This window comes from Streptomyces sp. NPDC028289, from assembly GCF_055565975.1.
In genome coordinates this window covers 1698476-1744684 of the sequence record NZ_JBVHTI010000001.1, presented here as the reverse complement: position 1 = coordinate 1744684, position 46209 = coordinate 1698476, and the positions used below count along the sequence as shown (strand labels likewise).

Below are 46209 nucleotides of genomic sequence, written 5' to 3'. Positions count from 1 at the left end.
GGGAACTGCCCCGGGCCGGGGCCGGGAGGTTGCGGTTATCCGAGTGCCTTGCCCGGCAGTTCCACCTTCGCGCCCAGTTCCACGAGCTTCTCCATGCTGTGTCTGCCCGGGGGATGACCCCCGGGCCCCCAGCCGGAGGGAACTGCCCCGGGCCGGGGCCGGGAGGTTGCGGTTATCCGAGTGCCTTGCCCGGCAGTTCCACCTTCGCGCCCAGTTCCACGAGCTTCTCCATGAAGTTCTCGTAGCCGCGGTTGATGAGGTCGATGCCGTGGACCCGGGAGGTGCCCTGGGCGGCGAGCGCGGCGATCAGGTACGAGAAGCCGCCCCGGAGGTCGGGGATCACGAGATCGGCGCCCTGGAGCTTCGTGGGGCCCGAGACGACCGCGGAGTGCAGGAAGTTGCGCTGGCCGAAGCGGCAGGCCGAGCCGCCCAGGCACTCGCGGTAGAGCTGGATGTGAGCACCCATCTGGTTCAGCGCGGAGGTGAAGCCGAGGCGGGACTCGTAGACCGTCTCGTGGACGATGGACAGGCCCGTCGCCTGGGTCAGGGCCACGACGAGCGGCTGCTGCCAGTCGGTCTGGAAGCCCGGGTGCACGTCCGTCTCCAGTGCGATGGACTTCAGCTGGCCGCCGGGGTGCCAGAAGCGGATGCCCTCGTCGTCGATCTCGAAGGCGCCGCCCACCTTCCGGTAGGTGTTCAGGAACGTCATCATCGAGCGCTGCTGGGCGCCCCGGACGTAGATGTCGCCCTCGGTCGCCAGCGCCGCCGACGCCCAGGACGCGGCCTCCAGACGGTCCGACAGGGCCCGGTGGGTGTAGCCGCCGAGCTTGTCCACACCGGTGATGCTGATCGTGCGGTCGGTGTCGATCGCGATGATCGCGCCCATCTTCTGCAGCACGCAGATGAGGTCCTCGATCTCCGGCTCGACCGCCGCGTTGGACAACTCCGTGACGCCCTCGGCGAGTACGGCCGTCAGCAGCACCTGCTCGGTCGCGCCCACGGACGGGTACGGCAGCCGGATCTTCGTGCCGCGCAGCCCCTTCGGCGCCTCCAGGTACTGGCCGTCCGCACGCTTCTCGATGGTCGCGCCGAACTGCCGCAGCACGTCGAAGTGGAAGTCGATCGGCCGGCCGCCGATGTCACAGCCGCCGAGACCCGGGATGAACGCGTGGCCGAGGCGGTGCAGCAGCGGGCCGCAGAAGAGGATCGGGATCCGGCTGGACCCCGCGTGGGCATCGATGTCAGCGACGTTCGCGCTCTCCACGTACGTCGGATCGAGCACCAGCTCACCGGGCTCCTCGCCCGGACGTACCGTCACCCCGTGCAGCTGCAGCAGGCCGCGTACGACACGCACGTCACGGATGTCCGGAACGTTGCGCAGCCGACTGGGTGCACTGCCCAGCAGGGCGGCGACCATGGCCTTCGGTACGAGGTTCTTCGCACCGCGGACACGGATCTCGCCCTCCAGCGGGGTGCCGCCGTGGACAAGCAGGACATCGTCGTTGACGGTCATGAATCTCGCGTTCCGATGAGTCGGGCAGGGGCCAGGAGGGAAAGGGTAATCGCCAAACACAGGATCGGCTAAGCTGCGTGGCGTGTGCTGCGAGAACCAAGCTGTGCCCTTCTCTTGACGTTCATGTCAACCGGGCTGGTTCCAACCCGGCTGGCGCTGATCGCGTAGGACTCGGTCGTTCGCTGAGCGTCCGAGCGGCGTGAGCCAGGAATCCTTCTGCTTCGGCCGGAGGAGGGTTCAAAACACGAACGGTTCCTATCGGGGACGCTGAGTCACCAGTGTGAGTGTGCGCCGGTGACGCTTCCTTCCGCCCTTCGCTGCATTCACTCCCGGACCCGGATTGGCTCCCCACACGAGGGGAAGATGCGGGATCATGTCAGGCATGACCGAGGTGTCCTCGCTCACAGGGCGGCTGCTCGTGGCCACGCCCGCCCTGGCGGACCCGAACTTCGACCGTGCGGTGGTGCTCCTTCTCGACCACGACGAGGAGGGCTCCCTCGGTGTCGTCCTCAACCGCCCCACCCCGGTGGACGTCGGCGACATCCTGGAGGGCTGGGCCTCCCTCGCCGGCGAGCCGGGGGTCGTCTTCCAGGGCGGCCCGGTCTCCCTGGACTCCGCGCTCGGCGTCGCGGTCATCCCCGGCGGGGCCAACGGCGACCGCGCCCCGCTCGGCTGGCGCCGGGTGCACGGCGCGATCGGCCTGGTCGACCTGGAGGCCCCGCCGGAGCTGCTCGCCTCGGCCCTCGGCTCCCTGAGGATCTTCGCCGGTTACGCCGGCTGGGGCCCCGGCCAGCTGGAGGACGAACTGGTCGAGGGCGCCTGGTACGTCGTCGAGTCCGAACCCGGCGACGTCTCCTCCCCGTCCCCGGAGAGACTCTGGCGCGAGGTCCTGCGCCGCCAGCGCAACGAGCTCGCGATGGTGGCCACGTACCCGGACGATCCGTCCCTCAACTGATGGATCACCCTTTCGAGTGCCGTCGTGGATGTTCGAGAGCGGTTCTACTCCTCACCGCCTAGCCTCCCGGCATGAAGCTCGTGACGCAGGTCAGACTCCTGCCGACGCCGGAGCAGGCGGCGGCGCTGGAGGAGACTCTGCGTAGCTGCAATGAAGCGGCGACCTGGGCCAGCCGTGTCGCCTTCGAGCGCGATGTGAAGAGGAACTTTCCACTGCGTGGACTCGTCTACGGCGAGATGAAGGCGCGGTGGGGCCTCGGCGCGCAGGCGGCGCAGCACGTGATCAAGAAAACTTGCGATGCCTGCACCGTGCTCCGGGCAAACCTGAACGCCGGGAACCTGGGAAGGCCGGGCTCGGAGCGGCACCGGAAGGCAGTGGAGAAGCCCATCGTCTTCCGTCTGGAGGGTGCGCAGCCGTATGACGACCGGATGCTGTCCTGGCAGATCGAGGAGCGGCGTGTGTCCATCTGGACGGTTGCCGGCCGGCTGAAGGACGTGGCGATTGCTGCCGGATCCGATCAACTGACGGTCCTGGGTCTGTACCGCAGGGGTGAGTCGGACCTGGTACGGCGGGACGGGATGTGGTTTCTCTACGCCACCTGCGAGATCCCCGAAGCCGAGCCGAACACCGACCCGGTGGACTTCCTGGGCGTCGACCTGGGCATCGTGAACATCGTCACGACGTCCGACGGCGAGATCATGGCCGGGCGCGAGCTCAACCGCATCCGGGTACGTGAGCGGAAGCTGCGTGCCAAACTTCACAGGAAGAACACCGCGTCCGCCAAGCGCCGCTTGAAGAAGCGGCGAAGTAAGGAGGCGCGTCGCGCGGCGGACACCAGTCACAAGATCGCGAAGCAAGTGGTGGCCGAGGCTGAACGCACCGGTCGTGGGATTGCCCTGGAGGAGTTGACGGGCATCCGCGAGCGGGTACGGCTTGCAAAGTCCCAACGGGCTACCCATTCCAGCTGGGCGTTTGCCCAGCTGGGGGCGTTCATCGCGTACAAGGCCCGAGGGGCGGGGTGCCGGTGGTGTACGTAGAGCCCGCGTACACCTCCCGTACCTGTGCGGAGTGCGGGCACATCGACAGGGCGAACAGGGTCTCCCAGTCCCGGTTCGTGTGCCGGTCCTGCGGATTCGTCGATCACGCGGACCGGAACGGCTCCCGCAACATCCGCGCCCGAGCGTGGGAGTTGTGGCGACGCGGGGCCCCGTCAACGGACCCTGTCACGTCCCCGCCTCGGCGGGGCGGGGCTGGACGCAAACGCAGCGCTGCAGCCGGTGGCGCCCGTGGTGCAAGCCTGGGAACCATAGTTCCCGGCGGTTGATTACCCTTGGCACTTATGAGCACTCTTGAGCCCGAGCGCGGGACTGGTACGGGGACCCTCGTAGAGCCGACGCCGCAGGTGTCCCACGGTGACGGCGACCACGAGCGCTTCGCCCACTACGTCCAGAAGGACAAGATCATGGCGAGCGCCCTCGACGGCACCCCCGTCGTGGCGCTGTGCGGCAAGGTGTGGGTACCCGGGCGCGACCCGAAGAAGTACCCCGTGTGCCCCATGTGCAAGGAGATCTACGAATCCATGGGCAGCGGCGGCGGCGAGGGCCAGGACAAGTAACCCGCTGGTCCGACAGCTCGGCTCTCCGAGGCCCCGGGCGCGCTTTGGCGTGCTCCGGGGCCTTTGTCGTACCCGTGCGTTGCACGGAGTGCGTCGTGCGGTCACAGAGTGGTTGAGACCTCTTGTCGGCATGTTCATGTAGTCCCTAGCCTCCGTGGTGTTGTGCAGAGCGAAATAGCCGTTGCATATCTTGCAACGCCCCCCATGCTTGAGCGCGCTCCCGGAGGGTCACTCCATGAAGCTCCCCGTCCCCGCACTCCTCGTCGGCGCCCTGTTCCTCGCCGCCGCGTGCGCCCCGCAGACCTCCTCCAACTCCGCCTCCGACAAGGACGACAAGAGCGGCACCCTGCGGGTGTGGCTCTTCCAGGAGGTCGGCAACGACCCGAAGCAGAAGGTCGTCGACTCGGTCGTCGCCGCCTTCGAGAAGGCACACACCGGCACCAAGGTCGACGTGGAGTACATCCCGGTCGACACACGCGCCCAGCGCGTCAAGGCCGCCTTCAACGACCCGGCCTCGGCCCCCGACGTCATGGAGTACGGCAACACCGACACCGCCGGTTACGTCCACGACGGCGGGCTCCTCGACGTCACGAAGGACTTCGGCGCCTGGAGCGAGGCGAAGGACACCGACCCGACGGCCCGGCGGTCGGTGACCGTCGGCGGCAAGGTCTACGGCGCCCCCTTCTACGTCGGCGTCCGCGCCCTCTACTACCGCACGGACGTCTTCAGGGAACTCGGCCTGAAACCGCCGGCCACCATGGCCGAGCTGGCGGCCACCGCTCGTGAGATCCGCGCCGCGAAGCCCGGCCTGTACGGCCTCGTCGTCGGCGGCGCCTACACCTACGGCGCGATGCCCTTCATCTGGGCCGAGGGCGGCGAGCTGGCCACGGACAAGGGAGGGGCGTACACCTCGGCGATCGACAGTGCGGCCGCGCAGAAGGGCATCAAGGAGTACGCGTCCCTCTTCGGCGACGACAACTGCCCGGCCGCCAAGTGCGCGGGCTTCGGCGGCAACGACACGGTCACCGCGTTCGCCGCGGGCAAGGCGGGCATGGCGATCGGGGGCGACTTCAGCCATGCGGCCGTGGAGGCGGGGAGCGTCAAGGGCAAGTACGCGGTGGTGCCGCTGCCAGGGGCCACGGCCGGATCGATCGCGCCGGCCTTCGCGGGCGGCAACAACATCGGCGTGCTGAGGAGCACGACGCACCGGACGCTGGCCGTCGCGCTGATGGAGGAGCTGACCTCCAAGGAGACGCAGGCGGCGATGTTCGACGCGATGGGTTTTCTGCCGACGTTCAAGGACGTCCGTGACCAGGCGGCCGCGAAGGAGCCGTTCGTGAAGCCGTTCGTGGCGACCCTGGCCGCCGGGACGAGGTTCGTGCCTGCCTCGGCGGGGTGGTCGCAGATCGACTCCTCGCTGGTGCTGCCGACGATGTTCCAGGAGGTCATCAGCGGCAGGAAGAGCGTGGGGGCTGCTTCGCAGGAGGCGGCGAAGAAGATGGACGCGGCGTTCGGCTCCGCCGGATGACGCCCAACGGGGTGGGGGTCGCGGTGCGTTCGCGGGTGCGGGTGCGTGGGGGCCTGTCGCGCCCGCGCGGCGGTAGCCGCAAATTCAATACAGCCCCGCGCCCCTTGCGGGGCGCTGGATGGAGCCCTTGGCTGTATCTGGCCCCCGCTCTCGTGGTCCTCGGGGCGCTGCTCGGCTACCCCATCTATCAGCTCGGGCTCATCTCCGTCTTCCGGTACACCCAGGCTCAGGTCAGTGGGGGTGAACCCACCGCCTTCGTCGGACTCGGCAACTACGCGGACGTCTTCTCCGACGACCGGTTCTGGTCGGCGCTGCTGGCGACCGTCGGGTTCGCCGCCGCCTGTGTCGTGTCGACGCTTGCCGTCGGGTGTGCGCTCGCCGTGCTGCTCACGCGGGTGCGGGCGGTGCCGCGGCTGGCGCTGATGCTGGCGGCGCTGGGGGCGTGGGCGACCCCGGCCGTCACCGGGTCCACGGTCTGGCTGTTCCTCTTCGACCCGGACTTCGGACCGGTCGACAGGGTGCTCGGGCTGGGCGACCACTCCTGGACGTACGGGCGCTACTCCGCCTTCTTCCTGGTCCTGCTCGAAGTGGTGTGGTGCTCCTTCCCGTTCGTCATGGTCACCGTGTACGCCGGGATCCGCGCCGTACCGTCCGAGGTGCTGGAGGCCGCCGCCCTGGACGGGGCCTCGCAGTGGCGGATCTGGCGGTCGGTGCTGGCACCGATGCTCCGGCCGATCCTCATGGTGGTCACCATCCAGTCGGTGATCTGGGACTTCAAGATCTTCACGCAGATCTACGTGATGACCGGCGGGGGCGGCATCGCCGGGCAGAACCTGGTGCTCAACGTGTACGCCTACCAGCAGGCCTTCGCCTCCTCGCAGTACGGGCTGGGCGCGGCCATCGGTGTCGTCACGCTGCTGGTGCTGCTCGCCGTCACCCTGGTCTACCTGCGGCTGCTGCGCCGGCAGGGGGAGGAGCTGTGACCGTCGTGAATCTTGTGCGCGGGTTCGTCCGGCGGCCGGGGCGGCTGGCCGCCGAGGGAGCGGCGCTGGCGATCGCCGTACTCGTCGCCTTCCCGCTGTACTGGATGGTGCTGGGCGCCTTCAAGCCGGCCGGTGAGATCGAGTCGGACCGGCCCCGGCCGTGGACCCTCTCGCCCTCTGTGGACTCCTTCCGGCGGGTCTTCGGGCAGCAGGAATTCGGCCGTTACTTCGTCAACAGTCTGGTCGTCGCGGGCAGTGTGGTCGTCGTCTCGGCGCTGATCGCCTTTCTCGCGGCGACCGCCGTGACCCGATTCCGGTTCCGCTTCCGGACCACCTTGCTGATCATGTTTCTGGTGGCCCAGATGGTGCCCGTGGAGGCCCTCACCATCCCCCTCTTCTTCCAGATGCGGGACTTCGGTCTGCTGAACACACTGGGCTCGCTGATCCTGCCCCACATCGCCTTCTCGCTGCCCTTCGCGATCTGGATGCTGCGGGGGTTCGTGAAAGGGGTGCCGGAGGCCCTGGAGGAGGCGGCGTACATCGACGGGGCGAGCCGGTCGCGCTTTCTCTGGCAGATCCTTTTCCCGCTCGTCCTGCCGGGCCTGGTGGCCACGAGTGTGTTTTCCTTCATCTCCGCCTGGAACGACTTCCTGTTCGCCAAGTCGTTCATCATCAGCGACACCTCGCAGTCGACGCTGCCGATGGCGCTCCTGGTGTTCTTCAAGCCGGACGACCCCGACTGGGGCGGGGTGATGGCGGCCTCCACGGTGATGACGATTCCGGTGCTGGTGTTCTTCGTACTCGTGCAGCGACGCCTGGTCTCGGGACTGGGCGGAGCGGTCAAGGACTGAGGTGATTTCGGTGATGGATCTGATTCCCGCGCCGCGCAGTGTCGTCGCCGGTTCCGGCGAGGTGCGGCTGACGGCGCACTCACAGCTCTATGCCGGTCCGGGGACGGAGGGCGTCGGCCGCTGGCTGCGCACCGCCCTGTGGGCGGCCACCGGTCTGCCGCTGCGCGAGGGGCGGGAGCTCGACGACACCGAGGGCGACGGCATCGGGCTGCTGCTCGACCCGCGCCTCGGCCCCGAGGAGTACCGCCTCGTCAGCGACCCGGGCGGCGTCCTCGTCGAGGGCGGCAGCGCGGCGGGTGTCTTCTGGGGTGTCCAGACGCTGCGTCAACTCCTGGGCCCCGCCGCGTACCGCAGGGCCGCCGTCGAACCCGAGCGCATCCGGGCCGTGCCGTATCTCACGATCGAGGACGCCCCCCGATTCCCCTGGCGCGGCTTCATGCTCGACGTCGCCCGGCACTTCATGCCGAAGGAAGGCGTCCTGCGCCACCTCGATCTGATGGCGTCGCACAAACTCAACGTCTTCCACTTCCACCTGACGGACGACCAGGGCTGGCGCGTGCGGATCGAGCGCCACCCCCGGCTCACCGAGGTCGGCTCCTGGCGGGCCCGCACGAAATTCGGCCACCGGGCCTCACCGCGGTGGGAGGAGAAGCCGCACGGTGGCTTCTACACCCAGGACGACATCCGGGAGATCGTCGCGTACGCGGCCGAGCGGCATATCACGGTCGTCCCCGAAATCGACGTACCGGGCCACTCGCAGGCCGCCATCGCCGCGTATCCGGAACTCGGCAACACCGACGTCATCGACACCACCGCCCTCTCCGTCTGGGACTCCTGGGGGATCTCTCCGAACGTACTCGCCCCCACCGACAACACGCTGCGCTTCTACGAGGGGGTGTTCGAGGAAGTGCTGGAGCTGTTCCCCTCGGAGTTCATTCACGTCGGCGGCGACGAATGCCTGAAGGACCAGTGGCGGGCCTCGCCGGCCGCGCAGGCCCGCATCAAGGAACTCGGGCTCGCCGACGAGGACGCGTTGCAGTCGTGGTTCATCGGGCACTTCGCGAAGTGGCTTTCCGCGCGCGGGCGTCGGCTCATCGGATGGGACGAGATCCTGGAGGGCGGGATCGCCGAGGGCGCGGCCGTCTCGTCCTGGCGCGGCTACGGCGGCGGGATCGCGGCCGCGCGGGCCGGCCACGACGTCGTCATGTGCCCTGAGCAGTACGTGTACCTGGACCACCGTCAGGCCGACGGCGCCGACGAGCCGGTGCCGATCGGATACGTCCGCACCCTGGAGGACGTGTACCGGTTCGAGCCCGTTCCACCGGGGCTGGACGAATCCCAGGCGCGGCGGATCCTGGGCGCCCAGGCCAACGTCTGGACCGAGGTGATGGAGGACCACGCGCGCGTGGACTACCAGGCCTTCCCCCGGCTGGCCGCCTTCGCCGAGGTCGCCTGGAGCGCCCTCCCGGCGCCGGGGGAGCGGGACTTCGCCGATTTCGAGGGCCGTATGGCCGCGCACTACCGGCGGCTCGACGCCCTGGGGGTCGCCTACCGCCCGCCGGCCGGCCCCCTGCCCTGGCAGCAGCGCCCCGGCGTCCTCGGCCGCCCCCTCGACGGCCCGCCCCCGAACCGCTGACCACCCCGTCCCGCCCCCTCGCCGGTCCGGCTCCCCGCCCGCTTCCCGCCCGCTTCCCCCGCTCCGAACGCGTAATGGAAAAAGACCTCAAGGGTCACCGAAGAGTGTCAATCGGTGCGCACCGGTGATGGTGTAAGAAAACGGACCAAGTCGCCGATGAGGTGGGCGAATGCCTCCTAGCGGACCCGTGCGTTCGAGGCTTGCGAAGATGTGCCAGAGTTGCCACGTCCGCCCTGTGAGCACGTACCGTACGGCCACACAGGTGGGACCAGGTGGGGCAGCGGGAAGGGGCAGCCGGTTTTGACCACGCACGCACCGCAGGCGGGGCAGTCCGTCACGCTGCCCACGACGCTGAACGAGGCCGTGGCGGCCCTCACCGACATGCCCGCCGCGGTCCCGGTGGCCGGCGGCACCGACCTGATGGCCGCCGTCAACTCCGGACAGCTCAGGCCCGCCGCCCTGGTCGGTCTCGGCCGGATCAGCGAGATCCGCGGCTGGCAGTACCAGGACGGCAACGCACTGCTCGGCGCCGGTCTCACGCACGCGCGCATGGGCCGCCCCGACTTCGCGGCCCTGATCCCGGCGCTCGCCGCCGCCGCGCGGGCCGCCGGTCCGCCGCACATCCGCAACGCCGGCACCCTGGGCGGCAACATCGCCACGGCCGCGCCCACCGGCGACGCGCTGCCGGTGCTGGCCGCCCTGGAGGCGACGCTGATCATCGCGGGGCCGGGCGGATCCCGCCGGGAGATCCCGGTGTCGCACCTGCTCGCCGGCGTGGAGATGCTCCGCGCGGGCGAGCTGATCGGCTTCGTGCGGGTACCGCTGCTGCACGCCCCGCAGGTCTTCCTGAAGGCGACCGGCCGCACCGGACCGGGCCGCTCGGTGGCCTCCGTGGCGCTCGTCCTCGACCCCGCGCGGCGCGGGGTCAGATGCGCCGTCGGCGCCATAGCGCCGATGCCGCTCAGGCCCCTGGACGCCGAACAGTGGGTGGCCCGGCTGATCGACTGGGACAACGACCGCGCGCTCGTCCCGGAGGCGCTGACCGCCTTCGGCGAGTACGTCGCGGCCGCCTGCATCCCGGACCCGGCCCCCGAGCCCGACGGCTCGGTGCCGGCGCTTCCGCCCGCTGTACTGCACCTGCGGCGCACCGTCGCCGCGCTGGCCCGACGAGCACTGGGGAGGGCGCTGTCATGACCGACGACCAGCACGGAGAGGGCGCGCCCGCGAGCGGAGGCGGCCGCTGGAACCCGCTGCCCCAGGGCGACTACGACGACGGTGCGACCGCGTTCGTGAAACTCCCCGAGGGCGGCATCGAGGCCCTGCTGTCCGCCGACAGCCCCCTGGCCGCACCCGGGCACGGCTATGTGCCGCCGCAGATAGCGGCCGCCCCCGGCACCGACACCTGGGGCGCGCCGGCCGACGGCACCCGGTGGCCCGACCCGAACGCGGTCCCGCGGGAGCAGCCCGCCGACGACCGGTTCACGTACAACCCGGCCTCGACGCAGCAGTGGACGTACGAGGAGCCGCCGCCCGCGCCCGGCCACGATGTGACCGGGCAGTGGTCGATCCCGGTCGCGAGCGGTGACTCTCCGGACGAATCGGGTGAGTTCACCACATCCGCGCTCATGGAGCAGTGGGGCGGCACGCCGCCGGCGACCCTGCCCGGCGGGGCGGCCGCGCCATGGGCGACCGAGGCCCAGGCATGGGAACGCCCCGCGGAGGCCCCTGAGGCACCCGCTGAGCCCCCCGCGGGTCACGGCGACCCACGGGCCCCCGAACTCACCTCCCGGGCCGTCGGCGCGTCGCCTGCGGCCGACGCGCCGACGAGGGGCGAACGGGGCGAACGGGGCGAACGGGGTGAAGCGACGGAGATCGGCGAACCGTACACGGTCGGCCGGCCGGCCGCGTTCGACGGCCCGGCCGACGCCGGCGAGGCCGACGCGCCCCACGACGCTCCCGGCTCGCACCCCGCCCACGACCCGCGGGCCGCCGACGACGGGTCCGCCCCGCAGGGGCCGCCCGCACCCGACGACGACAGCGCCACGGCTGGTGCGGGTGGGAACCAACACGCCGAAGACGAAGACGAGGCCGAGGCGGTCGACGACCACCCCCTCGCCTCCTACGTCCTGCGCGTCAACGGCGCCGACCGCCCCGTCACCGACGCCTGGATCGGCGAGTCCCTCCTGTACGTCCTCCGCGAACGCCTCGGCCTCGCCGGTGCCAAGGACGGCTGCTCGCAAGGCGAATGCGGTGCCTGCAACGTCCAGGTCGACGGCCGCCTGGTCGCCTCCTGCCTGGTCCCCGCGGTGACCGCGGCCGGCAGCGAGGTCCGCACGGTCGAGGGCCTGGCCCAGGACGGCCGCCCCTCGGACGTGCAGCGCGCCCTGGCCCGCTGCGGAGCCGTCCAGTGCGGCTTCTGCGTCCCCGGCATGGCGATGACCGTCCACGACCTGCTGGAAGGCAACCCGGCCCCCACCGAACTGGAGACCCGCCAGGCCCTGTGCGGCAACCTCTGCCGCTGCTCCGGCTACCGGGGCGTCCTGGACGCCGTCGGCGAGGTCGTCGCCGAACGCGAGGCACACGCCGCGGCCGACGCTGAGACGGACGGCGACGAGGCCCGTATTCCGCATCAGGCGGGACCGGGCGCCGGCGGCGTCAACGCCTCGGCGTTCGAGTCCCCACGCACCTTCGGGGCCGGAATCCAGATCCCGCACGAGCAGGCGTACGACCAGTCGTACGGTGGCAACCAGTCGTTCGGCGGCGACCAGTCGTACGGCGGCAACCAGTCGTTCGGCGGCGACCAGTCGTACGGCGGCAACCAGTCGTTCGGCGGCGACCAGTCGTTCGGCGGCAACCAGACCTTCGGCGGCAACCAGTCGTTCGACGACCAGGGCCAGAGCTACGACGACCAGCCCTACGGCCCGGACGGAGGCCAGGCGTGACCAACGAGACCGTCACCACGACCACCGCCGCGGAGACCCCCGTCCCCGCCGCCGAACCGCTGCCGCACGGCCTCGGCGTGTCGCTGCCGGCGGCCGACGCGGGCGCGAAGACCGAGGGGACCTTCCCCTACGCGGCCGACCTGTGGGCCGAGGGCCTGCTGTGGGCGGCCGTCCTGCGCTCCCCGCACCCGCACGCGCGCATCGTGTCGATCGACACCAGCCACGCGCGCGAGATGCCCGGCGTACGGGCCGTCGTCACCCACGAGGACGTCCCCGGCACCCCGCGCCACGGCCGGGGCACCCCGGACCGCCCGGTCTTCGCCTCCGAGGTCGTACGGCATCACGGCGAGCCCATCGCGGCCGTCGCCGCCGACCACCCGGACACCGCCCGCATGGCCGCCGCCGCCGTCATCGTCGAGTACGAGGTGCTCGACCCGGTCATCGACCCCGAGCAGTCGTTCGAGGCCGAGCCGCTGCACCCCGACGGCAACCTGATCCGGCACATCCCGCTCCAGCACGGCGACCCCGACGCGACCGGCGAGATCGTGGTCGAGGGCCAGTACCGCATCGGCCGCGCCGACCCCGCCCCCATCGGCGCCGAGGCCGGACTCGCCGTGCCCCGGCCCGACGGCGGCGTCGAGCTGTACCTGGCCTCCACCGACCCGCACACCGACCGCAACACGGCCGCCGCCTGCTACGGCCTGTCCCTCGAACAGGTGAAGATCGTCGTCACCGGAGTGCCGGGCGCGACCGCCGACCGCGAGGACCAGGGCTTCCAGCTCCCGCTCGGCCTGCTCGCCCTGAAGACCGGCTGCCCGGTCAAGCTCACGGCGACCCGCGAGGAGTCCTTCCTCGGCCACGCGCACCGCCACCCCACCCTCCTGCGCTACCGGCACCACGCCGACGCCGAGGGCAAGCTGGTCAAGGTCGAGGCACAGATCCTGCTCGACGCCGGTGCCTACGCCGACACCTCCGCCGAGTCCCTCGCCGCCGCCGTCTCCTTCGCCTGCGGCCCCTACGTCGTCCCGAACGCCTTCATCGAGGGCTGGGCCGTCCGCACCAACAACCCGCCCTCCGGCCACGTCCGCGGCGAGGGCGCCATGCAGGTGTGCGCGGCCTACGAGGCGCAGATGGACAAGCTGGCGAAGAAACTCGGCCTCGACCCGGCCGAGATCCGGCTGCGCAACGCGCTCGCCACCGGCGACCTCCTGCCCATCGGCCAGACGGTGACCTGCCCGGCCCCGGTGGCCGAACTCCTCCAGGCGGTACGGGACTTCCCGCTCCCGCAGCTCCCCAAGGACACGCCCGAGGAGGAGTGGCTGCTGCCCGGCGGCCCCGAGGGCGCGGGCGAACCGGGCGCGGTGCGCCGGGGCGTCGGCTACGGCCTCGGCATGGTGCACATGCTCGGCGCGGAGGGCGCCGACGAGGTCTCGACGGCCACGGTCAAGGTCCACGACGGCGTCGCGACCGTGCTCTGCGCGGCCGTGGAGACCGGCCAGGGCTTCACCACGCTGGCCCGCCAGATCGTCCAGGAGACACTCGGTGTCGACGAGGTCCACGTGGCTCCCGTCGACACGGACCAGCCCCCGGCCGGCCCCGGCTGCCGCGGCCGCCACACCTGGGTCTCCGGCGGCGCCGTGGAACGCGCGGCCAAGATGGTCCGCACCCAGCTCCTCCAGCCCCTCGCCCACAAGTTCGGCATGTCGACCGAGCTGCTCCAGATCACCGACGGCAAGATCACGTCGTACGACGGCGTCCTGTCGACCACCGTCACCGAGGCGCTGGACGGCAAGGAGCTGTGGGCCACCGCACAGTGCCGCCCGCACCCGACCGAGCCGCTGAACGGCGACGGCCAGGGCGACGCCTTCGTCGGCCTCGCCTTCTGCGCGATCCGCGCGGTCGTCGACGTCGACATCGAGCTGGGCTCGGTACGGGTGGTGGAGCTGGCCGTCGCCCAGGACGTCGGCCGGATCCTCAACCCGGCGCAGCTCAACGCCCGCATCGAGGCCGGTGTCACACAGGGCGTCGGCATCGCCCTGACGGAGAACCTGCGCACCCCGCGCGGTCTGATCCGCCACCCCGACCTCACCGGCTACGCCCTGCCGACCGCCCTAGACGCACCCGACATCCGGATCGTCAAGCTCGTCGAGGAACGCGACGTGGTCGCCCCCTTCGGCGCCAAGTCGGTCAGCGCGGTACCGGTGGTCACGTCCCCGGCCGCCATCGCCTCCGCCGTCCGCGCAGCCACCGGCCGCCCGGTCAACCGTCTCCCCATCCGCCCGCAGGCGGCGGTGGTCACGGGCCAGTGAGCCTGTCCGGGGTCGTGGTCGTCGCGGGGGTGATGGCGGCGGGCAAGTCGACCGTCGCCCAGGCGCTGGCCGAGCACCTGCCCCGGGCCGCGCACGTCCGTGGCGACGTGTTCCGCCGCATGATCGTGTCGGGGCGGGAGGAGTACACGCCCGGGGCCTCGCCGGAGGCGACCGCCCAACTCCACCTCCGCTACCGCCTGTCGGCCGCCACGGCGGACGCCTACGCCGGGGCCGGCTTTACGGCGATCGTCCAGGACGTGCTGCTGGGCCCGGAACTGACGTCGTACGTCGAGCGGATCCGCACCCGCCCCCTGCACGTCGTCGTCCTCGCCCCCAGCCCCGAGGCCGTGGCCGGGCGGGAGGCCGGGCGGTCGAAGAGCGGGTACGGACCCGCGTGGACGATCGCCGATCTGGACGCGGAACTCCGCCTGCGCACCGAGCCGTTGGGACTGTGGCTGGACACGTCGGCGCTCACCGTGGAACAGACGGTGCAAGCGATTCTCGCCGGGACGGAACGGTCGAGGGTCGCCTGACGTCTCTTCTGCGGGGCGTTGTCAGTGCCGCGGCGTAGTGTTCTGCGTAGTGGGGACGGCCGTTTCGGAGGGGAAGCCCGGACGGGCCGCCATGCCCTGCTGACGACCTGTGCACGACGCACCACTCGAACCACTTGCACGTCTTGAACTCTTGATCGCGGGGGCAGCGATGAGCACGATCAGCACGACCGGCAGCGGTGCGACGGCGATCACGCTGACCGAGGCAGAACTGGACCGTTACATCACGCACGAACCCACCCGCAGCTGGCTCACCGGCCCCGGACTGCCCGACAGCGGCGGCCTGCTGACGTTCGAGCCGCTGCGCACGGTCGGCCTGCGCACCCTGGCGGACGTCACGGACGGCCCGACCCGGCTCGCGGAGGAGCTCCGGGACCGCCTGGTGATCGGCGAGCTGCTGGCCCCGGCCGGCCTGGACACCGAGTCGATCCTCCTCGACGGCGGCACCGGCGAGATCAGCACGGCCTACCTGATCGATCCCACCGACCCGCGCCCGCTGGCGCCCTCGCTGGAGACCCTGCTGCGCTTCGCCGCGGTCACCGAGGAACTGACGGGCCTGCGCGGCCGTTTCGCCTCCCTCGCCGGTACGCACGGCACGAAGGCGGCGACCGAGGCCTCCCGCAGGCTCCTGGAGCTCTTCGAGGAGGGCACGGCCGGCCGCGTCCCGCCGTACTGGAAGGCGACGGCCCTGATCCGCCCCCTCAGCCTTGTCGCGGGCCCCGGCACGGACTCCGGGCTGGCCGTCGACCTGCCGGTCCGGCTCCTGGACCAGGAGTTCGGGCAGGGCCGGGTGGCCCGCTTCGAGGAGGTCGACTTCCCGCCCACGCTCACCCACGAGCCGACCCGCCGCTTCCTGCGCGAGACCGGCCTCCCGGAGGACGCGGTCGTCTTCCACCTCGACCCGGACGCCCCGCTCCCCACCCTCTGGGAGTACTTCACCGACATCCACACCGGCGGCTTCCCCGTGGAGGACCTCCCGCCCCACGCCGACCGGCTGATACGCCTCGGCTACCTGGTCGAGGACAACAGCCTCGTCGTGGACGGCTCCACGGGCGCGATCCTCAACTTCTCCGAGCCCGAGGCGACCCTCTACCCCCTCAACACGGACATCTCCACGCTCGCCTACACCCTCTGGCTCCTGCACCACGAGCGCACCATCGACGAGCACCTGGGCCACGAACTCACCACCGAGGCCTACGACCAGCTCGCCGCGACCATGCTCCACACCCTCGCGACCATCGACCCCACCCCGGTCACGACCGACGCCGACTGGCACTACTGGACGGAGCTGTTCCAGGACGAGGCCGGCGGGGTGCTGTAAGGGGGGGAGCAGGGGGGCTTGGGCTGGGGCGGGCCGGTCAGGTCACCAGGCCCTGGCGGTAGGCGTAGACGACGGCCTGGACGCGGTCGCGCAGCCCCAGTTTGGCGAGGATGCGGGACACGAAGGTCTTGACGGTCTCCGGGCTGAGCACGAGGGCCGCGGCGATCTCGCTGTTGGAGAGGCCGTCCGCGATCAGCCGCAGCACCTCCAGCTCGCGCGGGGTCAGCGGAGCGCCGTGCGGGGTGCCGCCGTCGGCGGGCCGGATCCGGGCGGCGTAGCGGCCCACGAGCTGCCGGGTCACCTCGGGGTCCAGCAGGGCCGCGCCCGTGGCCACGGTCCGGATGCCGTGCAGCAGCCGGTCCGGCGGCGCGTCCTTGAGCAGGAAGCCGCTGGCGCCGGCGCGCAGGGCCTCGTAGACGTACTCGTCCAGGTTGAACGTCGTCACCACGAGTACCTTCACCGGGTGCGGCACCCCGGCACCGGCGAGCAGCCGGGTGGCCTCGATCCCGTCGAGGACCGGCATCCGGACGTCCATCACCACGACGTCCGGGCGCAGCCGGCCGGCGAGGTCGACCGCGGCCTGCCCGTCCCCGCACTCGCCCGCCACCTCCAGGTCGGGCTGGGCGTCGATGATCGTCGCGAGCCCGGTGCGGATCAGCACCTGATCGTCGCAGACCAGGACCCGGATCGGCGCCTCGCCACCGCCGTCGGCGGTGGTCACGCCGGTCACGCCGGACTCCCCGCGGGTATCCGGGCCCGGACGACGAAACGGCCGTCGTCCGCGCGCCCGGCGCTGAACTCGCCGCCCAGCACGGCCACCCGTTCCCGGAGACCGGCCAGGCCCCGCCCGCTCCCGCCCGGGGACGCCGTGGCCGGGCCGGACCCGTCCGTGCCGACCTCCACCGTGAGCTCCTTCCCGCCGTGCCGCACCCGGACCGAAGTGGGGCTGCCATGGGCGTACTTGAGGGCGTTCGTCAGTGCCTCCTGCACCACCCGGTAGGCCACCAGGTCGGCGCTGCCCGCCGACGGGGTCGGCGTGCCCTCCTCGGTGAACTCCACCGGCTGCCCGGCCCGGCGCGTCTGCTCCACGAGCGTGAGCAGCCGGCCGGCGGGCGGTGTCCTGCCGCCACCGGTATCGGTGCCGTGGTCGGGATTGAGCAGGTCGAGCAGATGACGCAGGTCGGAGATGGCCCGCCGTCCGGTGTCGGTGACGGCGGTCAGCGTCTGGTCGAGACGGTCCGGCGCGGCGGTCAGGTACCGGGCCGCCTCCGCCTGCACGACCATCGCCGTCACATGGTGGGTCACCACGTCGTGCAACTCGCGGGCGATACGGGTGCGTTCGGCGGTGCGCGTGTCCTCGGCGACGCGCCGCCGCCGTTCCGCCTCCGCGGCCCGGGTGGAGCGCAGCCACGCCCCGATGCCCCAGGCGAGGACCAGCGCCAGGTAGAACGTCACGAACCCGCTCACCGTCTCGCCCCCCGACCCCAGCCGGTACAGTGCGACCGCCAACGGCACGTAGGCCGCGGAGCACACCAGGGCGATGGCCCGCCGGTGCCGTTCCAGATGGGCGCCGGTGCTGATCAGGGCGAGCGGCAGCGCGGAGCCCGCGACCGAGTGGTAGCCACGCAGCTGGTCGACGGCGAAGCCGAGGCAGACCAGCGCCAGCGAGACGGCCGGCCACCGCCGGCGCCCGGCGAGCGGCAGGCACTCCAGACCGAGCACCGCGATGGTCAGCGCGTCGAAGGGGCGGGTCGGCACGTCTCCGACCTGGGTCCCCTTGCCGTACAGCGCGGGCAGGAACGAACCGGCCAGGAGCAGCAGCCCGAGCGGCAGATCCCGGACCGTGACGTCGAGTCGGTGCCACCACCCGGGCACCCGACGGGGACTGATCACCGGGGCAGTGTAGCGACGGCACCGGCCGGGACGTCCCGGCGCCGACGCGGCATCAGATGCCCCCGCCGCTTGGCGAGCCAGAGGAACGCGGCCGTCACCAGCACCCCGAGCAGTACCGAGTACAGGCTCGCCTCCGGCCCGAACTGCCCGCCGGTGACGAGCTGCGACCCCGAGGCGGTGGCGTCCAGCAGGCCCTTCTGTGCTCCGCCGCTGCCGGAGACCTCGGTGCCGAAGATGCCGGACTCGGCGAAGTTCCAGCCGAAGTGCAGGCCGATCGGCAGCCAGAGGGTGCGGGTGGCGGTGTACGCGGCGCCGAGCATGCCGCCGGCCTCGATCGCGATGGCCAGGGCACCCCACACGGTCGCGTCCTTGTTGAGCAGATGCATCATCCCGAACAGCGTCCCGGTGGACACCAGTGCGATCCAGGTTCCGGTGCGCTCCTCGACGATCCTGAACAGCACGCCCCGGAAGAGCAGTTCCTCGGTCACCGCGGCGGCGGCCATGTACCCGACCAGGCCCACCGCGCCCGTCAGCGACCCCGCGCCGTGGACCGTGTAGTCCCCGAGGAAGGCGATGTTCCCGATGACACACGCGAAGGTCGCCACGCCTATGAGCGCCCCGCGCCCGAACGCCGCCCGGGCACCCTCCCGCCCCACCTCGACGCTCGGCCGGTGCTCGGTCCGCCGAACCACCCACCCGTAGACGAGCACCGCGACCACCGCGGTGAGCAGGCCGAGGACCAGGCTGAGGAACCAGTTCCCCTGCACCGCCGCGACACCCTGCCCCCCGACGAAGGCGACCGCCGCGACCGCCAGGAGCTGCCAGACCAGCCTCATGATGACTCCCTCACAGGATCCGCGGCCGAGCGCCGCGACTGGCCCGAACGCTACGGATCGGCCGCCCCGGAATCGTCACCGCTCAGTGGACACCTGCCGGTAGCTCGCACGGGGGACAACCCGGACGGCCGTCACCACTCAGACCGGCGCGCTCCTGCTCACTCACCGTCACCGCCGGGGATGCGGGGCGGCACGCCTCCCCTTAACGTCGCAGGTGAGGACCAGCCAGGGAGCGGACATGAGCCGAACCAAGCGCAGCAGGACCCGCGGCACGGCCCGTAAGCGGGTGCCCAGGATCTCGCCCCGCCGGGTGACGTCACGGACGGCGCCCACTCCGACGGCACCCGAACGCGGGTCGCCGCAGCCGGCGCCACCCCGTGACCACGCCTTCCCGCACGGCCCACCGCGCCGGTCGACCCGCATGCGGATATCCGGGACCAACCCGTGGTCGGTCACGGTGATGAGCTTCTTCTTCCTGACGGGCCTGGGGGTGTGCGTCCTCGGCGCCGCGCTCGCCACGTCGGTGATTCTGAACGTCGTGGCCCCGGGAGAGTGGCCGACGCCGTGGCAGACGCTGGTCGTCGCCACCGGGGTCGTCGCGCTGGAGGTCCTCCTGGGCACCGTCCTGGCGTGCCTGTGCGGCTTCATGTACAACTACACCGCCCGTTTCAGCGGCGGCGTCGAAGTGGCCCTGACCGGCGACCTCACCGACCCGCCCCCGGCCGCCCAGGCCCTCCGGCTCCTGACCCGGCTCCACGCACGCCTCCGCCGCCCCGAGGCCGACCCCCGCCCCCGGCAGCCGTAGCCGTCCGGACAACCACAAGGGCGGCACCCCTGTCCGGCGCCACCGGCACCAACCAGCGCCGCAGCCGGCTCCTCCCGGGCGATCACCGCCCGTTCATGCGCCCGTTCGGCCTCGGCGACCGCGCTCTGGGCGCGCTCCGCCACCTCGCGGCACTCCTCCGGGATTGCCCAAAGTTCTCGGGATCCGGCGACCTGACGGTCATGCGAACCACCGTCGATCACCTTCGGTCGCTCGTGCGCTGGGCTTGGAACCCGGCGCCGTCCCGTCTCTGTTGGCCCGCCTGCATGCCGCGGTGTCAGCGACGGTGGTCGACTTCGTCCTCACGGGCGATGCAGGCGGCACTGCACCACCACAGGCCCACTCGCAGAACTCCGCGAGGCTGCTGGACGCATTCGCGTTATGGCCGCCGCCCGGGCTTGCTGCCGGAGAGGAGCCCAGTGCAATCGATGACCGGATTCACGCAGCAGAAGCCACCGGACTCCCCTCCCACCTCGTGGGGGCGCCGCGGTTTTCGTGGCTGGCCGCGGTTGGGGCGGAGCCCGCTCGCCTCTTGGAGCGGCCTACCGCGCACCAGGTTGTTCAGCTCGGTGATCGCGGTCCCTGCGTGTGGTGCTCACGCCTTCCCGTCGTCGCTTTCCCGGTCGCCGTCGGCGAGGTGCTCGCCCTGGCGAACGGGCGCATGGGCTCCGCAGGGTCGGAAGCGGGCGAGGTATGCCGGGCTTGGGCCGCGGCGCTCGGTCAGGTGGAGGCCGGCGGCGTCGGCGAGCCGGTGCAGCCGGCCGAAGGGGATCCAGTGCCGGTCGAAGAACTCGCCGATCACCAGCCGCCCGCCTGGTGCCAGCACCCGTGCCGCCTCGCGCAGTACCCGATCCGGCTCGGGGATCTCGCCGAGCGCGGTCACGGCGTATACGGCGTCGAATGTCCCGTCGGCGTAGGGCAGTACACGTGCGTCCGAGCGGGTGGGCGTGATCGTCGCCAGGCCGTCGCGCTCTGCGCGGCACATCACGTGGTCGAGCATCTCCTGCTGGATGTCGAGAACATCGAGCCGTCCCTCCGGCCCGAGCTGCGGGGCGACGTGCAGCGACTGCAGTCCGGTCCCCGGGCCGATCTCCAGGATCCGCTCCCCCGGCCGCGGCCGCAGTACGGCGTCCATCCGGTCGGCGGTCAGGAACGGCAACGGCACGTCGAGCAGGCCGCGTTGGGCGTACGGATAGGGCGCCGTGTCGCCCAGCCACCAGGCGGCGGCCAACGCGGCGCCCGCGCCGGCGGCGACCGCCCAGCGGGTCCGGGCCGGGATCGGGGCGACGGGGGCGGTGGTGATGCGGTGCATGGTGTTCTCCGGTGGATCGATTCGGTCCGTGGCATGTGGCTGGGCGGTCGGCGTCACGCGGGCCGGTTCAGCGCCCGCAGCGCCAGCCGGCCGCACAGCGCGGCGAGCGGCAGCTCGGCGCCGAGCGCCATGGCGACCGCGGTGGCGAAGTCGCCGCCCAGGGCCGCGGTCGTGGTGTCGAACCAGGCGTCCACCACAAGCAGCGTCGCGGTCGCGGCGGCTGCCAGGGCGTGCCGCCGGTCGCCGCGGGCGGCGAGGAGGCCGGTGGCGATCAGGCCGAGCGCCTCCAGCGCGTCGAGCCCGACCCAGGCGACCGGCCAGTGCGCCGCGGTCGCGGTGGCCGGCAGGCCGGTGGCCAGCACGTACAGCCACGGCAGCAGGGCGAGCCCGCAGGCGACCAGCAGCCACCCGGCCCGCCGCATGCCCCGCGCCGGGCGCGGTTCCTCCGCCTCTCCGTGGAGCGGGATGACCTCGGCGCGGTCGAAGTCCTCGGCGCTGGCCACTTCCTCATCGCACAAGCCCAGTTGACGCATCGTCTTCCCCCGCTCCCCGCCGGCTCTCCCCTTCACGTGCTCCACCCTCCGCCGCGCACCAGGGCGCCGTCAGTCACGCAGGGTTCCGACCCGGGGTGGAGACAAGTGCACCCCCGAACCGGGCGGGAGCGTCATGGCACCGGGATGGCCTGCGGCTTTACCGTTTGACGCATGCAACTCGCGACGTGGCTGCAGCTGGTGCTGGGCCGGCCGTTCCGCAGGGCGGGACACCGGACCGCGCTCGTCGCCGCCGGCCTGCCGCTCCACCTCGCCGTGGTGCCACTGTGGCTCTGGCTGGTCGGCACGCTGGCGGCGTTGGTGCCGGCCGTGACTCCGCTGCCCGTGCTGCTCCCGCTCGTGGCGCTGCCCGTGCTGCTCACGCTCGTGGTGACACCCCTGCTGACCGTCGGGCAGCGGCGGCGCTACCGGGCGCTCGTCGGCAAGGACCTCCCGCGCCCCGCCGTACCCGGGCCGGGACGCAACTGGAAGTCAGCGGTGCGCCGGCCGACCACGCGGGCCTTGTGGCGGCAGGTCTGCTACCACGCCGTGGCGGGTCCGCTGCTCGCCGTCCTGGACCTCGCCGTCCTCGCCGTCTGGGCCGTCGCTCTCGTGGCCGCCTCCATCTACGTGTGGATCTGGGCGCTGCCCCCGCAGTGGCGGGTCACCGACGTCGGGTACACCACGCAGGCCGCGTACATCACCGCCGGCGGTCTCGCCCTGCTGTTCCTCGGGCCCCGGCTGACCGGCGCTCTGGTGCGGCTGGAGACCCGGGCGGCCGAGGTCCTGCTCGGCCCCAGCCGCACGGAGAAGCTGGCCCGCCGGGTCGCCGACCTCGCCGAGAGCCGGGCCGGTGTGCTCGACGCCGCCGACGCCGAGCGGCGGCGGATCGAGCGCGACCTGCACGACGGCGTGCAGCAGCGCCTCGTCTCACTCGCCGTCAACCTGGGCCTGGCCAGGTCCACCCTCGGCGACCTGCCGGAGGACGCCCGCAAGGTGATCGACGAGGCGCACCGCGAGGCGAAGGAAGCGATCGCCGAGCTGAACAACCTGGTGCGCGGTCTGCATCCGGCCGTCCTTGAGGACCGCGGCCTCGACGCCGCGCTGTCCGGGGTCGCCGCCCGCCTCCCGATCCCGGTGCGCGTGGCGGTGGACCTGCCGCAGCGCCCCTCACCCACGGTCGAGGCCGTCGCGTACTTCGTGGTCTCCGAAGCCCTGACGAACGTGGTCAAACACGCCCAGGCGACCCGGGCGGACGTGACCGTGGACCGGATCGGGGAGACACTGCTGGTGGTCGTCGCGGACGACGGAGCGGGCGGCGCGGATCTCGCGGCGGCCGGCGGCACCGGGCTCGCCGGGCTCGCCAAGCGCGTCGCGTCCGTCGACGGCACGTTTTCCTGCCGCAGCCCCGCCGGGGGGCCGACCGTCATCACCGTGGAGCTGCCGTGCGCGCCGTGATCGCCGAGGATTCCCTCTTGCTGCGCATCGGTGTGGTCAAGGTGCTGGAGGCGGCCGGCTTCGAGATGTGCGCGCAAGTCGCCGACGCAGAAGGGCTGCTGGCGGCCGTCGAGGAGCACCGGCCCGACATCGCCGTGGTCGACGTGCGCATGCCGCCCGGCTTCACCGACGAGGGAGTGCGCGCCGCGCTGGTGATCCGCCGCCAGTACCCGCGTACCGCCGTGCTCCTGCTGTCGCAGTACGTGGAGGAGCGGTACGCGGCCGATCTGCTCGCCGCCAACACCTCGGGCGTCGGCTATCTGCTCAAGCAGCGGGTCGCCGACGTCGAGGAGTTCGCCGAGGCGGTACGCCGGGTGGCGGCCGGCGGCACCGCGCTCGACCCGCAGGTCGTCGCGCAGCTGCTGGTGCGCCGGCACAGCGATCCGCTCGACCGGCTGACGCCGCGCGAGCGGGAGGTGCTGGAGCTGATGGCGGGCGGCCGGTCCAACTCCGGCATCGCCGCCGAGCTGGTGGTGAGCGAGAGCGCGGTCGCCAAGCACATCAACAGCATCTTCACCAAGCTCGACCTGCCCAAGGCCGACGCCGACCACCGCCGCGTCCTGGCGGTGCTGCGCTTCCTGGGCGTTGCGACCGCATAGTGCGCGATCCTGCCCGTATGCCCAGTCGACAACGGTGCTGATCGCCATTTGGTGGGGAACGGGGCGCCTTCGGACACGTGCTCTTCACCAGGCTTTGCCGCGGTGGGCGTCGAAGGCGGTGGCCGTGGTGCGCAGGGCCACGGCATGGGTGGGGCCGGTCATCGCTGGTGTATTCGCAGTCTTCGGGGGCGGAGGTGGGGAGGATTGGCCGGGAGCGGCCGAGACCGTCTGCGGGCTGCGTTTTCGTGCGGCGAGAACGCGCTGCTCGTCGAGGTCCGCGCTCTTGGCGCCGCTGCGCAGCATGCTGGTGGCTGGTAGTCAAGGCGAGCCTGAGCGGTATCGGAACGCTCGCGCTCTACTGGTGGCACCACCACCGTCAGCGGGTGCTCGCGATGCGGTGACAGTCTGCCTGTGTCGCACGACTGAGACGGGAACTGGGACGGACGACCCAAAGGGCGGCACCCCCGAGGGGGTGCCGCCCTGTCGTTCTGCCCGGTCAGGCAGTCGGAGGCCGTGGCGGGAATCGAACCCACGTAACTCGCTTTGCAGGCGAGTCCCTAAACCACTCGGGCACACGGCCGTGTGCGTGACTTGAAGGTACGGGGGTGCGGGGGAGGGGCTCAAGGGGATCGGTGGGGCTGCAACGGGACTGCCATACGGCGTTCATGAACCGGGGGGCCCAGGGGTCGGGCGGCCGGAGAACAGGGGGTGTACGACCAAGGTCGGAGGTGGGGTGGGGCTTACGACAGGGGTCAGGGTGGGGATTGGGTCTTACCGTGGTCGGCATGACCGCACTTGAGCCGAGCGACGCCGTTGTCGCGGACGAGACCCCCGACAGAGCCGACGCGGGCGGTGTGCTGGGGCGGTCGTACCGGGCGTTGAGCGTCGGGATCGTGTCCGTCGTGCTGCTCATCGCCTTCGAGGCGACGGCCGTCGGGACGGCGATGCCCGTCGCGGCCCGGGAGCTGGACGGGGTGCCGCTGTACGCGTTCGCCTTCTCCGGGTACTTCACTACCAGCCTGTTCGGGATGGTGCTGGCCGGGCAGTGGTCGGACCGGAAGGGGCCGCTCGGGGCGCTGACGACGGGGATCGGGGCCTTCGCCGCCGGGCTCGTGGTGGCCGGGACCGCGCAGGGCATGTGGGTGTTCATCGCCGGGCGGGCCGTGCAGGGGTTCGGCGGCGGGCTGGTCATCGTCGCGCTGTACGTCGTGGTGGGGCGGGCCTACCCGGAGCGGTTGCGGCCCGCGATCATGGCCGCCTTCGCCGCGGGCTGGGTGGTGCCGTCCATCGTCGGGCCGCTGGCCGCGGGCGCGGTGACCGAGCAGCTCGGATGGCGGTGGGTGTTCCTCGGGATCCCGGTGCTCGTGGTCTTCCCGGTGGCGCTCGCGCTCCCGCAGATACGGCGCCGGGCCGGCGGGCCGGTGGCGGAAGAAGGGGGTCACGGGGCCTTCGACCGGCGGCGGATCCGGCTCGCCCTCGGTATCTCGCTCGGTGCGGGGCTGCTGCAGTACGCGGCCCAGGACCTGCGGTGGGTGTCGGTGATACCCGGACTGCTCGGTGGTGCGCTGCTGGTGCCCGCCGTGCTCGGGCTGCTGCCCCGCGGTACGTACCGGGCGGCACGAGGCCTGCCCTCCGTCGTCCTGCTGCGCGGGGTCGCGGCCGGCGCCTTCGTCTCCGCCGAGTCCTTCGTGCCGTTGATGCTCGTCACCCAGCGGGGCCTGTCGCCCACCCTCGCCGGGTTCTCGCTGGCGGCGGGCGGCGTGACCTGGGCGGTGGGCTCGTGGGTGCAGGCGCGGCCGCGGATGGAGCCGTACCGCGAGCGGCTGATGACGCTCGGGATGGTGCTGGTGGCGGCGGCGGTCGCCACGGCACCGACGGTGCTCGTGTCCGGCGTGCCGGTGTGGACCGTCGCGGTCGCCTGGGCCTTCGGCTGCTTCGGGATGGGCCTGGTGATCGCCTCGGCCAGCGTGCTGATGCTCCGGCTCTCCGCCCCGGCCGAGGCCGGCGCCAACTCCGCCGCCCTGCAGATCTCCGACGCCCTCTCGAACGTCGTCCTGCTCGCCGTGGCCGGCGCGGCCTTCGCCTCCCTCGGCGGCGGCAGCATGTCGGGGGCGGCGGGCTCCGGTTCCCACCCGGCCGCCTTCGCCGCGGTGTTCCTGCCGATGGCGGGGGTGGCCCTCGTCGGGGCCTGGGTGACGACCCGGCTCCGTGATCTGTGACGTGAGTCCCACCCGGGGGTGAGGCGGCCTTGTCCGCACGTTGACCGCGGGGGCGCGCCGGTAGGGTGGCCCGGTTGTCATACGTAGCCGCCCGACCCTCGTACCCCTCGCGACCCCCTTACTACGGAGACCGTGACTACCACCGCCGCTTCCCCGTCCTCCTCCAACTCCCACCACCTTTCGCCGGCCTTCCCCGGCCGGGCGCCCTGGGGTACCGCCAGCAAGCTGCGTGCCTGGCAGCAGGGGGCCATGGAGAAGTACGTCCAGGAGCAGCCGCGCGACTTCCTGGCCGTGGCCACGCCCGGCGCCGGGAAGACGACGTTCGCGCTGACGCTCGCCTCCTGGCTGCTGCACCACCATGTCGTGCAGCAGGTCACCGTCGTCGCCCCCACCGAGCACCTGAAGAAGCAGTGGGCGGAGGCCGCGGCGAGGATAGGGATCAAGCTGGATCCCGAGTACAGCGCCGGACCGCTCAGCCGGGAGTACGACGGGGTCGCCGTGACGTACGCCGGTGTCGGCGTGCGGCCGATGCTGCACCGCAACCGGTCCGAGCAGCGCAAGACCCTGGTCATCCTCGACGAGATCCACCACGCCGGTGACTCCAAGTCCTGGGGCGAGGCCTGCCTGGAGGCGTTCGAGCCGGCGACCCGGCGGCTGGCCCTGACCGGTACACCGTTCCGGTCGGACACCAACCCCATCCCCTTCGTGACGTACGAGGAGGGGCAGGACGGGATCCGGCGGTCCGCCGCCGACTACACGTACGGGTACGGCAACGCGCTCGCCGACCACGTCGTCCGCCCGGTCATCTTCCTCTCCTACAGCGGCAACATGCGCTGGCGCACCAAGGCCGGTGACGAGATCGCCGCCCGGCTCGGCGAGCCGATGACCAAGGACGCGGTCAGCCAGGCCTGGCGTACGGCGCTCGACCCGCGCGGCGAGTGGATGCCGGCCGTGCTGCGCGCCGCCGACCAGCGGCTGACGGAGGTTCGGAAGGGGATCCCGGACGCCGGTGCCCTCGTCATCGCCTCCGACCAGGACTCGGCCCGCGCCTACGCCAAGCTGATCCGTGAGATCACGGGGACGAAGGCGACCGTGGTCCTCTCCGACGACACCGGCGCGTCCAAGCGGATCGACGACTTCAGCGGCAGCGACGACCGGTGGATGGTCGCGGTACGGATGGTGTCCGAGGGCGTCGACGTGCCCCGGCTGGCGGTCGGGGTCTACGCGACGACCATCTCCACCCCTCTCTTCTTCGCCCAGGCCGTCGGCCGGTTCGTGCGGTCCCGGCGGCGCGGCGAGACCGCGTCCGTGTTCCTGCCGACCGTCCCGGACCTGCTGACCTTCGCCAACGAGATGGAGGTCGAGCGCGACCACGCCCTCGACAAGCCGAAGAAGGACGGCGAGGAGGACCCGTACGCCGAGTCCGAGAAGGAGATGGAGGAGGCGAACAAGGAGCAGGACGAGGACACCGGCGAGCAGGAGCAGTTCGCCTTCGAGGCGCTGGAGTCCGAGGCCGTCTTCGACCGGGTGCTCTACGACGGCGCCGAGTTCGGCATGCAGGCCCACCCGGGGAGCGAGGAGGAGCAGGACTACCTCGGTATCCCGGGACTCCTCGAACCCGACCAGGTGCAGCTGCTGTTGCAGAAGCGGCAGGCCCGGCAGATCGCGCACAGCCGCAAGAAGCCGGACACCGAGGCGGACCTGCTGGAGCTGCCGGCCGAGCGGCGGCCCGTCGTCTCCCACAAGGAGATGATGGAGCTGCGCAAGCAGCTGAACACGATGGTCAGTGCGTATGTCCACCAGAGCGGCAAGCCGCACGGGGTGATCCACACGGAGCTGCGGCGGGTGTGCGGGGGGCCGCCGAGTGCGGAGGCGACGGCGGGGCAGTTGCGGCAGCGGATCGCCAAGGTGCAGGAGTGGGCTACCCGGATGAGGTAGTCGGTCGGGTGCGGGCCGGTGGGGGTCGTTCGCGCAGTTCCTCCCCCAGCCTTCGGCCGGGGGTACTCCCAGCGCCCCTTTGGGGCGCGAAGGTGGACGTATGCGACACAAGGCGCGGTAGTCCATACCGGTACGTGACCGGATTCTGGACGGAGGCTTCCGCTCAGCGAACCCGCACCGCTACTGTCCGGCTACGCACACGCCCCGTGGCAGCGCCGCCGCGGAGCGCAGCCGTGAAGCGACTGGGCCCGGAGCCGCCGGGCCGCCATGCCGATCGGCGGCCTCTGAAGCGCGTCGCTGACGGGACTCGGCGACGCATCCGCCGCGTCGGAGGTTGCCGGCCTCACCACTTAAGGAGTGGGCGTCGTGACCGCGGAGACCTCTCAGACGCTCGACCGGGGACTCAGGGTCCTCAAACTGCTGGCCGACACGGACCACGGGCTGACCGTCACCGAGCTTTCCAACAAACTGGGCGTGAACCGGACCGTGGTGTACCGGTTGCTCGCCACGCTGGAGCAGCATGCGCTGGTACGGCGCGACCTGGGCGGGCGAGCCCGGGTCGGGCTGGGGGTGCTGCGTCTAGGCCGGCAGGTGCATCCGCTGGTACGGGAGGCAGCGCTGCCGGCGCTGCGGTCGCTCGCCGAGGACATCGGGGCGACGGCCCACCTGACCCTGGTCGACGGGACCGAGGCGCTCGCCGTCGCGGTCGTCGAGCCGACCTGGACCGACTATCACGTGGCCTACCGGGCCGGGTTCCGGCACCCGCTGGACCGGGGCGCCGCCGGCAAGGCGATCCTTGCCGCCCGGCACTCGCCGCGGAACGACCCCGGGTACACGCTGACCCACGGCGAACTGGAGGCCGGGGCGAGCGGGGCTGCGGCGCCGCTGATCGGGGTCACCGGTGTCGAGGGCAGCGTGGGGGTCGTGATGCTGGCCGACGCGGTGCCGGAGCGGGTGGGGGCGCGCGTGATGGACGCGGCGCGGGAGGTCGCGGAGGCACTGCGGTAAGCGGGGGCTGGGCGGGGGTGGGGACGCTTACCGGCGCTGGCAGGGTGCCTTCGGCCGGGGGGACCCCCAGCGCCCACCCGTGCCGCCCTGCGGCACGCCTGCCCGCAGCTATGTAGCTGACGCGACTGCAGCGCCCCTTCAGGGGCGCTGGGGGTACCCCCGGCCGAAGGCTGGGGGAGGAACTGCGCGAGCAACCCCCACCCACCCGCGGTCGCAGCACCACCGCACCCTCCTCTTTGTTTCACCCGTCCACCCACATTGGCCGATCCGCCAATCCCACCCCCAGACCTCTGACCGATCCTCCCAGCCGCCCACGCCCGTTCTCTCCGCATCATCAGGGCCAGACAAGAGCCCACGGCGGAGGGAACGGCACAGTGGAGACAGTGGGGACACGGCCCCGGCAACAAGTCGGCACCACCGGCCGGCTCACCCGGCGGCAATCCGTCGGCGCCCTCGTCGGCGAGGCGGACGCGAGCCCGTTGAAGCGGACCATGGGCGTCACCCAGCTCACCCTGCTGAGCGTCGGCGCGACCCTGGGCACCGGCATCTTCGTCGTGCTCGGGCAGGCCGTGCCCGAGGCCGGCCCGGCGATCGTCGTCTCCTTCGTGCTGGCCGGTGTCACCGCCCTGTTCTCGGCCCTGTCGTACGCCGAGCTCGCCGGCATGATCCCCGGCTCGGGATCGTCGTACAGCTACGCCTACGCCACCCTCGGCGAACTCGTCGCCTGGGTGTGCGGGTGGTGTCTGATCCTGGAGTACGGCGTGTCGGTGGCCGCCGTCGCCGTCGGATGGGGGCAGTACGTCAACGAACTGCTCGACCTCGTCTTCGGCGTCACCCTGCCGGACTCGCTCAGTGCCCCGCCCGGCGCCGGCGGCACGATCAACGTCCCGGCCGCGCTCATCGTCGTCCTCGCGATGGTCGTCCTGCTGCGCGGGGCCAAGGAGAGCGCCGTCGCCAACGTCGTCATGGTCGGGGTGAAGATCGCGGCCCTCGTGATGTTCTGCGCGGTCGCCTTCACCGCCTTCCACGCCGGCAACTTCCAGCCGCTCTTCCCGCTCGGCGCCGCCGGGATGAGCGCGGGGGCCGCCTCGCTCTTCTTCTCCTACATCGGCTTCGACGCCGCGAGCACCGCGGGGGAGGAGGCCCGCAACCCGCAGCGCGACCTGCCGCGGGCGATCATCCTCTCCCTCGTCCTCGTCACGGCCCTGTACGTCCTGGTGGCCGTCGCCGCGCTCGGCGCGATGCCGTGGAAGCAGTTCGCGGGGACCGAGGCGACGCTCAGCGAGGTGCTCGTGCGGGCGGTCGGCGGCGGTGACCTGTGGCCGATCCTGCTCTCCGTCGGTGCCGTGGTCGCCACCACCAGCGTCGTCCTCACCGTGCAGTACGGGCAGATCCGGATCCTGTACGCGATGTCCCGGGACGGGCTCGTGCCACCGCTGTTCGCCAAGGTCCACCCGCGCACCGGGGTGCCCCGCGCGAACACCGTGATCGTCTCCTCCTTCATCGCCGTCCTGGCCGCCCTGGTGCCGCTCGGCAGCCTCGCGGACGCCACCAGCATCGGCACCCTCTTCGCGTTCATGCTGGTCAACCTGGCCGTGGTGATCCTGCGGCGGCGCAGTCCGGACGCGCCCCGCTCCTTCCGCGTCCCGTTCTCCCCGGTCGTGCCGGTGCTCGGCATCGGCTTCTGCGGCTACCTGCTGTTCAGCCTCGGCGCCGACACCTGGATCGCCTTCGGGGTGTGGATGGCCGTCGGCCTCGTCGTCTACGGCTGCTACGGCATCCGCCACTCCCGGCTCGCCCAGGCCACCATCCCGCAGGACAGCCCCGCATGACCGCCCTCGACCTCACCGCCGACGTCGTCGACCTCACCCGGGCCCTCGTCGACCTTCCCTCCGAGAGCGGGGCGGAGGCCCGCATCGCGGACGCGGTGGAGCACGCCCTGCGTGGCCTCGGGCATCTCAAGGTCGACCGGGTCGGCAACACCGTGGTCGCCCGCACCGCCCTCGGCCGGGGCCGGCGGGTCCTGATCGCCGGTCACCTGGACACCGTCCCGGCCGCCGGGAACCTGCCCTCCCGGCTCGCCGACGGGTGCGTGCACGGCCTCGGCGCCTGTGACATGAAGGGCGGGGTGGCCGTCGCCCTGCGGCTGGCCGCCACCGTTCCGGAGCCGGCCGTCGACCTCACGTTCGTCCTCTACGAGTGCGAGGAGGTCGAGGGCGAGCGCAACGGTCTCGGTCTCCTCGGCCCCGAACTCCTCGCCGCCGACCTCGCGGTCCTCATGGAGCCCTCCGACGGCGGGGTGGAGGCCGGCTGCCAGGGGTACCTGAGCGCCGACGTCGTCGTGCGCGGGCGGCGGGCGCACACCGCCCGCGCCTGGCAGGGCGTCAACGCCGCCCACCGGGCCGCCCGGGTGCTCCAGCGGCTCGACGACCACACCGCCGAGCGGATCGTGATCGACGGGCTGGAGTACCGGGAGGGGCTGAGCGCGGTCGCCGTGCGGGCGGGGGTCGCCGGGAACGTCGTACCGGACGAGTGCGTCGTCAGCGTCAACTACCGCTTCGCGCCCAGCCGTTCGGCGGCGGACGCGGAGGAGTACGTACGACGGCTGTTCCCGGAGTACGAGGTGCGGATCACCGAGGTGGTCGCCGGAGCGCTGCCCCGCCTCGACCGGGTCGCCGGGCTCGTCGAGGCGCTCGGGGCCGAGCCCAGGCCCAAGCTGGGCTGGACCGACGTCGCCCGGTTCGCGGCCCTTGACGTGCCCGCCCTCAACTACGGCCCCGGGGACCCGTCTCTCGCGCACACGGCGGGGGAGTACGTGCCGGTCGGGCAGCTGCGCGACTGCGAGCGGAACCTCAGGGCGTGGCTGCTGCGCTGAGCCCGGCCAGCACCCGCAACTGCAGCCACAGCACCAGCCGTTCGTCGGGATCGTCCAGGTCGATCCCGACGTGCTGCCGGAGCTGGCGCAGCCGGTAGCGGCAGGTGTTGGGGTGGACGGCCAGCAGCTCCGCCGCTCCCGCCATGTCGCAGCCCGCGTCGAACCAGCAGACCAGGGTGCGGGCGTACTCGGTGCCGTGCCCGGCGTCGTACGCCAGCACCCGCTGCCAGGCCCCCGCACTCAACTCCCGCCGCTCGCCGAGTACTTCGGCGAGCCGGAGCAGGGTGACCCGGGGGCGCACCTCGTCCACCGTGGCCACCGGCGACCGCGCGTCCAGCACCCGCAGCACCAGGTCCGCGTCCGCCCGGGAGCCGGCCACCTCGCCGATGTCCGGGACCAGTTCGCCCAGCCCCGCCCGCACCGGCACCCGCAGCGCCTGCCCGGCCCGCCGCACGATGTCCTCGGCCAGCGGCCGGTGCCGTGCCCCCGGTCCGGGCAGCAGCGCGTACACCACCCCGTCGACCAGCACACACGCCTGCCGCCCGTAGCGCGCCTCGCACTGCAGCCGTACGACGTCCAGCAGGCGCAGCGCGGTGCGCTCGGCGTCCGGCACGTTGGCGGAGGTGTCGAGCGCGAACGCGGCCACCCGGACCTCGCCGTCCACTCCCAGGCGGGCCGCGGCGGCCGGGGCGTCCGCCGTGCCGTCGAGGAGCCGGCGCAGCAGGTCGCCGCTCTGGTGGCGGGCCAGTTCCTGCGCCGCGCGGGCGCGCAGCAGGAGCAGGGCGGCGGTGGCGGCGCCCTGGGCGAGGGTCTCCTCGGCGTCCGGCGCGAGCGCACCGCCGTCGACCACCCAGACCGAGCCGAGCGTCTCGCCGCCGGCCCGCACCGCCATCGCCAGCCGGGGCAGGTCGGCATCGCTCAACGCCGGGAGCCTGACCGGCCGTTCGGCCGCGAACAGGGTCCGGTACTGCTCGGTGTTCTCGGCGCTGGCCGGCACCTGGAGGCCCAGGATGCCCTGTCGGCGGTCCTCGTCGACCGGCTGGCCGGCGACGGTGGAGTAGGCGAGGATCCGCTGCCGGGGGTCCTCGATGGCGGTGGCCCCGCCGACGCCCGCGGCGATCGCGTCCGCCAGCGCGAACAGATCGCCGAGTCCGCTCCCGGGGGCCGCCGGGCGGGCGCCGATCGCCGAGGCCAGCAACAGGTGGACGTGGTGCCAGGCGGCGTCCTCGTCCACCGACAGCAGCGCGATCCCGTGCGTCTCCGCCTCCCCGACCGGCCCGTCCGCACCTCGCACCACCACCCCGGTCAGCCCCGCCTCGGCCGCCGCCCGCACCAGCGGCCCGGCCGCCGCCGCGCGCACCCCGACCGCCAGCAGCAGCGCCCCCGGCCGCCGGGGCAGCGGCGCGTGGGCGTCGTACAGCAGCGCCTCGGTCACCGGCACGGTCAGCCCGGCGGGAGCCGTGTGCAGCCGGACGGAGGGACCGCCGACGACGTCGAGCAGGTCGCCGAGGGTGCAGGCGTCCATGGGAGTCCTCAGGGAAGCAAGGGAAAACGAGTTCTTGGCGGATCTCCTCATCAAGATAGGCATTCCTTGTCCGTCCGCACAACGCACCGGAGCGGGTCGGCTCCGAGACTCGGATCATGACCCTGACCGTGACCGGAGTCAGCATCCGCACCGTCCACGACGTCGCCGGGCTCGCGGCCGTCACCGGCTACTTCAGCGACGTCTGGCAGACGCCCCGCACCGCCCCGCCCTACCCGGCCGAGGTCCTGCACAGCCTGGTCCACGCGGGCGGCGCCGTGCACGCCGCCTACGACGGCGCGCGGCTGGCCGGGGCGGCCGTCGCCGTGTTCGGCCCGGACCGCGACACCTACTCCCTCGTCGCCGCCGCCGACCAGGGCCTCGGGCATGCCGTGAAGCGGGCCCAGCGCGCCTGGGCCCTGGACCTCGGCGCCCGCACCATGCGCTGGACCTTCGACCCGCTGGTCGGCCGCAACGCCCGCTTCAACCTGGTCAAGCTGGGCGCCACCGGCACCGAGTACCTCGTCGACTTCTACGGCCCGATGGCCGACGGCGTGAACGACGGCGACGAGAGCGACCGGCTGACGGTGACCTGGGACCTGACGGCCGACCCCGTACCGACCGCCACGCCCGCCACGCCCGTCCCGCCGTTCGGCGCCCGGGACCGCGAGGACGCCCCGGCCAGCCACCGTGGCCCCGACGGCCAGGTCCTCGCCCGCCGCGACCTGGGCGACCGGGCCGTGTGGTGCCGGGTGCCGGAGGACGTCGTGCGGCTGCGGGCCGCGGACCCGGCGCTCGCCCTGCGCTGGCGGCACGCCGTCCGCGAGGTGTTCACGGCGGCCTTCGCCGAGGGTTTCCGGGCCGTGGGGATGTCCCGGGACGGCTGGTACACGCTCGCCCGCACGACGGGGGCGACGGCGTGAGGCTGGAACGCGTGGAGCTCGTGCAGGTGGCGATCCCGCTGGTCACGCCCTTCCGTACGTCCTTCGGGACCATGACGACCAAGGACACCTTCCTGCTCCACGTCGTCACCGACACGGCCGAGGGCTGGTCGGAGTTCGCCGCCGATCCCGAGCCGCTGTACTGCTCGGAGTTCGTGGCCGGCGCGGAGATCGTGCTCCGCGACTTCCTGGTGCCGCGCGTGGCGGCGGTACGGGACCTCACCGCCGCCGCGGTCGGCCCGGCGACGGCGAAGGTCAAGGGGCACGAGCTGGCGAAGGCCACGCTGGAGACGGCGGTGCTGGACGCGGAGCTGCGGACCTACGGGATGCCGCTGTCCGTGTTCCTGGGCTCGGTGCGGGACCGGGTGCCGGCGGGTGTCTCGGTCGGCATCAAGGACTCGGTCGGCGAACTGCTGGACGACGTCGAGCGGTACCTGGCCGAGGGGTACGTCCGGATCAAGCTGAAGATCGAGCCCGGCTGGGACGTCGAACCGGTACGGGCGGTGCGCCACCGGTTCGGGGACGCGCTGCCCCTCCAGGTCGACGCGAACACGGCGTACGGCCTCGCCGACGCGGAGCACCTGCGGCGGCTCGACGAGTTCGGGCTGCTGCTTATCGAGGAGCCGCTGGAGGAGGACAACCTCCACGGCCACGCCCAGCTGCAGCGCCGGATCACTACGCCGGTCTGTCTCGACGAGTCCCTGCACGGCGCACGGGACACGGCGGCCGCGATCGCCATGGACGCGTGCCGGGTGGTGAACGTCAAGCCCGCACGGGTCGGCGGCTATCTGGAGGCCCGCCGGATCCACGACGTGGCCCGCGCCCACGGGGTGCCGGTGTGGTGCGGCGGCATGCTGGAGACCGGCATCGGGCGGGCGCCCAACCTGGCGCTCGCGGCGCTGCCCGGGTTCACGCTGCCGGGCGACACCTCGGCGTCGGGCCGGTACTTCGCGGAGGACATCACCGAACCGTTCGTGCTGGAGGACGGGCACCTCCCGGTGCCCACGGGGCCCGGGATCGGGATCGAGCCGCTGCCGGACGCGCTGCGCCGGTTCACCCGCGAGCGCCGCGAGCTGCTCACGCGCTGACCGGGGCGATGGCCGGAACAGGCCGCCGCGTTAGATTGACTCCGTGCTCTCACGTCTCACGCGTCTCCAGGCCGTCGCCGTCTGCGCGGTTCCCGTCGTGGCCCTGATCGGTACGGCCGTCTTCGCGCCGTTGCCGTTCTCGGTGGCCCAGCCCGGGATGACGGCGAACGTGCTCGGCGCCAACAGGGGCACCCCGGTGATCACCGTCTCCGGGGCGCCCACCCGCACGACCAGCGGGCAGTTGCGGATGACGACGATCGAGGCGACCGGGCCGGACGCGCGGGTCTCGCTCGGCGACGTGATCGGCAGCTGGTTCCGGACGGACCGGGCCGTGATGCCGCGTGACTCGGTCTACCCGAGCGGCAACAACGTCCAGGAGATCGAGCAGCACAACACCGAGCAGATGGAGCAGTCGCAGGACGCGGCGACCCAGGCCGCGCTGAAGTACCTCGACCTGAGCGCGAGCAAGGTCAAGGTGACCCTGAAGCTGGCGGACGTGGGCGGGCCGAGCGCGGGGTTGCTGTTCTCGCTCGGGATCATCGACAAGCTGGACGGGAACGGGAGCGGGGGCGACCTCACCGGCGGGAAGAACATCGCCGGCACGGGGACCATCGGTGCGGACGGTGCGGTGGGGGCCGTGGGCGGGGTCGCGCTGAAGACGCAGGCCGCGCGGCGGGACGGGGCGACGGTCTTTCTGGTGCCGAAGGACGAGTGCGGGGACGCCAAGGCGGAGTTGCCGAAGGGGCTGCGGTTGGTGCCGGTGACCACGTTGAAGGGGGCCGTTTCCGACTTGGTCGCGTTGGAGAAGGGGGAGAAGGTCCCCGGCTGTTGAGTTTCGGGTGCGGGTCGTGTGTGGTTGCTCGCGCAGTTCCTCCCCCAGCCTTCGGCCGGGGGTACCCCCAGCCCCCTTACGGGGCGATCGCCGGCGTCGGGGTTGCGAGGCGGAGGCCGACTTCGACCAGGGTCCAGCCGATACGCTGGCGGAGCTCCCGCTCCGGCCTGGTCTCCTTGGCCAGACGATGGGCCTCGGCCTGAACGTGCAGTTCCGTGATGCGGTGCTGGGCGAGCTGGGCCTGTGTGTGCATGGTGGGTGCCTCTCAGTCCGTCTCGATGGGGAAGAGGTGCGTGTGGATGCGTACTTGTTCCGACTCCGGGGTGTCCTTGTCGGGGACCCGGTCCCGGTAGCCGTCGATCAGGGCGTGCATCTTGCCGATCAGTTCGAGGGCGAGCTCGGGCGTGAGCCGCATGGTCATGTCGCTCATGTCGCTGGCGTGGGACCAGGGCTGGGACCACCGGTCCCGGGTGCCGAGCCAGGCGGCCAGCTCGCGGGCGTGCCGGGCGGCCCCCTCCTGCAGGAACACCTCCGACAGTCCCCGTACCTCGGGACTCGCGTCATCGAAGTCCGCGCTGTCGTAGCGGATGCTCTGGTCCACCGCCTGCCACCAGCGCTCGCGGCCCTTGCCGCGCTCGGGGGCGTCCTCGACGAAGCCGTGTTCGGCGAGCTGGCGCAGGTGGTAGCTGGTCGCGCCGCTCGACTCGCCCAGCCGTTCGGCCAGTTGGGAGGCGGTGGCGGGGCCGTGCTGCCGCAGGGCGTCCAGCAGCTGCATCCGCAGCGGATGCGCGAGCCCACGCAGTGAGCGGGCGTCCAGCCGCCGCTGTTTCCGTTCCTCGTGCTCCGTCATGCGTACAAAGATAGCGTTGCAAAGAGTCCTTTGCAACGTGTCTTTTGCATCGACTTCTCTGTAACTCCCGCCGGGGTGCCGCTACTTCGCCCCTTCACTGTCCGCCGCGGCCTGTTCCACCAGCGGGATGATCCGCAGCGGAACCGGGTTCTCCATGACGATCGCCGTGGAGGCCCGGACGATGCCGTCGAAACCGACGACCCGGTCGATCACCCGCTGGAGATCGGCGTTGGAGCGGGCCACCAGCCGGCACTGCATGTCGCCGGTGCCCGTGGTGGTGTGGAGTTCCAGCACCTCCGGCACGCTCGCCAGGTGCGCTCGCACGTCCGGGCCCTGGCCCTGCCGGATCTGCAGGGTGGCGAACGCGGTGACCGGGTAGCCGAGGGCCGCGGGGTCCACCTGGGGGCCGAACCCCTGGATCACGCCGTTCGACTGGAGCCGGTCCAGACGCGCCTGCACGGTCCCGCGGGCCACGCCCAGCCGCCGGGACATCTCCAGGACCCCGATGCGCGGCTCCCGGGCCAGCAGCACCAGGATCCGCCCGTCCAGATGATCGATCGCCATTCCCGCCTCCGGATGGTCACCCTGTACAGAAAGTTCGCCGGTAGGGCCGTATCGCTGAGCATATTGCCCAGGAGAAACGCCATCTATTGCGCACCTTGCGGGGCCGGTTCACCCTTCGGACATGACGCAGACCACACAGCACACTCCCGCTGCGACCGCCCGGCAGAGCGACCCCTTCCCGGTCAAGGGAATGGACGCGGTCGTCTTCGCCGTGGGCAACGCCAAGCAGGCGGCCCACTACTACTCCACCGCCTTCGGCATGCGGCTGGTCGCGTACTCCGGTCCGGAGACCGGGAGCCGTGAGACCGCGAGCTACGTCCTGGAGAACGGCTCGGCCCGGTTCGTGCTCACCTCCGTCATCAGGCCGGACACCGAGTGGGGCCACTTCCTCTCCCGCCACGTGGCCGAGCACGGCGACGGGGTCGTCGACCTCGCCATCGAGGTCCCGGACGCCCGCGCCGCGTACGCGTACGCGGTCGAGCACGGCGCGCGGCCGGTGGCCGAGCCGTACGAACTCAAGGACGAGCACGGCACCGTCGTCCTCGCCGCGATCGCCACGTACGGCGAGACCCGCCACACCCTCGTCGAGCGGACCGGGTACGACGGCCCGTACCTGCCGGGATTCGTTGCCGCCGCCCCGATCGTCGAGCCCCCCGCGCGCCGCACCTTCCAGGCCGTCGACCACTGCGTCGGCAACGTCGAACTCGGCCGGATGAACGAATGGGTCGACTTCTACCACCGGGTCATGGGCTTCACGAACATGAAGGAGTTCGTGGGCGACGACATCGCCACCGAGTACAGCGCGCTGATGTCGAAGGTGGTCGCCGACGGCACCCTCAAGGTCAAGTTCCCGATCAACGAACCGGCGATCGCGAAGAAGAAGTCGCAGATCGACGAGTACCTGGAGTTCTACGGCGGGGCGGGCGTCCAGCACATCGCGCTCAACACCAACGACATCGTCGAGACGGTACGGACCATGCGCGCGGCCGGCGTCGAGTTCCTGGACACCCCCGGCTCCTACTACGACACCCTCGGCGAGTGGGTCGGCGACACCCGGGTCCCGGTCGACACCCTGCGCGAGCTGAGGATCCTCGCCGACCGCGACGAGGACGGCTACCTCCTGCAGATCTTCACCAAGCCGGTCCAGGACCGCCCGACGGTCTTCTTCGAGATCATCGAACGCCACGGCTCCATGGGCTTCGGCAAGGGCAACTTCAAGGCCCTCTTCGAAGCGATCGAACGAGAGCAGGACCGCCGCGGCAACCTGTGACCCCCCGTCGCGGCGGGACAACAGGCGCGCCGGTCCGGAGACGTGCCGGTTCACCCTTTTCCGTCGCGACGGTGATCAGCCACGACGGCGTGTACGGGCGGTGCCCGACTGCCCTCGCCGCCGAGGCCCTACTGCGGCAGTTCCTCGTTCGGTGGCTGGCTGCCCAGAGCCGTGAGGGCGGTGTGGGCCGCCGGGATCTGGAGGGGGGAGAAGTACGGGTTGATCCGCAGGGCGTCCTGGAGGTGGCGGCGGGCCGGGGCCTCCAGGTCCAGGTCGCGTTCGATCATGCCCCGGTGGAAGGCGTACGGCGCGCTGCGCACCCCGCCGCCCTTCGTCGAGTCGGTCGCGATCGAGGCGTAGCGCAGCGCCTCCTTGTCGTCGCCGGCCCGGTGCAGGGCCCAGCCGAGGGCGTCCGCGACCTCGATGCCGGGCTGGCGCTCCCACTCGGCCGTCAGCCGCTCCACCGCCTCCTGGACGTCCCCGTGGTCCGCCTCGTACTGCCCGATCACGAGATCGTCGTCGATCCCGGCCTCCAGCTCCCGCCGCACCTGCGTCCGCATCAGCTCGTACTGCGCGTCCGCCTGCCGCCCCATCCCCAGCGACTCGTACAACTCGCCCAGCTCCAGGGCGACCTGCGGAGTCGGCCGGTGCGCGAGCGCCCCCTGGTAAGCGGTCAGCGCCTCCTGCGTACGCCCCAGCGCGGCCAGCGCCCGCCCCTGCCCGGCCCGCGCGGCCGGCTGGTCGGGGTCGAGGCGTACGGCCGCCGTGAAGTGCCGCAGCGCGTCGTCCCGGTCGCCCCGCTCCCAGGCCAGCTGCCCGGCCTGGCACAGGTACGCGGCCTGTTCGACGGGCGTCCGGGCGGCCGCCGCCGCGTCGGTCACCTGGGCCACCGCGTCCTCGCGCCAGCCCCGGTCCCGGTACACCGCGGAGGCCCGCGCCATCACCGCCGGCTTCACGTCCGCCCCGACCTTCAGCGCCATCAGCTTGTCCAGCGCGGACCGGGCCGCCTTGTAGTCGCCGAGCCCGTTGTACGCGTCGATCAGCACCGGGTACGCCGACCACCGCTTCGGCGCCGCCTTCAGCGCCTCCTCGCCGAACCGCCTGGCCTCCGGGAAGTCCCGGCGCGCCACGGCCAGGCCCGCCAGTCCGCCCAGCGCCTCCGTGTTGTTCTTGCCGGCCACCTTGAGGGAGGTCCGCAGCGCGCGCTCGGCCCGCGGATAGTCGCCGGTGTCGGCGGTCCGGCGCGCCCGCTCGACGTAGGCGGCCCCGAGCACCGCCCAGGCCGCCGCGTCCTTCGGCTGCGCCCGCACCCGCGCCTCGCGGGCGCCGATCAGCGTCGTCAGGTCGGGCAGGGCGGCGGGCAGCCCGTCGAGGACGGCCGTCTGCGCCGCCGCGACCGCCGCCGCCCGCGCGGCCGCCTGGGCCCGCGGCCCGGCCGCCGGGGCCGGCGCGGCGCGGTGCGGCTCGCGCGGCCACAGCATCAGCGTGCCGCCGGCCGCCACACCGCCCGCCAGCGCGACGACCAGCAGCCGCCGCAGCACCCGGCCGCGGCGGCGCGGCGGCGCCGGTTCCGGGAGCAGGGAGGTGGCAGGTGGGGACGGTCGGTTATCCAGCGCGCACATGACGGACACTGTGCGTCAATACGACCACTGCATCCGGGCGGCCCAAGGACGGACCTGTGGGGGTTCACACCGATGGCCCCGGGTGCGACGCTGTGATCATGAGCCGTATCGAAGCGCCTCGGGACGAGGCCACCAGCAACCTCACCGACCGGCTCCTCGCGGGTCTGCCGGCCGACGCGGTCCTCGTCGATCCCGACGTGACCGCCTCCTACGCCAACGACATGGCGAGCTTCTGCCCGGCCGGCACCCCGGCCGTCGTCGTGCTGCCGCGCACGGCCGAGCAGGTCCAGCACGTCATGCGGGTCGCCACCGAACTGCGTGTCCCGGTCGTCCCGCAGGGCGCCCGCACCGGCCTGTCCGGCGGCGCCAACGCCACCGACGGCTGCATCGTGCTCTCCCTGACCAAGATGGACCGCGTCCTGGAGATCTCGCCGGTGGACCGCATCGCGGTCGTCGAGCCCGGCGTCGTCAACGCCACCTTCTCCCGCGCGGTCGAGGAACACGGCCTCTACTACCCGCCGGACCCCTCCAGCTGGGAGATGTGCACGATCGGCGGCAACATCGGCACCGCCTCGGGCGGCCTGTGCTGCGTGAAGTACGGGGTGACCGCCGAGTACGTCCTCGGCCTGGACGTCGTCCTCGCGGACGGCCGCCTGATGTCCACCGGCCGCCGTACGGCGAAGGGGGTCGCGGGGTACGACCTCACCCGCCTCTTCGTCGGCTCCGAGGGCTCGCTCGGCATCGTCGTGCGGGCCGTGCTCGCGCTCAAGCCCAAGCCGCCGCAGCAGCTGGTGCTGGCCGCCGAGTTCGGCTCCGCGGCCGCCGCCTGCGAGGCGGTGTGCCGGATCATGGAGGGCGGCCATGTGCCGTCCCTGCTCGAACTGATGGACCGTACGACCGTCAAGGCGGTCAACGAACTCACCCACATGGGTCTGCCGGAGTCCACCGAGGCGCTGCTGCTCGCCGCCTTCGACACCCCGGACCCGGCCGCCGACCTCGCCGCCGTCGGCAAGCTCTGCGAGGCCGCGGGCGCCACCCAGGTGGTCCCGGCCGACGACGCAGCCGAGTCCGAACTCCTCCTCCAGGCCCGCCGTTCCTCGCTGGTCGCCCTGGAGGCCGTCAAGGGCACGACGATGATCGACGACGTGTGCGTGCCCCGCTCCCGGCTCGGCGACATGATCGAGGGCGTCGAGCGCATCGCGGCGAAGCACCGGCTGACCATCGGGGTCGTCGCGCATGCCGGTGACGGCAACACCCACCCCACGGTCTGCTTCGACGCCCAGGACGACGACGAGTGCCGCCGCGCCCGCGAGTCCTTCGACGAGATCATGGGCCTCGGCCTGGAACTCGGCGGCACCATCACCGGCGAACACGGCGTCGGCGTCCTGAAGAAGGAGTGGCTGGCCCGCGAGATCGGACCGGTGGGCGTGGAGATGCAGCGGGCCGTGAAGCAGGTGTTCGACCCGCTGGGCATCCTCAATCCCGGCAAACTGTTCTGATCCCGGCTGTTCTGATCCCAGCAGTTCGGATCCCCGCCGTCGCGACCTCCGTTGTTCCGATCCCATCCGGCGGGGCCCTCACTGGGCGAGCAGCTGGTCGAGCGCCTCGTCGATCCCCAGCTGCCCGCCCTCACTCCCCGGGGGCACCACCCGCAGCGTCCGCTCCAGCCAGGCGGACACCTGGGGGACCGGTGCTTCGAGCAGGGCGTCCCCGTCGGGTGAACTCAGCGCCATCAGCACGACGCTGCGGCCCTCCGCCTTCGTCGGCCACACCCGCACGTCCCCCTGCCCGCACGGCCGGAACACCCCCTCCACGAGCAGGTCGCGGGCGAAGGTCCAGTTGACCGGCTGCTCGGAGTTGATGTGGAAGCTGACGTGGACGGCGTACGGGTCGTCGGAGCGGTAGCCCAGCCGGGCCGGGACCGGGATGCTCCGCTCGGGGGACAGGATGAGCCGCAGCTCCAGTTCGCGCTCCACCACGGTGTGCTGCATGACGTCTGGTTCCTCTCTCGGTCAGTCGTACGGGCGCCCTTCGGGTGGGCCCGTACGAGTGGAGAGGGGCTGGGGCCGCGAGCATTACGCGGATTCGGGGAAAATTTTTCCGGGTGCGGTGGAGGGGGTGCACAGGGCTGCCCGGAAAGGGGCGGGTCCTGCGGGACTGGCGGTGGCGGGCAGCCGGGTCTGATAGATGTGGAGCCTCCCACATGACCCCCGAGCAGATACGGGATGACGGACATGACCGCCCCAACCCCGGCACCCGGTGACGAACGGCCCCGCGAGGGCTACTACCCGGACCCGTCCATCCCCGGCTACGTCCGTTACTGGAACGGCGCCGCGTGGGTGCCGGGCACCAGCCGCCCGGCCCCGTCCGACGGCGAACCGCTCGTCGCGCCGCCCGGCTCGCACCCGGCGGCTCCCACTGCTCCCGCGGCCCCGGCCACCCCGCCCGCCTCGGCGGTCGAGGAGACCGGCCCGCACTTCTTCGACGAGGACCCGCAGCCGGGCGGTGCCTCCGGCTGGACGGCGGAGGGGAGCGCCTGGGGCAACGACCCGCGGGCGGCGGGCTCCCCGGCCCGGCCGGACGGCCGGTCGGCCCGCACCGACGGCACGGCGTCGATCCCGCCGGCGGACCAGGCGGACCAGGGAGACCTCGACTCCGGCGGCACGTTCATCTTCCGCAGGCCGACGGTCGGCCCGGCGGGGACCCCGCCGGCGGCCCGGCCGCCGATGGACGACGGCACGCTGACCTTCCGGCCGATCCGGGGCGAGGGCACACCGAACGACGGCGGCCCCGGCGGCGCGGCCGGTCCCGGTGCGCAGGGCCCGGTCGGCGCTCCCGGCACCGCCGGTCCCGCGCGCCCCGGCTTCGGTGCCGGAAAGGCGGCCGCCGCCCGCGCCGCCGCGGCCCAGGCACCCGCTGCCCAGCCCCCGGCACCCGCCCAGCCCGCGGCCCCCCACGCCGCCGCCCCCGCCGTCCCCCCGCAGCAGTCCGCCCCGCCCCGGTCCCCGATGGCGCCCGCCACCGCCACCCCCATGGCCTCCGGCGCCGGCGGCGGGCAGTCCTCCTGGGCCCAGCAGGTGCACCAACTCGCCGGCGACCAGCAGGTCGCCCCCTGGAAGCCGCCGGTGGAGGACCCCTTCCAGGCGGCCGCCCGGCGGCAGGCCGCGGCCCGGCCCGCCGGCCTCGGCAAGCGGTTCGCGGCCCGGCTCGTCGACAGCCTGGTCGTCGGCGCGGTGACCGCGGCCGCCGCCGTACCGTTCGGGACCAAGGCCGCCGACCACGTGCAGGACAAGATCGACGTCGCCAAGCTCTCCGGCCGTACCGAGACCGTCTGGCTGCTGGACGGCACGACCGGCCTGTACCTCGGCATCGTGCTCGCGGTCCTGCTCGTCGCCGGTGTCCTCTACGAGGTGCTGCCCACCGCCAGATGGGGCCGCACGCTCGGCAAGAAGCTGTTCGGCCTGGAGGTACGGGACATCGAGGGCCACGAACCCCCCGCCTTCGGAGCCTCCCTGCGCCGCTGGCTGGTGTACACCGTGCCCGGACTGCTCGGCATCGGGATCGTCGGCGTCGCCTGGTGCCTGTTCGACCGCCCCTGGCACCAGTGCTGGCACGACAAGGCGGCGCACACCTTCGTCGCCGACTGAGCGCTTCGCCGGTGGCGCCGCGATCTGCCGTCGTTCGTCTGCGGCGCCGTCGTGGCTGGTCGCGCAGTTCCTCCCCCAGCCTTCGGCCGGGGGTACCCCCAGCGCTCCGAAGGGGCGCTGCCACCCGGCCCGTTCGGAGCGGTCGTCCCCCGTACGGCCGTTCGCCGGATGCGGGCCCGGCCGCTTCGCGGTGCACTCGGGCCATGAGCACCGAACCGCCCCCGCCCCCGGGCTCGGGAGAGCCGCCGGAGGACGATCCGTTCAGGAAGCAGCCCCCGCCGGGCCAGGGAGAGGGCCAGGGGCCGGGCTCGCCTTACGACACCCCGTACGGCGGCTCGCAGCCCCCGCCGCCCTCCTACGGCGGCGGCCCCTACGGCGCGGGCGGCGGCCCCTACGGAGGCGGCGGAACCGGCGGCTACCCGGCCGATCCCCTCGCCGGGATGCCGCCGCTCGCCGACAGCGGCAGGCGCACCCTCGCGCGGATCATCGACATGATCCTGGTCGGCATCGTGGTCGTCCTGCTCACCCTGGCGTTCCGGGTGAGCGAGTACCAGATGGACGGCGACAAGATCTCGGCCGGCCGGTCCTTCGCCCAGTCGCTCGTCGCCGCCGTCCTCTTCGTCGCCTACGACACCGTGCTGATCGCCAAGTGGGGGCAGACCCTCGGCAAGAAGTGGCTCGGCATGCGGGTCGCCAACCTGTCCGACGGCGCCACGCCCTCCGCCCAGACCTCGCTGCTGCGCGCCCTGGTGCTGTGGGTGCCGTTCGCCTTCTGCTGTGCCTGTGTCTGGACGGTGATCTGCGGCGGCTGGAGCTACTTCGACAAGCCGTACAGACAGGGCCTGCACGACAAGGCCGCGAAGACGGTCGTGGTCAGTACGAGCTCATAGCGGGGCCGCCGGTACGGGGGCGCACAAGCAGTCGGCGGGTCCGTCAGTCTCACGGATCCGCCGACTTCGCTCGTGTGCGTGCGTCAGGGCGCGGTGGGCTCCCGCACGGGCTCGGCCGTGGCGGCGGCCACGGTCTCCCGGTGCACGGGGAGCCGCACCTCGGGCGGGGCGATCGGGGCGGGCGTGGACTGTGCGACCGTGCGCGGCCGGGGGAGCGGGACCGTCATGGCCACCAGCAGTCCCAGACCGAGCGCGGCGAGCGCGATGACCGCGATCCCGATGCCCGAACTCGTCTGTGACAGCAGCAGCATGGCGAGCGTCGAGCAGATCACGGTGGCCGAACCGTAGACGAGCTGTGCCGGGGTCGGACGAGGCATGGCAATCGTGTCCTCGGGAGATGTGGGGGTGAGACGGGGAACCGGCCTTGGTTTCCACCGGCTCCCGGGCGTTCCACCGTTCGACTCTATTCGCGTGCATGCCCGAGAGGAACGTCCGGTAAGCGTGACCTAACCCACGGTACCGGTGCACAGGGGGCGCACGGTCGCATGGCATACGGCAACCGGAGGCATATGCGCGCCGGTTGGGCGGGGCGCTTCGGGGGTACCGCGGCGTCCGGTGTCCGTAAAGCGAACTCCTGCTCCGCATAGTGCAGTTGAACTGTCCGAGTCAAGGTCTGTCTTTTCTCGTAAACCAGTAGTCAAATGTCGTCACTTGAATCGACGCGTTGAACGTGCGCGCACGGACCCCCAACCATCACCCGGTCCTCCTTGCCGTGCGCGCGGCGCGGGGGAGGAACTCAAGTGACCAGCAGACCCTGGACGTTCAGAGCGCTCGCCGTCGGCGTGACGCTCGCGACCGCCTCCGTAGGCTTCACCACCTTCGCGGTCGCGCAGACCGCGGCCCCGGCGGCGACCGCCGGCACCGTCGACCGGCACGACCCGTCGACGAAGCAGGAGGAACACGACCTCGACGGCCCCCTGAGCAAGACCCAGGAGGCCCAGCGCCAGGAGGCCCTCGACCAGGTCATATCCGGCAAGGCCCAGGTCAAGGAGCGTGACGGTTCGAAGGTCGTCCAGCTCGAGGGCAAGAAGGGCGACAGCAAGTACGTCGAGCTCGGCCGCGAGAAGACGGACAAGATCTTCACGATCCTGGTGGAGTTCGGCGACCAGACGGACCCGCGGTACGGCGGCACGGCCGGCCCGCTGCACAACCAGATAGCCGAGCCGGACCGCACCAAGGACAACTCCAC

Annotated in this window: 40 protein-coding genes, 1 tRNA gene and 1 pseudogene (1 of these 42 running past the window's edge); 28 read left to right on the top strand and 14 right to left on the bottom strand. The window is 72.3% G+C overall.

Annotated features, from left to right (window positions below; translation table 11 throughout):
* Window positions 1-172: 172 nt before the first annotated feature.
* Window positions 173-1513 (bottom strand): UDP-N-acetylglucosamine 1-carboxyvinyltransferase, encoded by a 1341-nt coding sequence (gene murA, locus ACZ4UV_RS07745; protein ID WP_351486827.1) that lies wholly within the window; start codon window positions 1511-1513, stop codon window positions 173-175.
* Window positions 1514-1895: 382 nt separating this feature from the next.
* Between murA and ACZ4UV_RS07740 the strand changes: the two genes are divergently transcribed.
* The 12 genes and pseudogenes from ACZ4UV_RS07740 (at window position 1896) to ACZ4UV_RS07685 (ending at window position 16204) form a co-directional block, all read left to right on the top strand.
* On the top strand, window positions 1896-2468 hold the full coding sequence (locus ACZ4UV_RS07740) for a YqgE/AlgH family protein (RefSeq protein WP_217545775.1): 573 nt from the start codon (window positions 1896-1898) through the stop codon (window positions 2466-2468).
* Between the two features lie 71 nt (window positions 2469-2539).
* A pseudogene (locus tag ACZ4UV_RS07735) lies at window positions 2540-3792 on the top strand (RNA-guided endonuclease InsQ/TnpB family protein).
* A gap of 15 nt (window positions 3793-3807) precedes the next feature.
* On the top strand, window positions 3808-4083 hold the full coding sequence (locus tag ACZ4UV_RS07730; RefSeq protein WP_390042570.1) for a DUF3039 domain-containing protein: 276 nt from the start codon (window positions 3808-3810) through the stop codon (window positions 4081-4083).
* Window positions 4084-4318: 235 nt separating this feature from the next.
* Window positions 4319-5611, top strand: coding sequence for an extracellular solute-binding protein (locus ACZ4UV_RS07725; protein ID WP_467836378.1), 1293 nt, complete (start codon window positions 4319-4321; stop codon window positions 5609-5611).
* Window positions 5608-6594 (top strand): carbohydrate ABC transporter permease, encoded by a 987-nt coding sequence (locus ACZ4UV_RS07720; protein WP_467836375.1) that lies wholly within the window; start codon window positions 5608-5610, stop codon window positions 6592-6594. The genes ACZ4UV_RS07725 and ACZ4UV_RS07720 overlap by 4 nt, the downstream gene beginning before the upstream one ends.
* Before the next feature lie 5 nt (window positions 6595-6599).
* Complete coding sequence (locus ACZ4UV_RS07715; protein ID WP_451018123.1) at window positions 6600-7445, top strand: carbohydrate ABC transporter permease; 846 nt, start codon at window positions 6600-6602, stop codon at window positions 7443-7445.
* Window positions 7446-7458: 13 nt separating this feature from the next.
* Complete coding sequence (locus tag ACZ4UV_RS07710; RefSeq protein ID WP_451023114.1) at window positions 7459-9081, top strand: beta-N-acetylhexosaminidase; 1623 nt, start codon at window positions 7459-7461, stop codon at window positions 9079-9081.
* A 300-nt stretch (window positions 9082-9381) separates the two neighbouring features.
* Window positions 9382-10275, top strand: a complete 894-nt coding sequence (locus ACZ4UV_RS07705; protein ID WP_351486843.1) for an FAD binding domain-containing protein — start codon at window positions 9382-9384, stop codon at window positions 10273-10275.
* Window positions 10272-12023, top strand: a complete 1752-nt coding sequence (locus ACZ4UV_RS07700) for a (2Fe-2S)-binding protein (RefSeq protein ID WP_467836369.1) — start codon at window positions 10272-10274, stop codon at window positions 12021-12023. The genes ACZ4UV_RS07705 and ACZ4UV_RS07700 overlap by 4 nt, the downstream gene beginning before the upstream one ends.
* Window positions 12020-14332, top strand: coding sequence for a xanthine dehydrogenase family protein molybdopterin-binding subunit (locus ACZ4UV_RS07695; protein WP_451022824.1), 2313 nt, complete (start codon window positions 12020-12022; stop codon window positions 14330-14332). Before ACZ4UV_RS07700 ends, ACZ4UV_RS07695 begins: the two co-directional genes overlap by 4 nt.
* A gap of 2 nt (window positions 14333-14334) precedes the next feature.
* Window positions 14335-14865: an AAA family ATPase gene (locus ACZ4UV_RS07690; RefSeq protein WP_467836649.1), complete on the top strand. Its 531-nt coding sequence runs from the start codon at window positions 14335-14337 to the stop codon at window positions 14863-14865.
* A 178-nt stretch (window positions 14866-15043) separates the two neighbouring features.
* Window positions 15044-16204, top strand: a complete 1161-nt coding sequence (locus ACZ4UV_RS07685; RefSeq protein WP_451022826.1) for an SUKH-4 family immunity protein — start codon at window positions 15044-15046, stop codon at window positions 16202-16204.
* 37 nt (window positions 16205-16241) lie between these two features.
* On the opposite strand, the gene ACZ4UV_RS07680 is transcribed toward ACZ4UV_RS07685, so the two are convergent.
* The 3 genes from ACZ4UV_RS07680 to ACZ4UV_RS07670 are packed head-to-tail and all read right to left on the bottom strand — an operon-like array spanning window position 16242 to window position 18933.
* Window positions 16242-16925: a response regulator gene (locus ACZ4UV_RS07680; protein ID WP_451021266.1), complete on the bottom strand. Its 684-nt coding sequence runs from the start codon at window positions 16923-16925 to the stop codon at window positions 16242-16244.
* A gap of 5 nt (window positions 16926-16930) precedes the next feature.
* A complete protein-coding gene (locus ACZ4UV_RS07675) occupies window positions 16931-18097 on the bottom strand; it encodes a sensor histidine kinase (protein WP_451021265.1) in 1167 nt (388 codons plus the stop codon).
* On the bottom strand, window positions 18094-18933 hold the full coding sequence (locus ACZ4UV_RS07670) for a CPBP family intramembrane glutamic endopeptidase (protein WP_451021264.1): 840 nt from the start codon (window positions 18931-18933) through the stop codon (window positions 18094-18096). Before ACZ4UV_RS07670 ends, ACZ4UV_RS07675 begins: the two co-directional genes overlap by 4 nt.
* A 238-nt stretch (window positions 18934-19171) precedes the next feature.
* On the opposite strand from ACZ4UV_RS07670, the gene ACZ4UV_RS07665 reads away from it, so the two are divergent.
* Window positions 19172-19738 (top strand): DUF3566 domain-containing protein, encoded by a 567-nt coding sequence (locus tag ACZ4UV_RS07665; RefSeq protein ID WP_451021263.1) that lies wholly within the window; start codon window positions 19172-19174, stop codon window positions 19736-19738.
* A gap of 613 nt (window positions 19739-20351) precedes the next feature.
* Here ACZ4UV_RS07665 and ACZ4UV_RS07660 read toward each other — a convergent pair.
* Window positions 20352-21068, bottom strand: a complete 717-nt coding sequence (locus ACZ4UV_RS07660; protein WP_467836364.1) for a class I SAM-dependent methyltransferase — start codon at window positions 21066-21068, stop codon at window positions 20352-20354.
* Window positions 21069-21121: 53 nt separating this feature from the next.
* Window positions 21122-21637, bottom strand: a complete 516-nt coding sequence (locus ACZ4UV_RS07655) for a hypothetical protein (protein WP_451021261.1) — start codon at window positions 21635-21637, stop codon at window positions 21122-21124.
* A gap of 135 nt (window positions 21638-21772) precedes the next feature.
* On the opposite strand from ACZ4UV_RS07655, the gene ACZ4UV_RS07650 reads away from it, so the two are divergent.
* Window positions 21773-23056 (top strand): sensor histidine kinase, encoded by a 1284-nt coding sequence (locus ACZ4UV_RS07650; protein WP_467836361.1) that lies wholly within the window; start codon window positions 21773-21775, stop codon window positions 23054-23056.
* Entirely contained in the window at window positions 23044-23694 is a 651-nt protein-coding gene (locus ACZ4UV_RS07645; RefSeq protein ID WP_089100675.1) for a response regulator transcription factor, read from the top strand. Before ACZ4UV_RS07650 ends, ACZ4UV_RS07645 begins: the two co-directional genes overlap by 13 nt.
* Before the next feature lie 508 nt (window positions 23695-24202).
* On the opposite strand, the gene ACZ4UV_RS07640 is transcribed toward ACZ4UV_RS07645, so the two are convergent.
* Window positions 24203-24274: transfer RNA gene (locus ACZ4UV_RS07640), tRNA-Cys, on the bottom strand.
* Between the two features lie 205 nt (window positions 24275-24479).
* On the opposite strand from ACZ4UV_RS07640, the gene ACZ4UV_RS07635 reads away from it, so the two are divergent.
* The 5 genes from ACZ4UV_RS07635 (at window position 24480) to dapE (ending at window position 31734) form a co-directional block, all read left to right on the top strand.
* On the top strand, window positions 24480-25913 hold the full coding sequence (locus ACZ4UV_RS07635; protein WP_467836359.1) for an MFS transporter: 1434 nt from the start codon (window positions 24480-24482) through the stop codon (window positions 25911-25913).
* 132 nt (window positions 25914-26045) lie between these two features.
* Window positions 26046-27851, top strand: a complete 1806-nt coding sequence (locus tag ACZ4UV_RS07630; protein WP_351486871.1) for a DEAD/DEAH box helicase — start codon at window positions 26046-26048, stop codon at window positions 27849-27851.
* A 366-nt stretch (window positions 27852-28217) separates the two neighbouring features.
* The gene (locus ACZ4UV_RS07625; protein ID WP_351486873.1) at window positions 28218-28859 is read left to right on the top strand and encodes an IclR family transcriptional regulator; all 642 of its coding nucleotides are present in this window, start codon (window positions 28218-28220) and stop codon (window positions 28857-28859) included.
* Window positions 28860-29233: 374 nt separating this feature from the next.
* Window positions 29234-30691: an amino acid permease gene (locus ACZ4UV_RS07620; protein WP_467836355.1), complete on the top strand. Its 1458-nt coding sequence runs from the start codon at window positions 29234-29236 to the stop codon at window positions 30689-30691.
* Complete coding sequence (gene dapE / locus ACZ4UV_RS07615; RefSeq protein WP_451015910.1) at window positions 30688-31734, top strand: succinyl-diaminopimelate desuccinylase; 1047 nt, start codon at window positions 30688-30690, stop codon at window positions 31732-31734. The genes ACZ4UV_RS07620 and dapE overlap by 4 nt, the downstream gene beginning before the upstream one ends.
* Here dapE and ACZ4UV_RS07610 read toward each other — a convergent pair.
* Window positions 31712-33259: a PucR family transcriptional regulator gene (locus tag ACZ4UV_RS07610; protein WP_451015909.1), complete on the bottom strand. Its 1548-nt coding sequence runs from the start codon at window positions 33257-33259 to the stop codon at window positions 31712-31714. The two genes, dapE and ACZ4UV_RS07610, sit on opposite strands and share 23 nt — an antisense overlap.
* Before the next feature lie 116 nt (window positions 33260-33375).
* Between ACZ4UV_RS07610 and ACZ4UV_RS07605 the strand changes: the two genes are divergently transcribed.
* Genes ACZ4UV_RS07605 through ACZ4UV_RS07595 form a run of 3 tightly spaced genes read left to right on the top strand, consistent with a single transcriptional unit; the run spans window position 33376 to window position 36117 of the window.
* On the top strand, window positions 33376-34179 hold the full coding sequence (locus ACZ4UV_RS07605) for a chorismate synthase (protein WP_451015908.1): 804 nt from the start codon (window positions 33376-33378) through the stop codon (window positions 34177-34179).
* Window positions 34176-35285, top strand: coding sequence for an o-succinylbenzoate synthase (gene menC, locus ACZ4UV_RS07600; protein ID WP_467836351.1), 1110 nt, complete (start codon window positions 34176-34178; stop codon window positions 35283-35285). Before ACZ4UV_RS07605 ends, menC begins: the two co-directional genes overlap by 4 nt.
* Before the next feature lie 43 nt (window positions 35286-35328).
* Window positions 35329-36117, top strand: a complete 789-nt coding sequence (locus ACZ4UV_RS07595; protein WP_451015906.1) for a S16 family serine protease — start codon at window positions 35329-35331, stop codon at window positions 36115-36117.
* Between the two features lie 76 nt (window positions 36118-36193).
* Here the strand turns inward: ACZ4UV_RS07595 and ACZ4UV_RS07590 are convergent, their stop codons facing one another.
* The 3 genes from ACZ4UV_RS07590 to ACZ4UV_RS07580 all read right to left on the bottom strand — a co-directional run bounded on the left by ACZ4UV_RS07590 (window position 36194) and on the right by ACZ4UV_RS07580 (window position 37531).
* On the bottom strand, window positions 36194-36370 hold the full coding sequence (locus tag ACZ4UV_RS07590) for a hypothetical protein (RefSeq protein WP_451015905.1): 177 nt from the start codon (window positions 36368-36370) through the stop codon (window positions 36194-36196).
* Window positions 36371-36382: 12 nt separating this feature from the next.
* Entirely contained in the window at window positions 36383-36967 is a 585-nt protein-coding gene (locus ACZ4UV_RS07585) for an ArsR/SmtB family transcription factor (RefSeq protein ID WP_451015904.1), read from the bottom strand.
* Between the two features lie 81 nt (window positions 36968-37048).
* Entirely contained in the window at window positions 37049-37531 is a 483-nt protein-coding gene (locus ACZ4UV_RS07580) for an Lrp/AsnC family transcriptional regulator (RefSeq protein WP_451015903.1), read from the bottom strand.
* Window positions 37532-37652: 121 nt separating this feature from the next.
* Between ACZ4UV_RS07580 and hppD the strand changes: the two genes are divergently transcribed.
* A complete protein-coding gene (gene hppD, locus ACZ4UV_RS07575) occupies window positions 37653-38801 on the top strand; it encodes a 4-hydroxyphenylpyruvate dioxygenase (RefSeq protein ID WP_451015902.1) in 1149 nt (382 codons plus the stop codon).
* A 128-nt stretch (window positions 38802-38929) separates the two neighbouring features.
* Here the strand turns inward: hppD and ACZ4UV_RS07570 are convergent, their stop codons facing one another.
* Window positions 38930-40423: a tetratricopeptide repeat protein gene (locus ACZ4UV_RS07570; protein ID WP_451015901.1), complete on the bottom strand. Its 1494-nt coding sequence runs from the start codon at window positions 40421-40423 to the stop codon at window positions 38930-38932.
* A gap of 92 nt (window positions 40424-40515) precedes the next feature.
* Here ACZ4UV_RS07570 and ACZ4UV_RS07565 point away from each other — a divergent pair, with 92 nt between their 5' ends.
* Window positions 40516-41922: an FAD-binding oxidoreductase gene (locus tag ACZ4UV_RS07565; RefSeq protein ID WP_451015900.1), complete on the top strand. Its 1407-nt coding sequence runs from the start codon at window positions 40516-40518 to the stop codon at window positions 41920-41922.
* Window positions 41923-42000: 78 nt separating this feature from the next.
* Here the strand turns inward: ACZ4UV_RS07565 and ACZ4UV_RS07560 are convergent, their stop codons facing one another.
* The gene (locus ACZ4UV_RS07560; protein WP_351486905.1) at window positions 42001-42414 is read right to left on the bottom strand and encodes an SsgA family sporulation/cell division regulator; all 414 of its coding nucleotides are present in this window, start codon (window positions 42412-42414) and stop codon (window positions 42001-42003) included.
* Window positions 42415-42657: 243 nt separating this feature from the next.
* On the opposite strand from ACZ4UV_RS07560, the gene ACZ4UV_RS07555 reads away from it, so the two are divergent.
* Window positions 42658-44070 carry an RDD family protein gene (locus ACZ4UV_RS07555; protein ID WP_467836344.1) on the top strand — a complete coding sequence of 471 codons (1413 nt, stop codon included), beginning with the start codon at window positions 42658-42660 and terminating at the stop codon, window positions 44068-44070.
* Between the two features lie 203 nt (window positions 44071-44273).
* Complete coding sequence (locus ACZ4UV_RS07550) at window positions 44274-44960, top strand: RDD family protein (RefSeq protein ID WP_451021939.1); 687 nt, start codon at window positions 44274-44276, stop codon at window positions 44958-44960.
* Window positions 44961-45043: 83 nt separating this feature from the next.
* On the opposite strand, the gene ACZ4UV_RS07545 is transcribed toward ACZ4UV_RS07550, so the two are convergent.
* Window positions 45044-45337: a hypothetical protein gene (locus tag ACZ4UV_RS07545; RefSeq protein WP_351501671.1), complete on the bottom strand. Its 294-nt coding sequence runs from the start codon at window positions 45335-45337 to the stop codon at window positions 45044-45046.
* A gap of 423 nt (window positions 45338-45760) precedes the next feature.
* Here ACZ4UV_RS07545 and ACZ4UV_RS07540 point away from each other — a divergent pair, with 423 nt between their 5' ends.
* Window positions 45761-46209, top strand: the 5' portion of a protein-coding gene (locus tag ACZ4UV_RS07540) for an immune inhibitor A domain-containing protein (protein ID WP_467836342.1). 1903 nt of this gene lie beyond the right edge of the window; the window shows 449 of its 2352 coding nt (coding positions 1-449); its start codon is at window positions 45761-45763; the stop codon falls past the right edge of the window.

Coding starts and splice junctions, on each gene's coding strand:
- ACZ4UV_RS07545 (WP_351501671.1), bottom strand. CDS start 45,337: ATGCCTCGTCCGACCCCGGCACAGCTCGTCTACGGTTCGGCCACCGTG.
- ACZ4UV_RS07650 (WP_467836361.1), top strand. CDS start 21,773: ATGCAACTCGCGACGTGGCTGCAGCTGGTGCTGGGCCGGCCGTTCCGC.
- ACZ4UV_RS07555 (WP_467836344.1), top strand. CDS start 42,658: ATGACCGCCCCAACCCCGGCACCCGGTGACGAACGGCCCCGCGAGGGC.
- ACZ4UV_RS07580 (WP_451015903.1), bottom strand. CDS start 37,531: ATGGCGATCGATCATCTGGACGGGCGGATCCTGGTGCTGCTGGCCCGG.
- ACZ4UV_RS07550 (WP_451021939.1), top strand. CDS start 44,274: ATGAGCACCGAACCGCCCCCGCCCCCGGGCTCGGGAGAGCCGCCGGAG.
- ACZ4UV_RS07725 (WP_467836378.1), top strand. CDS start 4,319: ATGAAGCTCCCCGTCCCCGCACTCCTCGTCGGCGCCCTGTTCCTCGCC.
- ACZ4UV_RS07570 (WP_451015901.1), bottom strand. CDS start 40,423: ATGTGCGCGCTGGATAACCGACCGTCCCCACCTGCCACCTCCCTGCTC.
- ACZ4UV_RS07700 (WP_467836369.1), top strand. CDS start 10,272: ATGACCGACGACCAGCACGGAGAGGGCGCGCCCGCGAGCGGAGGCGGC.
- ACZ4UV_RS07730 (WP_390042570.1), top strand. CDS start 3,808: ATGAGCACTCTTGAGCCCGAGCGCGGGACTGGTACGGGGACCCTCGTA.
- ACZ4UV_RS07740 (WP_217545775.1), top strand. CDS start 1,896: ATGACCGAGGTGTCCTCGCTCACAGGGCGGCTGCTCGTGGCCACGCCC.
- ACZ4UV_RS07605 (WP_451015908.1), top strand. CDS start 33,376: ATGACCCTGACCGTGACCGGAGTCAGCATCCGCACCGTCCACGACGTC.
- murA (WP_351486827.1), bottom strand. CDS start 1,513: ATGACCGTCAACGACGATGTCCTGCTTGTCCACGGCGGCACCCCGCTG.
- ACZ4UV_RS07665 (WP_451021263.1), top strand. CDS start 19,172: ATGAGCCGAACCAAGCGCAGCAGGACCCGCGGCACGGCCCGTAAGCGG.
- ACZ4UV_RS07610 (WP_451015909.1), bottom strand. CDS start 33,259: ATGGACGCCTGCACCCTCGGCGACCTGCTCGACGTCGTCGGCGGTCCC.
- ACZ4UV_RS07720 (WP_467836375.1), top strand. CDS start 5,608: ATGACGCCCAACGGGGTGGGGGTCGCGGTGCGTTCGCGGGTGCGGGTG.
- ACZ4UV_RS07590 (WP_451015905.1), bottom strand. CDS start 36,370: ATGCACACACAGGCCCAGCTCGCCCAGCACCGCATCACGGAACTGCAC.
- dapE (WP_451015910.1), top strand. CDS start 30,688: ATGACCGCCCTCGACCTCACCGCCGACGTCGTCGACCTCACCCGGGCC.
- ACZ4UV_RS07710 (WP_451023114.1), top strand. CDS start 7,459: ATGGATCTGATTCCCGCGCCGCGCAGTGTCGTCGCCGGTTCCGGCGAG.
- hppD (WP_451015902.1), top strand. CDS start 37,653: ATGACGCAGACCACACAGCACACTCCCGCTGCGACCGCCCGGCAGAGC.
- ACZ4UV_RS07635 (WP_467836359.1), top strand. CDS start 24,480: ATGACCGCACTTGAGCCGAGCGACGCCGTTGTCGCGGACGAGACCCCC.
- ACZ4UV_RS07660 (WP_467836364.1), bottom strand. CDS start 21,068: ATGCACCGCATCACCACCGCCCCCGTCGCCCCGATCCCGGCCCGGACC.
- ACZ4UV_RS07560 (WP_351486905.1), bottom strand. CDS start 42,414: ATGCAGCACACCGTGGTGGAGCGCGAACTGGAGCTGCGGCTCATCCTG.
- ACZ4UV_RS07670 (WP_451021264.1), bottom strand. CDS start 18,933: ATGAGGCTGGTCTGGCAGCTCCTGGCGGTCGCGGCGGTCGCCTTCGTC.
- ACZ4UV_RS07585 (WP_451015904.1), bottom strand. CDS start 36,967: ATGACGGAGCACGAGGAACGGAAACAGCGGCGGCTGGACGCCCGCTCA.